Origin of the sequence: Affinundibacterium macrobrachii (assembly GCF_014652415.1) — a bacterium.
Classification (GTDB): domain Bacteria; phylum Pseudomonadota; class Gammaproteobacteria; order Burkholderiales; family Burkholderiaceae_D; genus Undibacterium; species Undibacterium macrobrachii.
Window position 1 is genome coordinate 115,344 of sequence record NZ_BMYT01000007.1, and the last position, 57,671, is coordinate 173,014.

General features: G+C 45.0%; 45 protein-coding genes and 1 tRNA gene (2 of these 46 cut by a window edge). 21 read left to right on the forward strand and 25 right to left on the reverse strand.

Annotation, left to right across the window (positions count from 1 at the left end; all coding sequences use genetic code 11):
• The 6 genes from IE103_RS16760 to IE103_RS16785 form a co-directional block, all read right to left on the reverse strand.
• Positions 1–585, reverse strand: partial view of a YjgN family protein gene (locus tag IE103_RS16760; protein ID WP_189347363.1) — the 5' portion only. The gene continues 684 nt to the left of window position 1, outside the view; 585 of the gene's 1,269 nt are visible here — the first part of the coding sequence; the start codon lies at positions 583–585; the stop codon falls past the left edge of the window.
• Positions 586–812: 227 nt separating this feature from the next.
• On the reverse strand, positions 813–1,781 hold the full coding sequence (locus tag IE103_RS16765) for a metallophosphoesterase family protein (RefSeq protein WP_189347366.1): 969 nt from the start codon (positions 1,779–1,781) through the stop codon (positions 813–815).
• 90 nt (positions 1,782–1,871) lie between these two features.
• On the reverse strand, positions 1,872–2,111 hold the full coding sequence (locus IE103_RS16770) for a hypothetical protein (protein WP_189347367.1): 240 nt from the start codon (positions 2,109–2,111) through the stop codon (positions 1,872–1,874).
• Between the two features lie 288 nt (positions 2,112–2,399).
• On the reverse strand, positions 2,400–5,219 hold the full coding sequence (locus IE103_RS16775; protein WP_189347369.1) for a M16 family metallopeptidase: 2,820 nt from the start codon (positions 5,217–5,219) through the stop codon (positions 2,400–2,402).
• Positions 5,220–5,460: 241 nt separating this feature from the next.
• On the reverse strand, positions 5,461–6,171 hold the full coding sequence (locus IE103_RS16780) for an SOS response-associated peptidase (protein ID WP_189347371.1): 711 nt from the start codon (positions 6,169–6,171) through the stop codon (positions 5,461–5,463).
• Positions 6,172–6,245: 74 nt separating this feature from the next.
• Positions 6,246–6,827 carry a 5-formyltetrahydrofolate cyclo-ligase gene (locus IE103_RS16785; protein ID WP_189347373.1) on the reverse strand — a complete coding sequence of 194 codons (582 nt, stop codon included), beginning with the start codon at positions 6,825–6,827 and terminating at the stop codon, positions 6,246–6,248.
• Between the two features lie 33 nt (positions 6,828–6,860).
• Here IE103_RS16785 and IE103_RS16790 point away from each other — a divergent pair, with 33 nt between their 5' ends.
• From IE103_RS16790 to IE103_RS16810, 5 genes are all read left to right on the forward strand, one after another.
• A complete protein-coding gene (locus IE103_RS16790; protein WP_189347374.1) occupies positions 6,861–8,900 on the forward strand; it encodes a lytic transglycosylase domain-containing protein in 2,040 nt (679 codons plus the stop codon).
• A gap of 17 nt (positions 8,901–8,917) precedes the next feature.
• Positions 8,918–9,637 carry a glutathione S-transferase family protein gene (locus IE103_RS16795; protein ID WP_189347376.1) on the forward strand — a complete coding sequence of 240 codons (720 nt, stop codon included), beginning with the start codon at positions 8,918–8,920 and terminating at the stop codon, positions 9,635–9,637.
• An 89-nt stretch (positions 9,638–9,726) separates the two neighbouring features.
• Positions 9,727–10,962, forward strand: a complete 1,236-nt coding sequence (locus IE103_RS16800) for a multifunctional CCA addition/repair protein (protein WP_189347510.1) — start codon at positions 9,727–9,729, stop codon at positions 10,960–10,962.
• A gap of 155 nt (positions 10,963–11,117) precedes the next feature.
• A complete protein-coding gene (locus IE103_RS16805; RefSeq protein ID WP_189347378.1) occupies positions 11,118–11,945 on the forward strand; it encodes a hypothetical protein in 828 nt (275 codons plus the stop codon).
• A gap of 125 nt (positions 11,946–12,070) precedes the next feature.
• Positions 12,071–13,087 carry a PstS family phosphate ABC transporter substrate-binding protein gene (locus IE103_RS16810; RefSeq protein ID WP_189347380.1) on the forward strand — a complete coding sequence of 339 codons (1,017 nt, stop codon included), beginning with the start codon at positions 12,071–12,073 and terminating at the stop codon, positions 13,085–13,087.
• 99 nt (positions 13,088–13,186) lie between these two features.
• On the opposite strand, the gene IE103_RS16815 is transcribed toward IE103_RS16810, so the two are convergent.
• Entirely contained in the window at positions 13,187–13,687 is a 501-nt protein-coding gene (locus IE103_RS16815; protein WP_189347382.1) for an Lrp/AsnC family transcriptional regulator, read from the reverse strand.
• A gap of 200 nt (positions 13,688–13,887) precedes the next feature.
• Here IE103_RS16815 and hppD point away from each other — a divergent pair, with 200 nt between their 5' ends.
• From hppD to IE103_RS16830, 3 genes are all read left to right on the forward strand, one after another.
• Complete coding sequence (gene hppD, locus IE103_RS16820) at positions 13,888–15,006, forward strand: 4-hydroxyphenylpyruvate dioxygenase (protein WP_189347384.1); 1,119 nt, start codon at positions 13,888–13,890, stop codon at positions 15,004–15,006.
• A 75-nt stretch (positions 15,007–15,081) separates the two neighbouring features.
• Positions 15,082–15,966 carry a phenylalanine 4-monooxygenase gene (phhA, locus tag IE103_RS16825; RefSeq protein WP_189347386.1) on the forward strand — a complete coding sequence of 295 codons (885 nt, stop codon included), beginning with the start codon at positions 15,082–15,084 and terminating at the stop codon, positions 15,964–15,966.
• A gap of 225 nt (positions 15,967–16,191) precedes the next feature.
• Positions 16,192–16,986, forward strand: coding sequence for a type IV pili methyl-accepting chemotaxis transducer N-terminal domain-containing protein (locus IE103_RS16830; RefSeq protein ID WP_189347388.1), 795 nt, complete (start codon positions 16,192–16,194; stop codon positions 16,984–16,986).
• A 167-nt stretch (positions 16,987–17,153) separates the two neighbouring features.
• Here IE103_RS16830 and IE103_RS16835 read toward each other — a convergent pair whose 3' ends face one another.
• Together IE103_RS16835 and IE103_RS16840 are read right to left on the reverse strand one after the other, a co-directional pair.
• Entirely contained in the window at positions 17,154–18,050 is an 897-nt protein-coding gene (locus IE103_RS16835; RefSeq protein WP_189347390.1) for an LpxL/LpxP family acyltransferase, read from the reverse strand.
• Positions 18,047–18,907 (reverse strand): lysophospholipid acyltransferase family protein, encoded by an 861-nt coding sequence (locus IE103_RS16840; protein WP_189347392.1) that lies wholly within the window; start codon positions 18,905–18,907, stop codon positions 18,047–18,049. Before IE103_RS16840 ends, IE103_RS16835 begins: the two co-directional genes overlap by 4 nt.
• Positions 18,908–19,192: 285 nt before the next feature.
• Between IE103_RS16840 and metK the strand changes: the two genes are divergently transcribed.
• The 5 genes from metK (at position 19,193) to IE103_RS16865 (ending at position 27,314) form a co-directional block, all read left to right on the forward strand.
• Entirely contained in the window at positions 19,193–20,371 is a 1,179-nt protein-coding gene (gene metK, locus IE103_RS16845; RefSeq protein WP_189347393.1) for a methionine adenosyltransferase, read from the forward strand.
• 27 nt (positions 20,372–20,398) lie between these two features.
• Positions 20,399–21,328 carry a M14 family zinc carboxypeptidase gene (locus tag IE103_RS16850; protein ID WP_229827331.1) on the forward strand — a complete coding sequence of 310 codons (930 nt, stop codon included), beginning with the start codon at positions 20,399–20,401 and terminating at the stop codon, positions 21,326–21,328.
• A gap of 255 nt (positions 21,329–21,583) precedes the next feature.
• Positions 21,584–23,668 (forward strand): prolyl oligopeptidase family serine peptidase, encoded by a 2,085-nt coding sequence (locus tag IE103_RS16855; RefSeq protein WP_189347395.1) that lies wholly within the window; start codon positions 21,584–21,586, stop codon positions 23,666–23,668.
• A 105-nt stretch (positions 23,669–23,773) separates the two neighbouring features.
• A complete protein-coding gene (locus tag IE103_RS16860; protein ID WP_189347397.1) occupies positions 23,774–25,525 on the forward strand; it encodes an ABC transporter ATP-binding protein in 1,752 nt (583 codons plus the stop codon).
• A complete protein-coding gene (locus IE103_RS16865) occupies positions 25,515–27,314 on the forward strand; it encodes an ABC transporter ATP-binding protein (protein WP_189347399.1) in 1,800 nt (599 codons plus the stop codon). The genes IE103_RS16860 and IE103_RS16865 overlap by 11 nt, the downstream gene beginning before the upstream one ends.
• A 47-nt stretch (positions 27,315–27,361) precedes the next feature.
• On the opposite strand, the gene IE103_RS16870 is transcribed toward IE103_RS16865, so the two are convergent.
• Positions 27,362–28,021 carry a hypothetical protein gene (locus IE103_RS16870; RefSeq protein WP_189347400.1) on the reverse strand — a complete coding sequence of 220 codons (660 nt, stop codon included), beginning with the start codon at positions 28,019–28,021 and terminating at the stop codon, positions 27,362–27,364.
• Between the two features lie 199 nt (positions 28,022–28,220).
• On the opposite strand from IE103_RS16870, the gene IE103_RS16875 reads away from it, so the two are divergent.
• Positions 28,221–30,464 (forward strand): penicillin-binding protein 1A, encoded by a 2,244-nt coding sequence (locus IE103_RS16875; protein ID WP_189347402.1) that lies wholly within the window; start codon positions 28,221–28,223, stop codon positions 30,462–30,464.
• 255 nt (positions 30,465–30,719) lie between these two features.
• On the opposite strand, the gene IE103_RS16880 is transcribed toward IE103_RS16875, so the two are convergent.
• Both IE103_RS16880 and IE103_RS16885 read right to left on the reverse strand, forming a co-directional pair.
• Positions 30,720–31,322, reverse strand: coding sequence for a DUF2242 domain-containing protein (locus IE103_RS16880; protein ID WP_189347404.1), 603 nt, complete (start codon positions 31,320–31,322; stop codon positions 30,720–30,722).
• A 196-nt stretch (positions 31,323–31,518) separates the two neighbouring features.
• Positions 31,519–32,583 carry a 3-deoxy-7-phosphoheptulonate synthase gene (locus IE103_RS16885; RefSeq protein ID WP_189347405.1) on the reverse strand — a complete coding sequence of 355 codons (1,065 nt, stop codon included), beginning with the start codon at positions 32,581–32,583 and terminating at the stop codon, positions 31,519–31,521.
• A 262-nt stretch (positions 32,584–32,845) separates the two neighbouring features.
• Between IE103_RS16885 and IE103_RS16890 the strand changes: the two genes are divergently transcribed.
• The gene (locus IE103_RS16890; RefSeq protein WP_189347407.1) at positions 32,846–33,361 is read left to right on the forward strand and encodes a hypothetical protein; all 516 of its coding nucleotides are present in this window, start codon (positions 32,846–32,848) and stop codon (positions 33,359–33,361) included.
• A 170-nt stretch (positions 33,362–33,531) separates the two neighbouring features.
• Here IE103_RS16890 and IE103_RS16895 read toward each other — a convergent pair whose 3' ends face one another.
• From IE103_RS16895 to IE103_RS16915, 5 genes are all read right to left on the reverse strand, one after another.
• A complete protein-coding gene (locus tag IE103_RS16895) occupies positions 33,532–35,271 on the reverse strand; it encodes a CocE/NonD family hydrolase (protein WP_189347409.1) in 1,740 nt (579 codons plus the stop codon).
• Positions 35,272–35,388: 117 nt separating this feature from the next.
• Positions 35,389–36,504 (reverse strand): S41 family peptidase, encoded by a 1,116-nt coding sequence (locus IE103_RS16900; RefSeq protein ID WP_189347411.1) that lies wholly within the window; start codon positions 36,502–36,504, stop codon positions 35,389–35,391.
• Between the two features lie 127 nt (positions 36,505–36,631).
• Positions 36,632–37,072, reverse strand: coding sequence for a hypothetical protein (locus tag IE103_RS16905; protein ID WP_189347413.1), 441 nt, complete (start codon positions 37,070–37,072; stop codon positions 36,632–36,634).
• 182 nt (positions 37,073–37,254) lie between these two features.
• Complete coding sequence (locus tag IE103_RS16910; RefSeq protein ID WP_189347415.1) at positions 37,255–37,956, reverse strand: response regulator; 702 nt, start codon at positions 37,954–37,956, stop codon at positions 37,255–37,257.
• A 71-nt stretch (positions 37,957–38,027) separates the two neighbouring features.
• Positions 38,028–39,740, reverse strand: coding sequence for an ATP-binding protein (locus IE103_RS16915; RefSeq protein ID WP_189347417.1), 1,713 nt, complete (start codon positions 39,738–39,740; stop codon positions 38,028–38,030).
• Positions 39,741–40,041: 301 nt separating this feature from the next.
• On the opposite strand from IE103_RS16915, the gene IE103_RS16920 reads away from it, so the two are divergent.
• Positions 40,042–41,784: a cation:proton antiporter domain-containing protein gene (locus tag IE103_RS16920; RefSeq protein WP_189347419.1), complete on the forward strand. Its 1,743-nt coding sequence runs from the start codon at positions 40,042–40,044 to the stop codon at positions 41,782–41,784.
• Between the two features lie 32 nt (positions 41,785–41,816).
• Here IE103_RS16920 and IE103_RS16925 read toward each other — a convergent pair whose 3' ends face one another.
• The 8 genes from IE103_RS16925 to IE103_RS16960 form a co-directional block, all read right to left on the reverse strand.
• On the reverse strand, positions 41,817–42,608 hold the full coding sequence (locus IE103_RS16925) for an oxygen-binding di-iron domain-containing protein (protein WP_189347421.1): 792 nt from the start codon (positions 42,606–42,608) through the stop codon (positions 41,817–41,819).
• 244 nt (positions 42,609–42,852) lie between these two features.
• A complete protein-coding gene (ggt, locus tag IE103_RS16930; protein ID WP_229827334.1) occupies positions 42,853–44,553 on the reverse strand; it encodes a gamma-glutamyltransferase in 1,701 nt (566 codons plus the stop codon).
• 353 nt (positions 44,554–44,906) lie between these two features.
• Positions 44,907–45,494: a 50S ribosomal protein L25/general stress protein Ctc gene (locus IE103_RS16935; RefSeq protein WP_189347423.1), complete on the reverse strand. Its 588-nt coding sequence runs from the start codon at positions 45,492–45,494 to the stop codon at positions 44,907–44,909.
• 117 nt (positions 45,495–45,611) lie between these two features.
• The gene (locus tag IE103_RS16940; protein ID WP_189347425.1) at positions 45,612–46,568 is read right to left on the reverse strand and encodes a ribose-phosphate pyrophosphokinase; all 957 of its coding nucleotides are present in this window, start codon (positions 46,566–46,568) and stop codon (positions 45,612–45,614) included.
• A gap of 148 nt (positions 46,569–46,716) precedes the next feature.
• Positions 46,717–46,793, reverse strand: a tRNA-Gln gene (locus IE103_RS16945).
• Between the two features lie 101 nt (positions 46,794–46,894).
• Entirely contained in the window at positions 46,895–47,767 is an 873-nt protein-coding gene (ispE, locus tag IE103_RS16950) for a 4-(cytidine 5'-diphospho)-2-C-methyl-D-erythritol kinase (protein WP_189347426.1), read from the reverse strand.
• Between the two features lie 4 nt (positions 47,768–47,771).
• On the reverse strand, positions 47,772–48,425 hold the full coding sequence (gene lolB, locus IE103_RS16955; RefSeq protein ID WP_189347429.1) for a lipoprotein insertase outer membrane protein LolB: 654 nt from the start codon (positions 48,423–48,425) through the stop codon (positions 47,772–47,774).
• A 173-nt stretch (positions 48,426–48,598) separates the two neighbouring features.
• Entirely contained in the window at positions 48,599–50,428 is a 1,830-nt protein-coding gene (locus IE103_RS16960; protein WP_189347431.1) for a tetratricopeptide repeat protein, read from the reverse strand.
• Positions 50,429–50,579: 151 nt separating this feature from the next.
• On the opposite strand from IE103_RS16960, the gene mutM reads away from it, so the two are divergent.
• The 5 genes from mutM to IE103_RS16985 form a co-directional block, all read left to right on the forward strand.
• The gene (gene mutM, locus IE103_RS16965; protein WP_189347433.1) at positions 50,580–51,401 is read left to right on the forward strand and encodes a bifunctional DNA-formamidopyrimidine glycosylase/DNA-(apurinic or apyrimidinic site) lyase; all 822 of its coding nucleotides are present in this window, start codon (positions 50,580–50,582) and stop codon (positions 51,399–51,401) included.
• Positions 51,402–51,484: 83 nt separating this feature from the next.
• Positions 51,485–53,410, forward strand: a complete 1,926-nt coding sequence (locus tag IE103_RS16970; RefSeq protein WP_189347435.1) for a dynamin family protein — start codon at positions 51,485–51,487, stop codon at positions 53,408–53,410.
• Between the two features lie 125 nt (positions 53,411–53,535).
• On the forward strand, positions 53,536–54,636 hold the full coding sequence (locus IE103_RS16975; protein ID WP_189347437.1) for a beta propeller repeat protein: 1,101 nt from the start codon (positions 53,536–53,538) through the stop codon (positions 54,634–54,636).
• A 211-nt stretch (positions 54,637–54,847) separates the two neighbouring features.
• Positions 54,848–55,999: an A/G-specific adenine glycosylase gene (gene mutY / locus IE103_RS16980; RefSeq protein ID WP_189347516.1), complete on the forward strand. Its 1,152-nt coding sequence runs from the start codon at positions 54,848–54,850 to the stop codon at positions 55,997–55,999.
• A gap of 212 nt (positions 56,000–56,211) precedes the next feature.
• On the forward strand, positions 56,212–57,671 hold the 5' portion of the coding sequence (locus IE103_RS16985) for an alpha/beta hydrolase (RefSeq protein WP_189347439.1). The gene runs 7 nt beyond the window's last position; 1,460 of the gene's 1,467 nt are visible here — the first part of the coding sequence; its start codon is at positions 56,212–56,214; its stop codon lies off the right edge, out of view.

The window sequence follows — 57,671 nt, forward strand, 5'->3', positions numbered from 1 at the left end:
ATAGATGGCATAGGCTGTGCTGAGTCTGCCATGAAAATCAAATCGTAGGCCACGATAGCTGGTATTACGTAAGCGAAAGCATAATGCGCTGCGCATCATCCATGGTAGGCCAAAAAATAATAGCGATGCGAAAACCAACGCAAATCCTTTGGATAAGCCAAAGACATAGTGGTATAGAAATAGCAGAATGGCGGCGATGATACGACCGCGCAAAATCGTTGTTGGGTCGCCGTGAAAATTAAAGCAGGCGCCTGCCAATTGGGTGTTGCGATCAAAGTATTGTAGTCGCCTAACTTTTGCCCAAGCTGAATAAATACCCAAGCTGAGTAAGCTCAAACAAAGATTCACTATCCATATTTTGAAATACTCTTTGCCACTGCCAGTAAAAACAGCTTGATAGTTGAGTGGCGGTGGTGGGTATAAATCTGCGTAGTTGGGTAATTGTTCCACTGGATTTTGATCCACTATCGCTGCTTGCGCGGTTTCCGCAGACTGACTGAAATCGCCTATGCTAGAACCAACTTGGTTGGATGGCATGGTTTGATTGTCGTTTGTGCTGGCCGTATCAAGCGCATGTTCTGGCATTGCGACTCCTAGAAAAAAAGCAATAATGAGTCGAGGATCATAACATGCAAAATTGTCAATTAGATAAATTTCTCGCGATAATGTTACAGATACGGAGCAAGTTGCTAATTGGCTTAGTTGCCTGAATTAATTAGCTGAATTAATTAGCTGAAATGGTTACCTAAACTTGGAATGGAAGATTGATTCGTCTAATGAATAATTTAGTCACCAATTCATCAACAATCTCACTAGCGAATTGTGTGGCATGTGGCCTCACCTTTATCCAAAATCTGCTTACTCTCTGCTGCGATAAATTCCCAAGAAAATGCGTTGTTTGCCAGAGTAAGTTTTAGCACACCGTGATGATCGTTTTGCCTCACTTCACTGCCATCTTTCACTAAGAAGATCGGTGACAACTTTGCACCACCAGTACCAACGACAAAGCTTCGAATGCCATTCTTTGCATCAGGCACACCATTCTTATCTAATGGTGCGAATCGCTCATAATGATGATCATGACTCGTTAGTACCAGATCGGCTTTTGCATCTGCTAACAGCTTCCACGCATCTTGCATGACTTTATTATTGCCGTGACCGCCAGATGAATAGACTGGGTGATGCCAAAATGCGAGTATGCATGAGGCTTGGTTTTCACGCAGCGTCGATTGCAGCCAAGTCAATTGGGTTTGCATGGCTTGGTGCTTGATATTGCTGTTTAGCGAAATGATCAACCAGTTTTCCAAAGTCTTTTTGTAGTAACCGCGTCGATTACTGCCAGCTAGCTCATCAAAATAGTTGTAATAGCCGGAGGCGAGGGGGATTCCATAATCATGATTTCCCGGTGATGGCAAAGTACGTTGTTTAAACTGACCCCAAGTTTGATCGTAGCAGTCGCTAAATTCTTCCGCTTTTCCAACTGGATAGGTGTTGTCGCCTAGTGTGATGACATGGGCATTTTTGTCTTGTTGTATGCCTGTTGCGATTAATGCGGCGGTTTGTGCAGCGCCTGTTTGCGAGGCGGCTTGCTTGCGACAATCAGCGATATCGCCAGCTGCATAGATGGTGATGGGATTCGGTTTTTTCGGAATATTCTTTTTTGTTTGCGCATCGACAGTTGGGTGAAAAATCAATGCGGATAAAATGAATAGCGCGTTCCGACGGAGACTGCTTGCACGAATTGATAAATTTGAAAATTGGAATTGAACAAAGTTAAGCATCGGCATTCAGGACTAGGGATAAAACAATATTTTACCCGCATATCCTGAAAGCTAGCGTAAATGCAATGCGTGAATAGGTGTAATGGTAAATCACGCGCGTGGCGCATTCGGATCGCAACAGCCACAGCAAGGGCTGCCTGTTTTTTCGCTAGGTACAGCGTTTTGTACAGAAGTCGTTTGCACAGTTGCTTTGTCGTTGCTTAATTCAGCAGTTGATTTGGCAGCAGAAGATGATTGCACTGCAGATTCAACTGTCGCTTGATTATTGATTTCGCTGGCATTGGTTAAACTAGCGACGCTGCTATTCGTTGTGGATTGTGACGTGTTCATACACTACTTCCTAAAAGACGATGAGAGCAAGTAGTGTAATTCTGCCTTGTCGGATTGCTGTGCAGGCTCGTATGCAAGTTCGCGATTTCTTGATTCTCGACAAGTGGAGTTGAATCGCGCGTAGATTGGGCGTCGATTTATGTGGGATAGGCGGAAAAGGAAGATTAAATAAAGATGAAGCGAAGATAAGAGTAAAAAAGGCAAAAAAGACAAAAAGGGCAAAATTCAATAAAGAATTTCGCCCTTTTATTGGTCGGCAACGCGAGTTTGCCTTACATAGCTATCTTACTATTTACTGATTTTTGCTTGATCACCCGCATTGATTACCGAGATGTTTTCCGGTTTGATTAATTGACGTAACGCTTGATTGACTTGCGCCACAGTCAAGGCAGCGACTTTTGCTTCAAAGTCTTGGTCAAACTTCATGGTGCGATTAATCGCCAGATAGTTTGACAACTGCGCTGCTAAGCTTGCATCCTGCGTGCGACCTACTTCTTCCGCTTGCTTCCAGCCTTTTTTCGCTTCGATCAATTCAGCTTCGGTGAAACCTTCAGTGACTGCTTTTTGCACTTCTTCACGTAAAGCTGCTTCGACCTTCGCGGTATTTTGTGGTGCGCTCAAGGCATACGCAGCCCACATGCCACTTGGATCTTGACTTGGTACGTTTAAGAAGGAACCAACACCATACGACAAACCTTCTTTTTGACGAATACGATCAGCCAAACGACTACGCAAAGCACCGCCACCCAGCATATGGTTTGCCATCAACAATGCTGGATGAACTTCTGCATCATCTTTAATTGCTACAGGATGAATCGCGAGTAAGAAACTGCTGGCCTTATCTGGTGTATTGAGTACCAGTTTTTCGCCAGCGACTGCTTTGATTTGACGTGCAATTCTTGTATAAGTTTGTTTGGCTTTCCAATCACCAAATAAGCTTGCCAATTGGGTTTTTAAGCTAGTCGGATCAAAATCTCCAACCGCTGAAAAACTAGCACTATCCGCACCAAAATATTGCTGGTGGAAGGCTTTCACATCTTCTAATTTGACAGCTTTTGCAGCAAGCACTTGCTCAGGTAAAGTATTCACGTGCAATACATGACCAGCGGGCGTCGCATCGGTGAGGCGTGCCACTGCATTACTTGCTTGGGCTTGTGGTTCTGGAATGGATTGCTCGATACGTCCAACAATGGCTAATTTGAGTTCTTCAAATTCGCTAGTAGGGAAGGATGGCTTTTTCAAAACCTCTGCCAACAAATCAATCGCCGCCGCTAACTTATCGCGTGTGGCTGTGATGTTGGCAGTGATGCCTTCTGCATTGCCACCTATCGTCACCTGTGCATTTAATTTATCGAAGCTATCTTTGATTTCTTGACGAGATAAACGATCTGTTCCTTTATTCAATAGGCTCGCTGTGAATTGTCCGATTTCAGCCTTGCCTTTTAAGCTTGCTTCGCTACCCATACGCAAACGTAGACTCACACTGACAGTCGCACCTTTGGTTTTCTTCGGTAGTAAAGCGAGTTTCATTCCATTGGATAGATTGGAACGCTGTGTACGCTTTTCGATATTTGCAGGGCTAGGATCAAACGCTTCACCTTGTTCAACCACCGCTTGACCTTTGTAATCCTTAACGAGCTTGAGGATGTCTGGTGTCGATGGTACTTCGGTACGATCTGCGGTATCGGTTGGGATAAATCGACCGAGTGTACGATTGGTCGCTTTCAAATATTTTTCTGCAGCGGCTTGTACATCTTTCACCGTCATTTTTTCAATCTGATCACGCTCAATAAAGAACAAACGCCAATCGCCTGCAGCCATTGATTCGGTTAGTGCAATCGTCAATTGCGCTGTGTCATTTAAGGCGAGTTGAATTTGCTTACGCGCAGCTTGTTTCGCGCGATCTAATTCTTCTTGTGTAATCGGTGCGGTTTTTAAATTTTCGAGAACCTTTAACAAGGTTTCTTGCGCTGCATCCAAATTATTTTCTTTTGGTACGATGGCACCAAATATGCCATAGCTAGGTTCTAGATTGCTGACCGTGTTGTAGTTCACCGCAGTGGCAAGCTTGGTTTCAACCAAGGCTTTATGCAAACGTCCACTTGGTGCACTTGTCAAAATATTTGCCAGCAAGCCAAGTGCAGCGGAATCGATATGCGCAGATGGCGCCATGTGGTAACCAGCACCAACAAATTGCGTGCCACCGGTGCGACGTACTGTTACAGAACGTTCACCGTCTTGCGTTGGTTCTGTGGTGTAGGTTGGGTCGATGACGCGATTCGGTTTTGGAATCCGACCAAATAGCTCGTTCACTTGCTTGAGAATTTTTGTATCGTCGAATTTACCAGCGATCATCAAAATCGCATTGTCTGGCTGGTAGTATTTTTTGTAGAACGCACGTAAGCGCGGGATATTCACTTGTTCAATATCAGAGCGCGCACCAATGGTTGATTTACCGTAGTTGTGCCAATCGTAAGCGACTGCTTGGATACGCTCGGTGGTGACGCCAATTGGATCGCTTTCGCCAATTTCAAATTCATTGCGAACGACCGTCATTTCACCTTTTTGGGTTTTGGGATTCCACAAATCGTTTTGATCAATGGCCGCATTGATCATGCGATCTGCTTCCATCGCCAACATTTGTTTTAAATTGTCTTCGTTGGCAGGGAAGGTCGCATAGTAGTTGGTGCGATCGTACCAAGTGGTGCCGTTGAATTCTGCGCCAGTCGCGTTCAATACTTCTACTGGGGATTTGGTGCCTTTTTTAAGGCCGAAATTGGCACTTGGTTTGAACAACAAATGTTCCAACAAATGCGCCATGCCGGTCTCGCCGTAATTTTCATGACGCGAACCGACCATGTAGACTAAATTGGTCGTCAGCGTAGGCTTACTCGCGTCTGGAAACAAGACCACGCGCATTCCATTTGCCAATTTATATTCTGTGATGCCTTCAACGGTAGTGACTTTGACTGGCGCTGCTAATTGTTTTGTTGATTGCTTAGAATTACTTGCGCTGATAGCTGTTGTTGCTTCGATTGGTGTTGTTGCTAGTGCCAAGCCTGGCGTCAAAATGCCAGCACTGAGCATGAGTAAAGTAATTAATTTCACCTGAAAATCCTTAAAAATACAACGAGGTGAGCAACATAGTTGATTTGCTAATTATTTGCAATTAGCTACAAGCAATTATGCTAATTTTTTGTGAATTACTTAAGCGAAATAAGGAATTAATTATTTAATTGATTAAGTAAATAATTAAGAATGCTGTTTGAATTATCGGAGAGCGAGAGATTTGCTAGGTTTTTTAAATTGTGAGTTATCACCGAAAGAATGGCGGTATGCAATGACTTACTTACTCATCGTCAAACAGTGAAGCTTGAAATGCAGATGGGTTTGTCGTTGGACGTTTTGTTTTCGCGCTGGTTCTATCCAAGTTCGCCGCCTTTGCCCACATCTGTTCAGCGGGGAAAAGTTGTAGAAATTGGCGCGCTAAATCTGGATGAGGACATGCAAGCCACGCATCGTAATCTTGCTCATGCAAAATCACCAAGGAGCGTTTTTCATCTTCGGGCTTTTGAAATTGTCGCATCACAGGATGCAGATCTGCATTGATGGTGATTTGCGTGAAGGAAAAACTCTGTTGACCATCTTCTTCATTCCATCCTTGGTAAAGACCAGCGACTGCAAAATCGCTATGATCTTTGACGCCAATTTGCCAACGTTCTGCCTTACCGGTCTCATAGTTAGGTTCGAAGAAATTTTGTAATGGGATAAGACAACGTTGTCCCATACGCCAAGCTTGCGCAAAACTGCGTAACTGACCGATGGTTTCGGCACGTGCATTCATGGTGCTAAAGCGCTTAACTCCAGCGGGAATTTTATTCTTCGGGATCATGCCGTAACTACCCAACTGCGCACGTCGGCGCTTTAAGTGATCATGCGTGATGAATGGGGCCGCGTAGTCCTGCCAAATCTCGGGTCGCCAGTCGTCTCCGGTTTGATCAATCGCAGCAAATTTCTCGACTAGCTGATCGCGCCGAGTTGGTGTGTAGTTGACGCACATGACAGTATTTTTGTGAAATGACTTTTTCGATTCGGTGCTTACTTAGCTTGAATATGATCGCAGTCTTCGCTGATTCAAATTGAAAGCTGAAGTTCAGTAATTATATGCGTGAGTGGAATATCATAAAGTTCGGGCGTGAATTCGGTGTGCGCCAGTTGGTAAGCGATACCCACCGACTTTGCTTGCGGTAGTTGCGCCAAACTGCGGTCATAAAATCCGCCACCGTAACCTAGCCTAAAATTTTGCGAACTAAAGCCGACACAAGGGATCAGTAGCATATCGGGGGCAATACCATGCTCACGATTGCGAGGAATTGGGATGCCAAAACTATCGGTATCCATGGCATCGCCTGGACACCATTCAACAAATTTAAGTGCTTGCGCTTTGCCGACAACGATGGGCAGCGCTAATTTGACACCGAGCTGCTGTAATTCTTGGTAACACTGTAGTAAGTCCGGTTCAGCTTGGATAGGCCAATATACCGCTAGGTGTTGCGGCATGTTTTGTTGAATCAAAGTGATGACTTGTTCGGCGATGCTGCGATCCCATTGCTGGCGCAGGGCGAGTGGGGTTTCTTTACGAATTTGCAGTAAATCGCGGCGTAATTGCGCTCGGTTTGGCATTTGTTCTTTTACGCTATGGTGTGGCTGTGTCATACTGTTAACAGGTTTAAGAAGGATATGCTTGAAATGTTAGAACAACAACTACATGGTCGCTTTACAGGTTGCTTCACACGTCGCTTTATGCGTCGTTTAGTATGCGGCATCTTTGGCAGCAGCTTTGCTATGTTAGCAGCTTTGCCTGTCTTTGCAGAAAATGCTCCTCATCCAGTCTCGCTTGAGGCCGCGATGAGCGCACCAGTCACAGGCGTCATCAACGATGACGATCGCTTTATGGCCTTACGTGACGCAGCGATACACGATGATGCTAAGGCCGCGCAAATGCATGCTTCACAATTGACGCAGTATCCGATTCCTTCGTATGTGGATTATTACGTATTACGCACCCGCATTCGTTCGGCATCGGCGGCAGAGATGCAAAGCTTTTTTAAGAAATATGAAGGTAGTGCAATCGCTGATCGCTTGCGTAATGATTGGTTATTGGTGCTTGGTTATCGCGGTGATTGGACGAATTTTGATCAGCAGTTACCCCTGTATGTGGTGAATGATGATCATCAAGTCAAGTGCTACGCTTTGTTATCCAAAGCGCTCAAGCAGCAACGTGTGGCAATTGAAGCGCGCAGTTTGATCACCTCGCCCAAACAATATGGCGACGGCTGCTATCAATTGATTGGTACGCTGTATGAACAAGGTCAATTTACTGATGCTGACTTGTGGGCGCAAATGCGTATCGCTGCAGAGTCTTCGGCAATGCCACTAGCAAAACGTTTAGGAAAGATGTTGAATATTCCTGAAAAGCGTTTAGTCGAGGCGATGGATAAACCGAACAATTTGCTAAAAAAAGCGCCAGCCAATGATCGATTGAGTCGTGAATTATTTTTGATGGCTTTAGGACGCGCTGCAAAACAAGATCCAGACAAGTCGGTCGCTGCACTTCAAAAGTTTGGGGATAAGTTGAATGCGAATGACAAAGCGCAGGCTTGGGCAAATATCGCATTACCAGCATCACAAAAATTGCAAGCCGAGGCACTTACGTATTGGAAGCGTGCTGATGCTGCTCATTTAAGTATAGAGGCGTATCAGTGGCGAGCACGCATGGCCTTGCGCGAGGGCGATTGGAAAATGGTGAAGACTGCGATTGCGTCAATGCCGATTGCGTTGAAGAACCAGCCAGCTTGGATTTATTGGCATGGTCGTGCGCTTCAACAAGAAGGCAAAAAAGAAGAAGCGCAAAATGTCTTTGCGAGCATCTCAGACCAAATGCATTTTTATGGGCAGTTGGCACTTGAGGAGCGCGGACAGAAGATTGGAGTTCCTGCATTGGTTAAGCCTGTTAGTCCGGAAGAATTAGCGCCAATTGCACAAAACCCTAATCTACAACGTGCCTTGAAATTTTATGCGATGAATTTACGCTTTGAAGGTACGCGTGAATGGAATTGGGCTTTGCGTAGCATGAGCGAGCGCGAACTGATTGTAGCAGCTGAGTTTGCCCGTCAAAATGCTTTGTTGGATCGCATGGTCAATACTTCAGACAAAACGAAATCGGATATTGATATTCATCAGCGCTTTCCAACGCCATTTAATGACAGTATGTATAAAGCCACGCAAGCGGTCGGCGTTGATATGGCTTGGGTGTATGGCTTGATCCGACAAGAATCTCGCTTTGCTACTGCAGCGAAATCGCATGTTGGTGCCTCTGGCTTGATGCAAGTGATGCCGAAAACAGCGAAGTGGGTCGCTAAAAAAATCGGATTGTCCGATTACGTGCCGCATCAAGTAAATGATGTCGAAACGAATCTCGCTTTGGGCACCAATTATTTGAATATGGTACTGACCGATTTAGGCGGTTCGCAAGCCTTGGCTTCTGCTGCTTACAATGCTGGACCAGGTAGGCCGCGTGCGTGGCGCTCCACTCTGACGCGTCCAGTAGAAGGCGCGATTTTTGCAGAGACGATTCCATTTTCCGAGACACGTGATTACGTCAAAAATGTTTTGTCGAACGCCACTTATTACGCGGCGATTTTTGAGAAAAAACCGCAATCATTAAAAGCGCGTTTAGGCACCGTCATACCTAAAGGGATGAGTGCCGATGAGCCTGAATATCAATAGCTGAGTAGGAGTCTGTCATGCAAACGAATGAAGAAAACTTAGACCTGCAAACGACCCTCGCACCATTGCAGCACGCCATGCGTAAGAGTAATTATCGTCTAGTGATAGGCAATAAAAATTATTCTTCGTGGTCGATGCGCCCTTGGTTAGTGATGAAAACTTTTGGCATCCCATTTGAAGAGATCAAGGTGTTATTAGATAGGCCGGATACCACACAAAAAATCTCGGAATATTCTTTGTCTGGTCGCGTGCCTGTTTTGTTAGGTGACGACTTGGTGATCTGGGATTCTTTAGCGATTTGCGAATACTTGGCAGAGCGTTTTCCGACCTATCACTTATGGCCAGAAAATGTCGCTGCGCGTGCAACTGCACGTAGCGTTTGTGCTGAAATGCATTCTGGATTTAGTCAATTACGAAATGCGATGCCGATGAATATTCGAGCCAATTTTCCGGGTAAAGGTCGCACCGCTGGTTCGCAAGCTGATATAGGTCGTATTAGTGAAATTTGGGAAGATTGCCTCTCCACTTATGGAGCGCATCGTTTCCTGTTTGGTGATTTCTCTATCGCCGATGCATTTTTCGCGCCGGTTGTGATGCGTTTTAAAACTTACGGAGTTTCCTTGGCACCGGCCTTGCAAGCGTATTGCGAACGAGTCGAAGCGCATCCTGCTGTGACGCAATGGGTGCTTGGCGCATTAGATGAACATGACGATATGCCTAAGTATGATTTTCCTTAACCTGAATTTGCCTGCATATTGAAATCTGCGTATTTAAATCTGTGTATTGAAGTCTGCTTATTGAAATCCGCTCAGTGATATCTCCTATGTTGAAATCCTATGTTGTCGGTGGTGCGGTACGTGATGCCTTGCTGGGTTTGCCCGTGCAAGATCGTGATCATGTGGTGATTGGCGCGACTCCGGAACAAATGTTAGCGCAAGGCTTTGTGCCGGTTGGAAAAGATTTTCCGGTGTTTTTGCATCCCAAGACACACGAGGAATATGCGCTCGCCCGTACTGAGCGCAAGACTGGCGCTGGCTACAAAGGTTTTGTATTTCATACCGATCCTAGTGTCACTTTAGAACAAGATCTCATCCGTCGTGATTTGACCATCAATGCGATCGCACGAGATGAGCATGGCGGCTTGATTGATCCTTTTAATGGACAACGCGATTTGCAAGATGGTGTGTTTCGCCATGTTTCCGCCGCATTTGAAGAAGATCCTGTTCGCATTCTTCGCGTCGCGCGTTTTGCTGCACGTTTCTCAGTAGCTCCACATGCTTTTGTGGTGGCGCCAGAGACAATGGCGTTGATGAAATCGATGGTGGCAGCGGGGGAAGTTGATGCCTTGGTGCCAGAACGGGTGTGGCAAGAGATATCACGCGGCTTGATGGAGCAAAAGCCTTCTCGTATGTTCGACGTATTGCGAGAATGTGGTGCTCTAGCGAGATTGCTTCCTGAATTAGATGCACTATGGGGCGTGCCGCAACCAGCAAAATTCCATCCCGAAATTGATACAGGTGTGCATATCATGTTGGTGATTGATTATGCGGCACAACAGGGCATGTCTTTGCCGATACGCTTTGCCGCTTTATTGCATGATCTCGGTAAAGGAACTACCGATCCTGCGATATGGCCACGTCATCATGGGCACGAAGAGCGTGGCATTGCTTTAGTGAAAAAGGTCTGTGAGCGCTTGAAAGTACCCAGTGATTGTCGAGATTTGGCGATCATGACGGCGCGAGATCATGGCAATGTTGGACGCAGTCAAGAAATGCGCCCTGCGACTTTACAAGACATGCTGGAGCGGAATGACGCCTTTCGTAAGCCACAACGCTTTTTGGATATGTTGAAGGCTGCGGAGTGCGATTGTTTTGGTCGCGCTGGTTTAGAGAATATTCAATTTCCGCAAGTGGCATTCTTAAGTGCGGTCTTAAATGCGGCTTTGGCAGTGAATGCCGGTGAAGTTGCACAACAATTTTTAGGTCAACCGCAGAAGATCGCAGAAGCAATACGTATCGCACGTATTGATGCCATTCGATCATTGATCTCTGCATCGGCATAGGCATCTGCATCTGCGTTTAATTGATGCTGATATAACTAGCCATGTAATCATCTCGTCATAACTCGTCATTAAAATTCGAACACAAAATAAGAGTGCTGTTCTGTATTGGATTACAGCACCGATTCTTGCTAGTTCAATTCCAGATGATAGAGAAAATGATGTTACACAAGTCCCTCAAGTTCGTTTTTGCCTCGATGTTTTTTTGTGGTGCTGCTGCAAGTGCTGATTATCGTCCAGCACCCGCTGCTAGCGTCACGCCACCGCCCTTACTTACCGCTGGCATGTTTCGACTAGAGTCAGAACGTAGTTATAAACTGAGCTTGCAAATGGCTTTGGGGATTTTGAGTGGACACACTGAAGTACAACGCTCACGTTCGTTAGAAAATATTGCCCGCTTGCGCAAAGATTTGTCACGCCAAGTACGTTCAGAAAAAAGTGGTAAAGCCTTTAATCGCGTCAATCTTGCATTGAATGATCAAGTCGAATCATTACCTCGCTTGAATGCCAAGACAGCTGCCGCGATGTATGACGTGAACGAAGATATTTTGATTAAAATGAATTTCTTGTCCTTCGCACTTGAGACAGAAACCAATGATGCTAGTTCTCGTGTGACCGGCTTGGCTTTGCGTCAAGCTTCTTTGGCACAACGGATGGCAAAAATCGTTTTACTCCGTTCCATGGATAAAAATATGCAGGCAAAGCAAGGCTTGCAAGTGGATTTGGCGCAATCACGCATCGAATTTGTCAATGGTATGCATCTACTCGCGGAAGAGGCGCAATCCGACAAGGCACTGCGAGATCGACTCAGTTTAGCGCAGCAACAATGGCTGTTTTATGAGAAGGCATTGAGTTCTCCTCAGTTCAAAGCGGAAGACTTACGCAATATTTCTTCTACCAGCGATCGTATTGCGCAAATGATGGTGGAAATTGTACGACTCGGCTATGGTTTGCCGCCAGATCCTAGCATCATCGCGCAGCAGTAATTGATAGACGACATTAGCTCAACTTAGCCTAGCTTAGCTCAGCTTTGCAATACGCAATAATACCCAGCCCAATTTAGCTTTAGCGAAAAAAGCTTGATACCAACTAAGATACCTCAGGATAAATCATGAAATTAACTCCTCAGAAAAAATTACATGCATCGATTGCCTTATTTATTTTCGGTGCCTTATTGTCGACGCAAGCGACTAAAGCACAGGCGCAATCGATGATTAAGATCGATGGTTCTAGCACGGTATTTCCGATTACCGAAGCCGTGTCAGAAAAATTTCGTGAAAAAAATAGTGCGGTGAAATTCACGATTGGTATCGCCGGCACTGGTGGTGGTTTTAAAAAATTCTGCAAGGGTGAGACCGATATTTCGAATGCATCGCGTCCGATTCTGAAAAAAGAAATGGCCGAGTGCAGCAAGAATGGTGTGTATTACATGGAATTGCCTGTTGCATTTGATGCGGTGACTGTGGTGATTCATCCTAAGAATAAGTTTCTTAGCAAAATCACCGTGGAAGAGCTTAAAAAGATTTGGGAGCCGGCAGCACAAGGTGTGATCACGACTTGGAATCAAGTTAATCCAGCATGGCCTAAAACACCGATTAAATTGTATGGCCCTGGTGCCGATTCTGGTACGTTTGATTACTTTACCGAGGCGATCAATGGCAAGGCAAAATTAAGTCGGACTGACTTTACTACCTCAGAAGATGATAACGTGATTGTGCAGGCAGTATCGCGCGATGTGAATGCGATGGGCTATCTTGGCTTTGCCTATTATTCTGAAAACAGTAAGCAATTGAAGGCAGCAGCAATTGTTGCGAAAGACGCTAAGTCTGCGGTCTTGCCATCAGTGAAGACGGTGATGGATGCTAACTATCAACCATTAGCACGTCCCTTATTTATTTATGTGAATGCGAAAGCGGATCAACGTCCGGAGGTGAATGCCTTTGTTGATTATTATCTCAATAATGCAGATGCGATCGCCAAACAAGTGAAGTACGTTCCTTTGTCGATGAAAGACTATCGTCACACCATGGTGAATTACAAAGTGAAGAAGACAGGAACCGCATTTGGCGGCGAGGCAGAAGTTGGCGTTACGATTGAAGAGTTGTTAAAACGCGAACCGAAAAATTAGTCACTGAGTTTTGAACTAAGATTTGCACAAGCTCAGACACAATTCAGTACAAGAAAGCCAGTAGTATTACTGGCTTTCTTATTTTATGAATTGAGCGATTTAGCTCATGCCGACTGGCAGTGCGGTGGTATCTTTAATCTGCTGCAAAGCAAAACTCGATTTCACATCCAGCACTGCAGGATGTTTTAACAAAGTCTCCATCATAAAGCGCGAGAAATGATTCATATCTTCGACGCGCACCCGCAATAAATAATCCATTTCTCCGGTCATTGCATAGCAAGCGACGACTTCTGGCCATTGCTCGACTGAAGCAGCGAAATCAATTCGTGGTGAGCGAGAGTTGCCTTTGGCGGGTGTGTCGGTATGTTTCTCCAACCTGACATTAATATAAGCCAATAAGCCGAGTCCAATTTTTTCCGCTTCTATTAGCGCAACGTACTTGCGTATTACCCCTGCATCTTCTAGTCTTTTGATACGGCGTAGGCAAGGCGATGGAGATAGATTGACGCGTTCTGCGACTTCCTGATTCGTCAATCTACCATCGGCTTGTAAAATCGCTAAAATTTTACGATCAATTTTATCTAGTTCAATTTGGGGCATGTTCTGCTCTATGTTTGATTTTTGTAGCAATATTATTGCTCAAATAATCGTTAATGTGCAGTATTTTGGAATTTTATGGCGTATTAGAGGCTTTATACTTGCGGATTGATTTGGCGCAAGGAATCTTTGTTTTGATAGCGATAAATAAATAATCTGACATTGCTTGCATCATAAAAATTGTTTTTTAACCGGAGATAACAATGACCTTCCAAACTTGGGAAAACCCGATGGGGACAGATGGTTTCGAATTTATCGAATACGCTGCGCCAGAACCAAAAGAACTTGAAAAATTATTTATTGAAATGGGTTTTACTGCGATTGCTAAGCATCGCACCAAGAACGTTACTTTGTATCGCCAAGGTGACGTTAATTTCATTATTAATGCGGAACCAAATTCGTTTGCACAACGCTTTGCACGCAAGCATGGACCGTCCGTGTGTGCATTCGCGATTCGTGTGAAAGATGCCAATTTTGCTTACAAACGTGCGTTGGAATTAGGCGCATGGGGCTTTGATAATCAAACGGGACCAATGGAATTGAATATCCCAGCAATCAAGGGTATTGGCGATTCATTGATTTATTTCGTTGATCGTTGGCAAGGTAAAGACGGTGCCGAAAAAGGTGCGATCGGTAACATCAGTATTTATGATGCTGACTTCGTAGCGATCCCAGGTGTTGATCCAAATCCAGTTGGTCATGGCTTGACTTACATTGATCACCTAACACACAACGTACACCGTGGACGTATGGCTGAATGGTCTGATTTCTACGAAACTTTGTTTAACTTCCGTGAAATCCGTTACTTTGACATCGCTGGTAAATTGACTGGCTTGAAATCAAAAGCGATGACTTCTCCATGCGGCAAGATTCGCATTCCAATCAACGAATCTTCGGACGATAAATCTCAAATCTCTGAATACTTGGATCTGTATCACGGTGAAGGTGTGCAGCATATCGCGATGGGTACCGACAATGTGTACCAAACTGTCGCCGATATGAAAGCTGCTGGCGTGTCTTTCCAAGATACGATTGATACTTACTATGATTTGGTCGATCGTCGTTTGCCTGGTCATGGCGAAGATGTGGAAGCCTTGCGCAAATTGCGTGTATTGATTGATGGTAAGAGCACAGAAACGACGCGTGAATTGTTGTTGCAGATTTTTACAACGACAGTCATCGGTCCTATTTTCTTCGAAATCATTCAACGCAAAGGCGATCAAGGTTTTGGTGAAGGTAATTTCCGTGCCTTGTTTGAATCGATTGAATTGGATCAGATTCGTCGTGGTGTCTTGAAAGACGATACAACCACTACAGCGTAATTCGTCATAAGCAAATTACGACACTAATAATAAAAAAAGCTAACAATACGTTAGCTTTTTTTTGGAGACAAATAGATGGATACCTCAGTTTCAAATGAAGATTTCTTGGCGACGGTAGCCGAAAAATCGAATGGTGCTGCCTTACGTGGTGATTACGCGCATATGGACGCACACTATGTGGTGCAACAAGATTGGGCTGCCTATACCGAAGCCGAACATGATCTCTGGCGCAAATTGTATCAACGTCAAATGGCACTCCTGCCGGGACGTGCATGCGATGAATTTATCGAAGCATTGGCAAAGATGGATATCAGTGCCGGGATTCCGGTATTCGAAAAAACCTCTAAAGAATTATTCGCTGCAACGGGTTGGACAATTGTTGCGGTACCGGGCTTGATTCCTGAACTGACATTTTTTGATCATCTGGCGAATCGTCGGTTTCCGGTGACTGTTTGGTTACGTAAACCTGAAGAATTTAATTACATAGTTGAACCCGATGTGTTCCATGATTTCTTCGGTCATGTGCCACTTTTGTTTAATCCCGTATTTGCCGACTATATGCAGCGTTACGGTCAGGGTGGTTTAAAAGCGATGCGGCTCGGTGGCTTGGACGAACTCGCGCGCTTATATTGGTACACGGTGGAGTTTGGTTTGATCAATACACCGGCCGGCATACGTATTTATGGTGCAGGTATTTTGTCGTCTGGTGGCGAAGTCGAATATTGCCTGACGCCTGGTACAAAGTCGCGCCACATTCGTTTAGATATTGAGCGCTGCTTACGTACTTTGTACAAAATTGACTCGTATCAAGAGACGTATTTTGTAATCGACAGTTACCAACAGTTGTTTGATGGCACCGCGCCCGACTTCACTCCGATTTATCAAAAGTTAAAGTCGATGGATGTGCTGCCAGCAAATACCTTGTTGGCCGACGAAATCGAATTACTTCCCGCGCTTTAAATCACTGCGGTGCGTGACGGTTAAGGTGGTCACGCACTTTCTCTAGTTAGTTTGACACTGCGTTGGTACTAACAAGTACTGACTTCCGCTAACTACGTCTCAGGCTTTTCAATTAGTAGTTATTCCCTAAGCTAGTCCTTAATTTTGCCTTCGGTAGTTCGAATGGCGAATGGTTTACATTGCGCTGGCGATTTACTATTTCTGATCATTTTCGGGAGTGTAAATATGCAACGTAGAGATTTTATAAAAATCGGGTGCGTGCTGAGTGCCAGTTGGGGGTTCAGTTCAGTTGGTTTTGCGCAAGTACAAAATCTGAATGATGCGATCAACAAGGCGGGACGACAGCGCATGTTATCGCAACGTTTGGCGAAAGCATATTTGCAGATTGGTATGGGTGTTGATCTCGACCAATCTCGAAAAATCTTGGACGCTTCCGCTGCGCTGTTTGATCGTCAATTGATCGAATTAAAAAATTTTAAGGCGACAGCCGAGATCAAAGATGGGATTTTGAAATCGGAGAAGACTTGGCTGGTGTACAAAGATTTACTACTAGGCAAAGCCGCCAATCCTAGCGACGCAAAGCAAGTGCTGCAGATCAGTGATTCACTACTCACGATGGCTGATCAAGTGACGCAACAATTAGAAAAGCAGGCGAATTCCGCTGCTGGCAAATTAGTGAATATCGCTGGGCGTCAGCGCATGCTATCGCAACGCATGGCAAAGATGTATCAAGCCATACAGTGGGAGGTTGCCGAAGCGTCGAGTATGCAATCTTTGGAAACAATGCGAAAAGAATTTAATAGCAATATGCAGCTATTAGAATCCAATGCAGACACCACCAAATCTATCCAGAATGAATTGAAGTTGGCGCGTCAGCAATGGGCGTATTTTGATCACGCCATTCGGCAGCCTGCTGATCCACGTATGCGCCAGCAATATGCAACGACAGTGGCGACAACCAGCGAGCGCATTTTGCAGCAAATGGATATTGTTACAGGCATGTACCAAGCGCTCAGTTAGGATCACCCAGGATCACTTAGGCTCAACTAAGCTCACTTAAGCTCAATTGAGTGCGCGTTGCTGGATGTGGCAATGAACGACAGTGTTTAACGCTAATTGCATGCGTTATCCATGCCATGCGCAATGTCAGCGCCAATCGATTGATTGGCGTTTTTTTTTGATGAGGTTTATTGATGCGTATCTTGAAATTGCTGGGTGTTTTTGTAGACGCTCACTTCACCTTGTGGTCGTGTTTTGAAGCGGCGGTGAGTCCAGAAATATTCGGCTGGCATCTTCAAGATTTCTGATTCGATATAGGCATTCATAAAACGGGTCGAGCTAACGATATCAGTATGCGGGTAGTCTTCCCAAGCTTGATCAAACTTCACATCCCAACCATCGTAGCCCGGACGTATGCTGGCGATCACCGGAATCACTTTGGCATGGGTTGCCGCAGCAATTCGTGGTAATGCGGTGAGTGTCGCAGCGGGCACACCAAAGAAGGGCACAAATTCGGCATCTTTGGCACCAAAATCCATGTCGGGTAACATGAAGAAGGGTAGATTTTCTTTCATCGCGCGAATGATAGGTTTGACACCTTCTGCACGTGAAAATAATTTTACTGGGCGAAAACGTGAGCGACCTTTGCGTAGCGCCTTATCGAAAGTTTTGTTTCTTTGCGTGGTGTAGATCGAACAGAGTGAGGATTCCAACATCACTGCAACACCCGCAACATCGAGACTCACAAAATGTGGGCACATGAAAATTGTTGGTGAGCTCGTCATTTCCGCCATCGGCATGGCATAGTCGACATGAATTAATTTACGTAGCCGGCGCTCGGAAGACCACCAGAGAATACCTCGTTCCAATACGCTACGCACATAGACTTGAAAATGGCGTCGCGTGATTTTCTTTCTTTCTGACTCTGGCATTTGCGGAAAACATAAGCGCAGATTCGTTAAACAGATATGGCGACGGCGACTCAAAATAAGATATAAAAGACTACCTAAGCCTTCGCCAATACGCGCCAAGATCGGCAGCGGCAGCCAGTGCAGCAGCCACATTATTAGTACGGCAAATCTCATGCGTTTTCCTGTGATTGGGTTTCTTCTGGACCGCTGACACCATCTGGTTTTTTATAGCGGTGATAACTCCAGAAATACTGACTCGGTACCTTAGCGATGAGTTTTTCCATTGCTTGATTAATGGCGCGGGCTTGTTGTGCGGCGTCGCCGTCGAGTGACTCAGTAAAGGGAACAAAGCGTTGCACGAAGCCACGACCGAAAGGCAGGCGCTCGGCATAGGTCAAGATAATTGGCGCACCTGTCATCGCCGCTAATTTGGCAGATAAAGTCATGGTGTAAGCTGGTTTCCCAAAAAAATCAGCCCACACGCCTTCACCTTCTTGCGGTACTTGGTCGGGTAATAAGCCGATTGCTTCGCCTTTTTTTAAGGCTTTAGCCAAAGCACGAACACCGGATAAATTAGCTGGTGCTAATAACATGCCACTGGATGCGCGTGCGTCTTCAAGTAGCGGCTTCAAAGCGTCTTTTTTTGGCTGTCTGTATAGCACCGTCATTTTGGTGCGCAAGGCGATGGATTTTCCGGACAATTCAAAGCAACCTAAATGCGGTGTCAAAAAAATCACGCCTTTTTTGGCATCAATCGCAGCTTGTGCGATTTCCCAATTTTCTAAGCGAACCTTGGCGGCCAATCGTTCTGGTTTGCCTAACCAAATTAGCGGCAATTCCATAATATTTTTGCCCGCTTCGCGCAATGCGACACCGACTTGCTCTTCGCAAGAGGCGAGTGCCATATTGCTACGCATGCGTTTGCGATAAGTTGGCGATAAGGCGTACACCACATAGCCAAGAATGACACCGACAAAGTGCAAGACAGGAAGTGGGAAAACCGATAAAAAACGGAACAGACGAATTAACATGAGTCTGGAAATGATGGTGAATTACTAAGAGTGATGGATTTTTTCATATTGATACACCTCAAAAATCTAAGGCAATTCGACATGAATCCTGTAAGAGGCGTAAAATAGCACATATTGGCACCTGAATGAAATGATGCAGAGCGATCTGTCAGCATATCTTGAAGTAAATCAGGCGCCCCCGCCGAGTTAAATAGACAACTTGCGAAGCGGGTAATAAATTTCGCTAAAGCGTCGCAGGAACTCTTTCTTACTGCGACTTTACGTCACATTTTATAGGAGCCTGCGATGGCAAATGATTTCCTCTTCACCTCAGAATCAGTTTCTGAAGGTCACCCAGACAAAGTTGCAGATCAAATTTCTGATGCAATTTTAGATGCAATCTTCGAGCAAGACCCACGTTCTCGCGTAGCTGCTGAAACCCTCGTGAATACTGGCTTAGTGGTATTAGCTGGTGAGATCACGACGAATGCGCATGTCGATTATATTCAAGTTGCACGCGATACCATCAAGCGTATTGGTTACGACAATACCGAATATGGTATTGATTACAAAGGCTGTGCCGTTTTGGTGGCTTACGATAAGCAATCGAATGACATCGCGCAAGGTGTTGATCATGCGTCCGATGACCATTTAAATACAGGCGCTGGCGATCAAGGTTTGATGTTTGGTTATGCTTGTGACGAAACACCAGAACTCATGCCAGCACCGATCTATTACGCGCATCGCTTGGTGGAGCGTCAAGCGCAATTGCGTAAAGATGGTCGCTTGCCGTTCTTGCGTCCTGATGCAAAAGGTCAAGTGACGATGCGTTATGTTGATGGCAAACCGCACAGTATCGATACAGTCGTTTTATCGACACAACATAGTCCAGATCAAAGCGATGGCAACAAAATGAAGGCATCTTTTGTTGAGGCAGTTGTCGAAGAAATTATTCGTCCAGTATTGCCAGCAGAGTGGTTGAAAGATACGAAGTTCTTGATCAATCCTACCGGTCGCTTCGTGATCGGTGGTCCACAAGGTGATTGTGGTTTAACTGGTCGTAAAATCATCGTTGATACTTACGGCGGTGCTTGCCCTCACGGTGGAGGCGCTTTCTCTGGTAAAGATCCTACAAAAGTCGATCGTTCTGCTGCCTATGCGGCACGCTATGTGGCGAAAAATATCGTCGCAGCTGGTTTGGCAAAGCAATGCCAGATTCAAGTGGCGTATGCGATTGGCGTCGCACGTCCGATGAATGTGACGGTGTACACTGAAGGTACGGGCGTGATTCCAGATGAGCAAATCGCTGCTTTAGTGAACGAGTATTTTGATTTGCGTCCACGTGGCATTATTCAAATGCTCGATTTATTGCGTCCAATTTATCAAAAGACTGCAGCATACGGTCACTTCGGACGTGAAGAACCTGAATTCACTTGGGAACGTACTGACAAAGCGCAAATCTTACGCGCTGCAGCTGGTCTGTAATTTATTGATTCATTGGATTTATTCTTCATGCTCAAGTGCCAAGTTGTTTTGTCGGACGTGAAGAAATATCAGAATAGAGCGATGCGACTACTGAGCGCATCGCTCTTTTTATTTGGCGTTAGCATGCATCTCGATGCGCGCGCTAATGTGCGAGCAGAACCTGTCTCTGCACCTGTCAAATTGCAACAATGGTGTAAGCAAGTGACACCGCGTTTGCCCAAGGTGTCCTTGAATGAATGTTTGCAGAGCAAGCTTGCTCCTAGCGATGGTCGTTCATTCAAAGCGATACCATTAATGACTAGAGATTTCTCCGCAGACCTGCATACAAAAAAAGTGCGTAGAGTCTTATTAATTGGCGGCATCCATGGTGACGAAAAGACTGCGACCGCGGTAGTGTTTAAGTGGTTAGCAGCGATGAGCAAATCGAGTACGCAAGAATTTCAATGGAAGGTGGCACCGCTGGTGAATCCTGATGGTTTGCTTGCGCCAAAGTCCACGCGTGTAAATGCGCGAGGTGTGGATTTAAATCGTAATTTCCCGACTCCCAATTGGGAAAAAGAAGCCTTGCAGTATTGGGCAAAAAAGACGAAAAGTGATCCACGTCGTTTCCCCGGAAAGAAACCTATTTCTGAGCCTGAAAGTAAGTGGATTTTTGATACGATCAAATCCTTTCAGCCAGATGTCATTATTTCTGTGCATGCTCCCTTTGGTGTGCTTGATTTAGACGGGCCAGCACAACCACCAACGCGCTTTGGACGCCTACACTTTAATCGTGTTGGCGTGTATCCAGGCTCATTGGGGAATTACAGTGGAATGCATCAAGAAATTCCAGTCCTCACAATCGAATTGCCTCATGCTTTAACAATGCCGAGCCCAAGTGAAATTAATCGTATTTGGCAAGATATGCAGACTTGGATACGTCAACATATTGCGGTACGTAAAAGTGAATCACCTTAGCGACGCATCCTGAGATCTTTTTTGTAGCCGAAATAAGCGGATATCCCCTCATCGCGCATCGTATTTTTCTGCACTTTTTTGATACTTCGCTGTCTAATCCGATTACGTTTATACTTCACTATTCTTTTTTCTTAAGATTGATGCTTTTTAACACGAGCCGCGACGGTTTACATGCTGTTTGCGAATAAGTCTATCTTTTGTGAACAAGAATATTTTTCAATCGACAAGTGATCAACAATTTCAACGATAAAAATCATGAAAACAAAAGTCAAATTACTCGTGTTGGCTGCGACCGTGTTTAGTATTCACAATGCGATGGCGCAGGTCGACGACAAACATCAATGGTTAGAGGACGTCGGCGGTGAAAAGGCGCTAGATTGGGTCAAAGCTCGCAATCAAGAGACTCGAAATAAGCTCGACAATGATGCGGGTTTTTTAAAGTTACGTAGTGATCTGCAAGTGATCCTTGATTCTAAAGATCGTATTCCAGGTATACAAAAAATCGGCAATGCGGTTTATAACTTTTGGACAGATGCGGAGCATCCGCGCGGTGTTTGGCGTAAAACAAGTTTAGCCGAATATCGTAAGCCATCGCCAAAGTGGGACGTGGTAATGGATTTGGACGCGATTGCCAAAGCGGAAAATGAGAATTGGGTCTTTAAAGGTAGTCAATGTCGTGAGCCGGAGTACGATCGTTGCATTATTAATTTATCGCGCGGTGGTGCAGATGCGGTGACCATTCGTGAGTTTGATTTAAAGACGAAGCAGTTCGTAAAAGATGGTTTTAGTTTGCCAGAATCCAAGATGAATGTTGCATGGCGCGATAAAAATACCTTGTTTGTTGGTACTGATTTTGGTGCTGGATCAATGACCGATTCGGGTTATCCGCGTATCGTCAAAGAGTGGACGCGCGGCACACCTATCAGTGCCGCTAAAACAATTTTTGAAGGCAAGAAAGAAGATATTAGCGTGTCGGCTAGCAGGGTTAGCCATCGCGGGATTACGCACGAAATTGTGAATCGCGCGATTACTTTTTATACTTCTGAAGTGTTCTTAATGCGCGGTAGTAAGTTGTTGAAGTTGGATATTCCTGCGCAGACAGGCTATGAGTTCTTTGGTACCCAATTCATCGTTACGCCAAATGAAACTTGGACTACTGGCGGCAAAATCTATCCGCAAGGCAGTGTTTTGGCGATAGATTTCGAAGCCTTTTTGAAAGGGGATCGTAATTTCACTGTTCTGTTTCAACCGACAGACAATGCATCCTTTACGGGTGTTGCCGCAACCAAGAATTATTTGTTAATGCAATTGCTTCAAGACGTTAAAAGTAGTTTGGTTGAACTGCAATTTAAACAGGGAAAGTGGATTGCTCGTAACGTGACTTTGCCGACGATGGGTGCAGTCGGTGTCAGTCCTTTGGATTCGGAAAAATCTGACGAGTATTTACTAAGTTACTCTGATTATTTGACACCGAGTGTGTTGCATCTAGCTAAGGCGGGTACAGATCAACGCCAGTTATTGAAGTCCGCACCTAGTTTTTTTGATGCTGGTCCGTATCAAGCAGTGCAAAAGTTTGCTACATCAAAAGATGGCACAAGAGTGCCTTACTTCATGGTGCACAAGAAAGACATCAAACTTGATGGTACTAGCCCGACTTTGTTATATGCGTACGGTGGTTTCCAAGTTTCTTTAACACCTTCTTACTCCGGCGGTATTGGCAAAGCTTGGTTAGAAAAAGGCGGTGTGTATGTGGTGGCAAATATTCGTGGCGGCGGTGAGTATGGTCCACGTTGGCATCAAGCTGCGTTAAAACAAAACCGTCAACGCGCGTATGAGGATTTTGCTGCGGTAGCAGAGGATTTGATTCGTAGCAAAATCACTAGTGCAAAACATTTAGGTGCAATGGGCGGAAGTAATGGTGGCTTATTGGCAGGGGTGGCGCTGACGCAGCGTCCTGAGTTGTTTAACGCGGTGGTTAGCCAAGTTCCTTTATTGGATATGCAGCGCTATAACAAGTTATTGGCAGGTGCTTCATGGATGGGGGAATATGGTAATCCTGATGTGCCAGCGGAATGGGAATACATTCAACAATACTCGCCATATCATAATGTGAAGGCGGAGGTGAAATATCCAAACGTTTTGTTCATTACATCAACCCGTGATGATCGAGTTCATCCAGGACATGCACGTAAGATGGCCGCCAAAATGTTAGATCAAGGTCATTCCAATGTTTGGTATTACGAAAATATTGAAGGCGGACATGGCGGTGCTGCGAATAATGCGCAACGTGCAGACATGAGTGCGATCACGTATTCGTTTTTGTGGAATATGTTGAAATAAAAAGCATTAGACGCAGTGGCGCAGAGGACGCAGAGATTCTTCTAGAATTTTTCTCTGCGTTTTCTGCGTCTATGAGAAAAGAGGTCTCAATTTGAAAGTCCTAGCATGACCCTGTACCAACTCCTCGCCCAATTTATTCGTCAACATTGGCGTTCGTATTTTGCCGCTGCGGTCATGCTGTTTTTGGTGGCGGCATTGACTGTATTAATTCCCCGTAAGATTGGTCAGATTATTGACTCTATGGTGGCGCACAATTTGGCTGGTGAAGCTTTACTGTGGGAATTGGCAACTGTTTTGCTGATGGGTGTCGCGATTTACTTTTTGCGCGTTGGGTGGCGCTTGCAGTTGTTTGCTGCATCGTATCGTTTAGGCGCGCAATTGCGCTTACGTTTGTATCAGCGTTTAAGCATGCAAGGCCCGGCTTTTTTTCAACAACAACGTACCGGCGATTTGATGGCCTTGGGTACCAATGATGCGGATGCGATTGAGTTAGCTGCGGGTGAGGCGGCATTGGCAGGATTTGATGGTGCCATGACTTTTGTGCTGGTGATCGGCATGATGACCTTGGGTGTCGATTGGCGTTTAGCATTAGCAGCATTATTGCCTTTTCCATTTATGGCTTGGGCGTTTAAAAAAATTACCCACCATGTACATGATGCATCAAAAGATTCATTAGAGCGTTTTAGTAAGCTCAACGATCACGTGCAGGAAACTATTTCTGGTGTACGTACTTTGCGGGTATTAGGATTAGAGCAGCGTAACGCCGAGCAATTTGCGGAGATGGCAGAGCATGCCGCCGCCGCCAGCTTGAGTGCGCAAAAGTGGGAGGCCGCTTACGAACCAGCAGTTGGTGTTGCTCTAACCGCAGCGGGCGCTTTGACTCTCGGTGTCGGTGCTTATTTGGTTTGGCAAAACAAAATGAGCATCGGTAATCTGACGGCATTTAGTATGTATTTGGGGCAATTGATTTGGCCGATGTTTGCTGCGGGTTGGGTCTTGTCTTTATTAGAGCGTGGTAAAGCGGCATGGGGACGTTTGCGTCCAGTCTTGGAAGCGGATTTGGTGATTCAAGATTTAGGCACAATACAAAGCCAAGTGGGTGGCAGCATTCATTTTGATAAGGTTAGCTTCTCTTATCCTGGTCAAGCCAATCTAGCGCTAAATCAATTGAGCTTTGATCTGCATGCCGGACAAACTTTAGGCATTGTGGGCGCAACTGGTGCGGGCAAATCCAGTGTGCTTCGACTATTGCTAAGGCAATTTGAGACCAAACAAGGTCAAGTACGGTGGGGCGAACATCGTATTTCGGCTTATCCATTGGAACGCCTACGCAATGCGATCAATTGGGTGGCGCAAGAGCCTTTTTTATTTTCTGCATCAATCGCTAGCAATATCGCTTTATCGAATCCGCAAGCAAGTCGTGAGCAGATTATGCATGCAGCGGAATTAGCAGCGATTCATGAAGACATCTTACGTTTTCCTGAAGCTTACGATACCCCAGTTGGTGAGCGCGGTGTGACTTTATCTGGTGGACAAAAACAGCGGGTGGCGATTGCGCGTGCTTTACTAACGGATAGTCCATTATTGTTATTAGATGATGCATTATCAGCGGTCGATACCGATACCGAAACACGCATACTTAGACATCTAGCCGAATTGCGTTTAGCTCGACCGGAGCGCAGTGCGATTATCGTTAGTCATCGTTTAAGTGCGGTAGCAGAAGCCGATCATATTTTAGTATTACGCGAAGGCGTATTGATAGAACAAGGTACCCATTCGCAGTTATTGGCGCTCGATGGCTGGTATGCGAGTCAGTGGAAATATCAACAATTAGAGGCAGATTTAAATGCAGCCTGAAGTTCACGCAAATGCAGAGAGTCAGTCGAAAGAACAGCATAGTCAAATCGATAAGCCATCTGAGAAAAAACTGGCGGTACAACTTTTAGTACAAGCAGCCAAGCCTGAGAAAACCCACGTCATCTTCGGCGTACTATTTTTGTTTCTTGCCTCAGCGCTCGAAGCTCTGGGGCCGATTTTAGGTAAGGCATTTATCGACCATTATTTACTACCTCGGAACAATGATATCTGGATGATGACAGTTATCTTGCTGGCGTTTGTTATTACCGGTTGGTGGGCAACTTGGCTGCGTTATTTGCAATTGACACGTCTAGCTGGCGTCGCGATGCGCTCAGTGCGTCGCTTGCGTGAGCAGGTGTACGCACATGTCTTACGATTGCCGATGGCGTTTTTTGATAAAGCGATCACTGGGCAACTGGTGAGTCGTGTCACCAATGATACCGAGGCAGTCAAGAACTTGTACGTACAGGTATTGTTTGTGATGCTTGATAGTTCTATCGTCGTGCTCGGTGCTTTGATTGCGATGGCATGGTTGGATTGGCGTTTGATGTTGATCGTTTTAATGTTGGTGCCGGCCGTAGTCGTGATCGTATGGTTTTATCAGCGTTGGAGTGCGCCAGCGGTAACCCGTGCGCGGCAAATGCGCAGTGAGATCAATGCGCAAGTAGCTGAAAGTATTAATGGCATGAGTGCGCTGCAAGCTTGTAATGCCGAGCGCGGATTTGGTGAACGCTTTGAAGCCACCAATCAAAAACATTATGCAGCACGTGTTGATGAATTACGCGCCAATGCGTGGTTACTGCGTCCAGCATTAGATTTATTGAATTCTCTATTGCTGGTAATTGTGATTTTTGTGTTTGGTCAACGCAGCTTTTCTGGATTAGAAATCGGCATCTTATATGCGTTTGTGAGTTACATCGCGCGCGTCGTCGATCCCTTGATACAAATTACTTTACAGTTTGGACAAATTCAACAAGCGGTAGTGTCCGCCGCACGCGTCAATACCTTGTTACAAGAACCGACTGCCGCCAGCAAACAAAATGATGCCGAGATTAGTCACGGTGCCTTGCATTTATCGAAGGTGCGATTTGGTTACGATCCCGCGCAGGTGATCTTGCATGAGATTGACTTAGATATTCCTGCCGGATGTTTCTATGGCATCGTTGGCCATACTGGTAGTGGTAAATCGACGCTGCTTAGTTTGCTATTGCGCTTTTATACCGCGCAGAGTGGAAAGATCCTTATTGATCATCTCGATTTACAAGAATTGAGTGACGAGCGTTTTCGTGCCAGTGTCGGCTTGGTGCCGCAAGAGCCGTTTTTATTAGCGGCGAATGCGCGTGAAAATATTGCGATGGGACGTGATATTAGCGAAGCCGATATTATCGCAGCCGCGAAAGCCGCACGCGCACATGATTTTATTTTGCAGTTGGAACATGGTTACTTGACGCCTTTAGGCGAGGGTGGTGCAAAGCTATCAACAGGGCAAAAACAGTTGATCGCGATTGCGCGGGCATTGGCCGGTCAACCCAAGATTTTGTTTTTAGATGAAGCAACTTCGCACATTGATAGTGAGACCGAACAGATTGTGCAATTGGCTTTGAATGAACTGCGAGGAAAAGTGACCATCGTGGCAATCGCACATCGTCTATCAACCATACGCGATGCCGACAATATCATCGTTTTAAATCACGGTCGTATCGCCGAGCAAGGACAACATACCGAATTAATGGCGATTGAAAATGGTTTGTATCAGAAACTATATTTGCTGCAAACTTTAGAAGATTAGGTGATGGAACTGGGGCAACGAGAAGTAGTTGTGGTTCGTGAGTAAAATCAACGCGGACAAATAACAGGTCTCGCCTCGGCTTGGTTTAAGTAAGTTCTACCGGGATCTGGCGCTTTGAAACAGGTATTTCCTAGCTTAGTAATTTGCGTGCCATCTGCAGCCTGAAAAGTTTCTAATTGCAAGCCGCGCGGTTTGCCTGCTTTTTCTATCTTGTGTGCGAGCTCTTCCCATTTATCTTTGTACGGGTAGTTTTGCTTTTGCCAGTATTCGCGTGCAATTTGATTTGCTGGCTTAGCTGCCTCTATCTTTTGTTGTTCAAATCGAAGATCTCGTTCTAAAGATTGACTGATGGCCTTGACGTCGCGATTGAGTGTGGGTTGTGGTGGGCTTTCGACTTTGTGCTCGTCAGTTGCTTTACCTGTTTGATTGGCTTGTGACAGGATGGCAGTTAAGGATGGTTTGATCGTTACATGGCGCTTGGTGTTGCCAGTATTTTCTTTTTTGGTCTTGAGTTCTAATCGAGTGCTTGGACTTTTGATAAAAACAATCGACATCTGTTGTTCGGGCTGATTCAAATTGCTAGATTGCTTACTTGATAATCTTGACCAATCTGATGCGTTGATGATGCTATATAGGCATGCCAGATGTATCATCAAGACGATCAAAATACGAATTAATGTCGATCTGAATTGCGTGTCAAAAACCATAGCAAGACGCCAATTTGAAAATGGGAATCGGCTAGTTTAGTAGAGATCGATGCATCGCAAAATCGTCGATTTGGATGATCTAAGCCTTGCTCTAGATGGTACCGAATCGCAGTACCAAATAAAGAAAACGCTTGCAGCATAAGATAGTCGGTTTACACTGTGCGTTTTCATTTTACGCCAAGCTTCTTGGCCGCTTTCTATGAAATGGTTACTCGCCTTTGCCGCTGCCAGCGTGGTATTTATACTTGGTTTGCTGGCCTATATATTTCTGATCTTAGCGCCCGGCTTACCGGAATTAACCGCAGTAACCGATTACAAGCCAAAGATTCCACTACGCATTTATACAGCCGACAATAATTTGATTGGCGAATTTGGTGAAGAACACCGAGACTTTGTCGCAATCAAAGACATCCCAGAGAAAATGAAAAAAGCTGTGCTATCGATCGAAGATGCACGCTTTTATGAACATAGTGGGGTCGATTATATTGGTGTAGCACGAGCAGTAGTCGCGAATGCTACTGGTGGTGTAAGGCAAGGCGCATCAACCATTACTATGCAGGTCGCACGCAATTTCTTTTTGACTCCTGAACAATCTCTCTCTCGTAAATTACGTGAAGCAATGTTGGCGCGACGTATTGAGCAAGCTTTGTCGAAAGATCAGATCTTAGAGCTGTACATGAACCAGATTTATCTTGGTCAACGCACCCACGGTTTTTCTAGTGCGGCCCGTACTTACTTTAATAAGTCGCTCAAAGAATTGACGATTGCAGAAACCGCGATGTTAGCGGGTATTCCACAAAATCCAGCACGGCATAATCCAGCGGTTAATTTTGAACGTGCTAAAAAGCGTCAGCTGCTAGTTTTAAAAAGTATGTTGAAGCACGCGGCTATTACGCAAGCCCAATATGACCAAGCAAGCAAAGAAACTTTGCGCGTGACCAAAGCTGCGCGATTTGAATCTCATGCGGCGCATGTGGCAGAAATGGTCAGACAACAAATTTATGCGCAATTTAAAGATGAGACTTACACGCTTGGAATTAAAGTCATTACGACGATAGATAGTGATGAGCAAGATGCGGCTTATGAATCTTTACGTCGTAATGTGTTAACTTATGATCAGCGTCATGGCTATCGTGGACCTGAGGCCTTCATTGAATTACCGACCGAGGAAAATTTGCGGGACGAAGCAATTGATGAATTTCTGCAAAAATTCCCATCGAGTGAAGGTTTGATTTCTGCAGTCGTCACAGCGGTTACGCCTAAGTTGATTAAAGCTGATCTTGCTACAGGTGAATCGGTGGAGATCAGTGGTGAGGGCTTACGTTTAGCGGCTAGCGCATTGCAAGCAAAAGCAAATCGCGACTTAAAGATTCGAGTTGGTGCTTTGATTCGCGTCATGCAAGACCGCAAAGGAAAATGGTCCGTCACGCAAACGCCAGAAGTTGAGGCTGCGTACGTGTCATTAAACGCGAATAACGGTGCTTATCGCGCATTGGTCGGTGGCTTTGACTTTAAACGTAAACAATTCAATCGGGTTACGAGTGGCTGGCGTCAGCCAGGTTCGGTGATTAAGCCCTTTGTGTATTCAGCCGCATTAGAAAAAGGCTTTTCACCAGAAACACTGATTAATGACGTACCTTTGTCAGAAACCAGCGATGAATTATTAACTTGGGATCCACGTAATGATGATGGTCAGTACGATGGCCCGATAGAAATGCAACAAGGTTTAGCGCGCTCAAAGAATGTCGTGTCAGTCAGAATTCTACGCGCGATCGGTGCGGCATATGCTAAAGAATTTCTCGGTAAATTCGGCTTCGATCCGAATAAACACCCATTAAATTTAACCATGGCTTTGGGAACCGGCAGCGTGACACCTTTGCAAATGGCTGGTGCTTACGCAGTGTTTGCCAACGGCGGCTATCAGGTAAAACCTTGGTTGATTCAAAAAGTCGTCGATGCAAAAGGTACGGTCTTGTTTGAGGCGAAAGTCGATAATTTCCCAAGTGAAGATGCCCGTGTATTGGATAGTCGAAACGCTTTTGTGGTTGATAGCATGTTGCGTGAGGTTGTGCGGTCAGGCACAGGTGCAGCCGCTTCGCAGAGGTTAGGACGGCGTGATTTAGCTGGCAAGACTGGAACGACCAGCGATGCGATTGATGGTTGGTTCGCAGGTTACTCAGGCGATATTGTTGCGGTCTCTTGGATGGGGTTTGATGAGCCTAAGTCCTTGGGCGGCAAAGAGTTTGGTTCTACCGTTGCTTTACCAATTTGGATAGATGCGATGCGACATGCCCTGAAAGGTCGCCCGGAATTTATTCGCCAAGCACCTGAGAATCTCATTTTCTCAAATGGAAAATGGATGTACGTCGAGTATGAAAATGGAGCAGGTGTGAAAACGCTAGATGTCGAAGAACCATTAGGGACAATCTCATCAGAACAATGAGAAAGTGTGAAGAAGCACAAACGATAGTGCTAATAAATTTCAACAAACTGTCGAAATACAAATCAGGCAAAAAAAAGAGCCCGCAAATCATTGCGGGCTAAATCCACACCCTTGGAGGAGTAGTCAGATGAGCCTTCATCATATACAGACAATATGACGAGCTGATGACGTGGATTACTTTTTTCATTCAATCAATTAATTAAACAATCAACAGGATTGCAAATTTGCACCATGCGCTAATTTGATTCTTGCCAATCATGGTTGCTCTTGCTCTGTACTGGTAACTGGTGCTGTGGTCGTTGGCTTTTCTACTGCTTCATCATCTGGTTTCACATCATCGAGATAGCGTTCTACTAAATCAAAGAAGCGACCATATAGCTTGGCATCAGATATCGTCTCACTCGCCACTTTGACCATAGAGTCATTGCTGGCACCAAATGGTAGTGAGATCGAACCTATTCCACCTACACCAAGACTAGCACTATTAATGTTCTTCTTTAATGAGTAACGATCTCGCACAGCATTCGCAAAGATAGTGGTGCTGTTGCTGCCCTTGCTATTGGGTGCGCAAACTACATTGAATTCAATTTCTACATGCGTCTCGTCATCCGACTGAAATTTGCGACGACCTTTGACATTGTTGTCGTTTGCTCCGTTGATGATATAGCCTTGACTAAGCAAGGCTCGTCTTGACGCTTCGCAAGCCTGCTTCTCGCTACCTGGCACGGCATTGGTGAACATATCAGCGGTGCCAAATTCATCTTTGTGTAATACCGTTTTCTTCGGTGTACTGCAACCAACAAGGCTTAGCAAGCACAGTACAGAACTAAGGATGACGAGATTTTTTTGATCAAACATAGAATAAGAAACGCGTAATGATTTTTGCTTCAACACTCATGCAGTGGGCTGAAATTGTATTGTGCATAAATCGTAGTGGACTTAAATAATACGCATCAATTTTAGCACTAGGATTCTGCCTTGTTACGCGAATTATTTAAGCCAGTTTGCCGATACAATTAGTCGTTTGTATTGCGACTTATTGTTCACATTTGGATTATGCCGATTGACGACTACGCAAACGAATCGCCGCTTCCCGTATCATATTCTCGGTACTCGCCCAATCGACGCAGGCATCTGTGACCGAGCAACCATAGATCAATTGTGATAAGTCTTCGGGTATTTTTTGATTTCCCGCAACGATGTTAGATTCGATCATCACCCCGACTAAAGCTTGATTGCCATTCACAACTTGATTGATCACATCTGCCATCACCAAGGGTTGTAATTCTGGTTTTTTATAGCTATTGGCATGCGAGCAATCGACAATGATATTCGCTGCTAACTTGGCTTTCTTTAAAGCTTGCTCAGCCATAGCGACAGATACGGTGTCGTAATTAGGGCGACCATCGCCACCACGCAAAACGACATGTCCATATTGATTGCCACGGGTGCGCACCACGGCAACTTTGCCTTGCCCATTTAAACCTAAAAATGCATGTGGATGAGAAGCAGAAAGAATCGCATTGATGGCGATACTAATGTCGCCATCGGTACCATTTTTAAAACCAACTGGAGTCGAGAGACCAGACGACATTTCTCTATGGGTTTGCGACTCGGTCGTGCGTGCGCCAATTGCAGTCCAACTAATTAAATCGCCCAAATATTGTGGAGAAATTGGATCGAGTGCTTCAGTGGCGGTTGGTAAGCCAAGTTCGCAAATATCTAATAAAAATTGACGCGCTTTTTCCATACCGAGATCAACTTTGAATGAATCATCCATCAAAGGATCGTTGATATAACCTTTCCAACCCGTGGTTGTTCTTGGTTTCTCAAAATATACGCGCATCACTAGCAGCATCGTGTCTTTTACTTCTTCTTGTAAGACTTTTAAGCGACGCGCATAGTCGAGGCCAGCAACAGGATCATGAATCGAACAAGGTCCCACAACTACGATGAATCGTGGATCTTTGCGATCCAAAATATTTTTTAAGGCTTCACGACCAGCATCGACAATCGCCGCTGCGTGTTCAGATAAAGGTAATTTGGCATGTAATTCTTCTGGCGTCGGCATCGGTGCGAACGAGGTGACATTAATATTTTCTAAATCTTGGCTATTCATAATTGCGCTATCAAAGTAAGGTGTAAAAATTGGTATCTATTATAGGGTAGCGATGGATTTTGGTTTGTGCTGAAAACGGCGATTTAGGAGCAGAAATCGCCTTAAATGTCTGAAGATGTTGGATAAAGTTGATCGAATCACATGAATTATCAGCATAGATTGGAATTAAGCCGTTTTCTCGCGCTTATTCTGTGGATGATGTGCTCTTGATATTTCATACACTAAGCACTCTTAGTTTGTTAGATCAATCTTGAGGTGATTTATGATGTCGTCCAGCGCACAGCAACATGGCAGATACAGCGAACCAAAACGTTTGCATGGTGTGCCAGGCAATGTGTATATTCTGCGCAATTCTGGTTTGAAAGAAGGCTTGTTACAAATTGGCTTGAGTCGCCGTTCTGGTTGGGCAAAGGCATTGGAATTAAATCGCGACAAAGCCAATATTATTCCGGGTAGCTTTGAATGTGTATTTGAAGTTCGTGCGCAAGACGGCGGTGGCGCGCTTGAAGCAATTATGTTGGCCTTGCAAAGTAAGCGATGCGGTCGACGTGAACAAGATTTCTTCGAGATCGATTTACATCGAGCTGAAGCGATTATTACGCAATGCGTAAGAGAAGCTGATCTCAAGTTTCAGAACCGCTATCGCCACGAGTCTGCACTGCGCGAGTATTTAGAAAAAGAACAAGCGCAAAATGCACCAGAGGAAACCACTGAAACCATCGTCCAGGAGGGCATATTTAAGAAAGCATTTTCTTGGATGTCTAAGGCGATTAACTAATCTACTAAACTTAGGTATTGAGCTTAGTTATTGAGCTTTGTTGCTCTACCTAGGTATTCGGCAAAGTGACGTGATTTAGCGCATCAAGCAAGAATTTCTTCTGCACTTTAGATCGGCTAAGTTATGAAGTATCTCCACGGCACTTTGCTTCAATAGCTACTGATCCTCAACTACTGAGCCTCGGTAGCTGCGCGTAGCACTGGAATTCGAATTACGCTCTGCGCATACCACTTTACTTTCAGATTCTCATTTGCATCGAGTATGTTCTCGTCACTAACATCCTTTCCGCTGCCGTAATTGAGCTGCGAAAATGGATTTTTATTGATGTTCAAATACGCCACGATTCGACTACCTTTCTTAACTTGTTTACTAAGTAAGCGCGTTGGCGGTAGTGTTAGACGGGTGATCTTATGCGGTTCTAGTAATTGTCTTTGACTACGGTCTTGACTAAAACTGGCGCGATCAATTACATACGAGAGGTGAAAATATTCACCTTTATTGCTGAGCTCATACAAAGTGATGCCGAAATCCATATCACGTCGATTGATACTAGCGACAATCTCGCCAGAAAATGCACCGTTGATAATTAAGTCTTCGGATAGTGGATCACTAACAAAAATAAATCCATTTGTTGTATCGATTTCTTTGCGAATAATCGGTGCAGGATAGTAATCGTTATTGCTGGTTTGACGATCTTTGAAATCCACCGTCTGTGTTAAATATTGCGTGATGGGGGGAAGCTTATCTTGTAAGCGATACCTGCCATTCTTGATTGATGTACTGAGATAAAATTGTAGTTGTCCATTTGCCATACCCAACAAGGAAGGGGCGTGTCGCCACTGATTTTCTCCCATAACGAAATAATTGATTTTGTCTTTAAGTATTACTGGTTTGTTTGCATTTTTAAGTATGTAATCAAACCAATCATAAGTAATTTTTTTAGTATCAATCAGCGCTGAAGTTGGCACTTCCATGTCGTTTAATATCTTTTCCCCACCACGTTGTGCGCCAAAATGTCCGTAAGGACCGATGATCAAATAGTGTTCAGCGTTTGGCAGGTACTTGGTGTGCTCACGTAAATAGTAAAGACCAGAGATTTGGCTATCGTTGTAGTAACCGTCGATGGACAAAACAGGAATCTTGATTTGTGCAAAGTCAGTTCGATACGGCACCATGCTTTGCCAATAGTGGTCGTAAGCGGGATGTTGCAGCCATTTTTGTAGCAGAGGATTTGGCGTGCCGTCGATTTGATCAATTTCGCGATATGCGCGCCCAGACTGCCACCAGTCAAATTGCATCTTACGAAAACGTTGACGATCGTTATTCACCGCGTCATCAAGATATTTGTTATTGCTCACATAGAAGGTCCACTGATAATTTGGGTTGATGAAAATATTATTCTCCATCGGTAATCCCATGCCAGGGCCACCAGCGACATAGGGCACAATGGTTTTGAGAGCAGGATGTAAATTCTTAGTTGCCGCCCATTGCGTGAAACCATTGTAGCTGCCACCGTACATTCCGACCGCACCATTGCTCCAACGCTGTTTGCTAATCCAATCAATGACCGTATTAGCATCTCTGCCATCATATTCGTAAGGAGTGATAGGGTCTGGACTCAGATATTTACCGCGACTGTAGGCTATGACGCCGACGTAACCATGATCGGCGGCCTCTTTCAGACTGAGCAGATCGCGATCGCGTACATAGATGGTAAATTGTAATATCGTCGGTAAGGCTTGTTTTTGATCTTTCTTGCGCACCATCATCGCTGAAATAACTGCGCCATCAGGACTTTTGATTAATAGTTGCTCATTGACTTCATAGTCGGGGCCCAATTCTGGTTTTTGCGCTTGGGCGCAAACGCTAAATAGCGCAAGTGCACAAAGTAGGAATAATCTTGCTAGCATCGGTGCCTTTGATCGAGAAGTAAAAAAATAATTGCAGAGAGAGTGTGAGGCGCAGAGCGAACAAACTGCCTATCCAACCAGCGAATACCAGCGATGCCGAGCTGCGCATTAGGCGCTTTATTTCGTACCGTTTTGTATTTCCTTCGTCAGCTTGTCTAAGGTGCGTTGGATATCAGCTTTCTTGCCTGGATGTTTTTCTTTAGCCAGTAGATGCTCCAAAGCTTTGCGATGTGCGATTCCTAGAGCGTCATTGGCGCTGCTGAGAATATCAGGTTTTACACCCACTTCTTCCCAGTTGGTTTTCGTAATCGGATTGATCGAGCGACCAAATGGAATGCTCGCCACAAAATGTGGATGTAGTCGCTGTCCATCTACTGGATGCGCACCGCCTCCAGTGACTTCTCCAACCGTGATGCTGCGCTTTAGACTTTGTAAGGTATAGCTTAAATCTTCAGCTGCTGAAAAAGTGCGTTGACTAGTCAAGATGTAAACCTGTTTGTTTTTGTCATAGCGTGGTCCTGCGGTGTATGGCGTGCTCCAAATTTGCGTTGTTTTATTTTCCGCACGGTTATAGATGTCGTTTAGATGTACCTCTGGCTCTGTAAAATAACTAGCAATGAGTGCGACTGTTTGTGGCGAACCACCGCCGTTTTTTCGTAAATCAATAATCAATGCATCACTTGCATTTAATAAGGTCATCGCTGCACTAATTGCGTGTCCGACGATTTCGGTTGGACCAAAACCACGTAAATCGAAATAGCCAATGTTGCCGCCTAGTCGTTCAACTCGCTCAACACCGTAATTCACCGCTTGCATAAACTGACGCTCCTCGGCGTCCATGCGGTTTTTTTCTTCCGGGCTAGGTTCCCCATTCGCCTCAGTAGTTGGGATTTCCTTGGCCTCGAAAAAGACATTTAAATGTTTATCCTTGGTTTGTTGCTGTAAATGTGTCGTCAGCGTTTTAGCGAATTCGCGCGCACTAGTAAATTTATCGTACTCACCATTTCTATATCTCTGGTCAAGCATCGTATTGACTTGATCCGCAACTTCAGGAAATACGTACTTTTTAGACATACTTTGCTTTAATTCTTGGAGCACGATTTGTTTATCTTTTGCCGAGATATTGAGATCTTTTTTGTCTTGTGGCGCTTGCGCCATTGCCCCGCTAACGAGTAAGCAGAAGCTGCCAACGATGGTCAGCAGATATCGATTAGAGAATTGAAAAGTGAACATGGGCTTCCTTGAAAAGCGAATTGTTTTTATGTCTTTGCGAACTCTAGGTGCGAATCTGCAAAGACCTGTAGGTAGTGGCGAGTGAATGTTGAATCGTAGCTAAATGAGCGTTGAGGTACACTGCAATTTATTGACGAGCATGGACACGATGGACGTCGAGAAGCATCTTGCCGTCGCGTTTAACACATGTGCCGCTGAACGTGATGGCATCACTTTGCTTGGCTTCAATCGTCGCGCCTTCAGCTTTATCTTTGCAGATAGCATGCAGCTCTTCTGGAATTTCTAATGCTGGTGGCGGTGGTGCAGATGGCAGTGCTGGTGGCGTAGGTGGTGCTGGCGGCTCTAGGGTTGCGGGCACCGCGGGTGGCGCAGGAGGTGCTGGTGGCGGTGGAGGAGAGAGTAGTTTCAAGCATCGATTCTTACCAGTAGTGGACTCGCATTGAATACTGATTACGGTGTTGGCAAGGTTTGTTTTCTTGGCTTCTGTTTGCTTAGTTTTTGATTCTGCAATACTTAAGCCTGTTGCGCCTAATGCGGCGAATATAATGACAGCGGCTAATATTCTCATGATTTCTCCTAGGTTTGAATCCAACTTTTTCATTTTGAAAGATGGTCGTGTTCTACTTGACCAACGCTGTCATCATGAATCGCAATTGTGGAGAAATAATGGTGAATCGTGGAGTTGTTGAATAAAATCCCGATCAAGGTCGCGGGTTAATTTATTTTGCGGTGATTGAATCCGTCAAAGCGTTAGCCTAATCCATAGATTGCGTGAATTGGATTATCGTCTACGCGTATCTGTGCGATTTTTTTGCGAATATTTTTGATATGGCTATCAATCGCGCGATCGGTTACATCCAAGCTATCTTGCGCGAAAAAATTCAGTAATTGTGTACGCGAGAAGACCTGCCCCGGATGTTTGATGAAGTGTTCGAGTAACAGAAATTCGCTGCGCGTTAGTTCTAATAATTGTTGATCTAAATAAATCTGATAAGCGGCATGATCTATATGAATTAGCCCTGATTGCTCATTTTCTCTATTGATCGCTTGGTCGCTGAAGCGATTGTTTGGTACGGTGTTTGATACGCGCCGTAAAATAACCTTAATTCGCGCCATCAATTCTCTAGGACTAAATGGTTTGCAAAGATAATCATCTGCACCAATTTCTAATCCAAGCAATCTATCGATTTCTTCTACCTTTGCGGTGACCATGATGATAGGAACTTGTGAGAAAGCTCTGACAGCACGACACAAACTAATACCATCCAGACCCGGCAACATGAGATCAAGTACGATCAGATCAGGTCGTTTTTGCCGTACTTGCGCTAGGGCGGCTTGTCCATCGCCAATGATCGTGCTTTGATAGCCTGATGCATGCGCATAATCGGCAATTAAGGATGCTAAATCAGCTTCGTCTTCTACAATAAGAATTTCTGTTGGCGTATTGAGCATAGCGAATTGACTGGCCGTGTATGTGATAAGTAGATGCAGAATTATTAGGTAGTAAGGTATTCGGTGCTAATTTAAACACTTGCTGGGTAAAGAGAGAATTGGATTTGCACATGCAAGCCACCAAGTTCGGAATGAGAAAATTCGATGTTTGCATGGTGGGCTTCCAAAATACGGCGGCATAAAGCGAGACCTAAACCAGACCCACCGTGTTCGCGATTGCGCGAACTATCTGGTCGATAAAAACGTTCACCTAATCGTGCCATGGCAAGTGATGGAACTTCTGGTGCGCTGTCTTCAATGTGGAGATATAAAAACTGTTGATCACTATTCGCGCGGATTCGGATGCATCCGCCCGCGTTGGTATAGCGTATCGAATTTTCCAGCAAATTATGCATAACTTGGCGTAAGCGTTCTCTATCCCCGTGAATACAAGATGCTTGTGGTTTGGCTTCGATCGTTAATTGTAAATGAGCGTGATGAATTCGATCTTGAAAGTTGCTACTTTCTTCCTCAATCAGGGCCCATAGATCCATTTTTTGCATTTGATATTGCAGCGTGCCGATATCGGCGCTCGCCAGTGTATAAAGTTCATCAATTAACTTGTTTAAGGATAAAACCTGACGCAACATCAATGCGATATTTTCAGCGTTGGCAGGACGAATGCCGTCTTGTAGTGCTTCTAATTGCGCACGTAACACGGCAATTGGGGTTCTTAACTCATGTGAGGTGTCTGCTACCCATTGCCGTCGGCTTTGTTCTGCTTGCGCTAACTTTTCTGCCAATTGATTAAAACTATTTGCCAGTTCACCTAATTCATCGCTACGGCGCACTGCGACACGGGTGTCGAACTTACCTTGTTCCAGCGCGCGTGCGCTGGCAGCAAGTTGATGTATGGGACGCCGAAAGTGTAACGCCAACAGCAATGCCGCTAAACCACTCAAACTGATGCTAATGACGACGATCGTAATGATCATGTCGGCCTGTTGTTGCAGGAAGTCTCGTGCCATATCATCGCTTGGCACCCGCGACTTTTGCACTGATAAATACGCAATCACTTCGCCTTGATGATAGAGCGGTCGCATCCCCCTTGGACTTTGATCCAATTTTTTGTCTAAAGGTCGACCGGCCAAGTAATTTTCTGCTTCATCGAGCAAGCTAATGCGGCTGTTTAAACTTTGAAGTTGTTCCTCTGATGCTGAGACGTCGACGATATCGGTTTTGGTGGATGCTTGATTTGCTGGCGCTTTAATCGGCGCGTCAGGTGGGGGAGGTGGTAAGGGTGGCGGCGGTGGCAATGGGGGCAGGACTGGTGCTTGCGCTGCTAATGGAGCTGCTGGAGCAACTGGTGAGACTGGCGCAGCGGGCTTGGCTGGAGCCGCAATATTGTTGCGTGTGTTCGATTTATGGTCGTTTCTAACTTTGCTAGTGCGTTCGTTCAGTGCTGATGTGGTGGAGGCGACCATCGATTTTTGCTGTACGCCATCTACAGTTTCTATCCGTGATGGTGCCGAATTTTTAATTTGATACAAGCGCATTAGTTCTTGATTGATCCATGCCTTCTTTTGTTGAGGATCGTTCGGTAGAAATGACCAGCTTTCGTTGGCGGCATATTGATTTTGAATTGAATCACCAAGTTCTTGCAGACGATCGAGTTCAATTTTGAGAGCGTAGTCAGCAAAGCCACTACTGACTTTTTCGCGCATCATTAATAAAGCGACGATCACGACTGTGGTGAGCGATAGAAGAACCGCAAAAAATAAGCGCCAACCAATAGAGAGTTTCACGTTCGGATTCTGAATAGAAAAGAAGGCAGTGTAGAACTTAGCAGTGTTTGCGCCAAGCGCTTTCTATGTGCGATTTTGTATTTTTGCTGAACGGAGAAGATTTTTCTGTGATTCGTTTTTTCTCCATCATTTATCCATGATCTTGTAACGAGGCTAGAAATAGATTCGGAAAAATTGCGTTTAAGCAATATCTAAGTTACTCATACCTTTATAATTAGATCCTTTCGGATTGCTGATATGCGTTAAACCGTGCGCAAGTCGCCTTGCTAAAAAAGCGACATATAAATTTTCGGAGATATACATGGATCATCACGCTGGCCTACCGTTTTTGAGGGAAGCACTGCTCTTTCTAATCTTAGCTGGCATTCTCATCCCCTTATTACAACGCTTCAAAATCAATCAGGTTTTGGGCTTCCTGACGATAGGTGTGGTGCTTGGTCCTTTTGGTGTTGCGCAGTTTGCACAACAAATGCCTTGGTTGAGCGTCATCGCTTTTTCTGGTGACGCTGAAGTGCAATCCTTGGCTGAGTTAGGTGTGATGTTTTTGATGTTTTTGATCGGACTTGAATTGTCCGCTGAGCGCTTGTGGAGTTTGCGTCGCTGGGTATTTTTGGGTGGTAGTGCGCAGCTTTTATTGACGGCGGTGATGATTGGTAGTCTTGCGTATTGGTTTGGTAATCGTCTTGAAATTGCTTTGCTGTTGGGTTTGGTATTTTCACTTTCTTCGACGGCGATTGTGATGCAATTACTCACGCAACAGCGAGCGATGGCTAGCCCAATGGGGCAAGCGAGTTTTTCTATGTTGATGCTGCAGGATTTTGCAGTCGTGCCTTTACTGATTTTGGTGGATTTATTGGGTAAACAGACCACCGACAATTTGAGTATCGTCGTTGGTATGACTTTATTGAAGTCATTGGCGGCAGTGTTGTTTATTTTCTTGGTTGGGCGACGCGTTGTCGCACCGGTGTTTCGTTACTTCGCGCAGCAGCGACAACCGGAAGTATTCATGGCACTCACTTTATTGGTGACTTTAGGTATTGCAGGCGCGACCGCCGCAGTGGGATTGTCCTTAGCTTTGGGCGCGTTCTTGGCAGGTCTATTACTCGCAGAAACAGAATACCGACATGAGGTCGAAGTCACCATAGAACCTTTTAAAGGCTTGCTGATGGGCTTGTTCTTTATGTCGGTTGGTATGGGAATTAATCTTGCTGCATTTGCGCAAAATTATGTGTGGATTTTGGCCTCCGTACTTGGTTTGGTTCTGATCAAGGCGAGCGTCGTTGCTGTGATTATGCGTAAGGGCGGATTAAGCTGGGGTAAGTCGATTGAAGGTGGATTTTTGTTAAGTCAGGGCGGTGAATTTGCTTTTGTGATTATTGGCGTGGCAGCGACGACGAGCATTTTGTCGCGAGACATTGCGCAGTTTATGTTGTTGGTAGTTAGTATTAGCTTGTTGATGACGCCCTTCTTTGCGCGGGCGGGTCATGTTCTTGGGCAGTTTGTGGAACAAAAATTTTGCTCGCAGCAATCGCAGGAACAAGCAAGTTTGCCTGAAGAGTTGAGTGGACATGTGGTGATTGCTGGATTTGGGCGGGTTGGACAATTGCTCGCGGATATTTTGCAGAAGCAAGGTGTGGCTTATGTCGCAGTAGAACATGATGCCCATGTGGTTGCTAACTTGCGCAAGCAGGGGCGCAAGGTATTTTACGGTAATGCGGCACGGCCAGAATTATTACGCAAAATGCATATGCAGCACGCGGCTGCTTTATTGGTGACGATGGATCAACCGGCTGCGGCGATGCATGCAGTATTAGCGGCGCGTAGTGAGTATCCCAAGTTGCCGATTTATGTGCGTTCTCGTGATGAGATTCATGCATTGGAACTACGCACGGCGGGCGCTACTGCCGTGGTACCAGAAACCTTAGAGGCAGGTTTACAATTATCCTTTTTCGCCCTGAATGCCTTATCTATTCCAGAAGGCGAGATTAATCATATTCTGGATCAAGAACGTGAATTGCGAGTTTCTAATCAAGCTAAGCTCTAGACTAGTCGTATGAATAGATCGCCAGTCCCGATTTATCGACCCGCGATAGGACGAAAGCGATAATGTTCTTGTGAAAACAAATCGATACCACATTGAAGATTTTCTATCCAATCCAAAAATGCGGGAATCGCTTCGCCAGTGAGATAGCGACCATGTTGCGGAACTAGCATCGCGACATCCATTTGTCTGACCATATTGACCCAAAAGCGGCATACTTTATTCGACACCATATAGCGCTTATGAAAGCCGCTCATGGTGTGCAACAGTTCATAAAATTCCGCCTTCGTTGTGATTGGCGTTGCGATAGTTTTTGCCTCGACTAGCGAAGCGCCCATGTCACCAGAAAATAAGATTTTTGACGTGCTGTCATAAAACTGGAAATTACCCTCAGCGTGCAAGAAGTGCGCTGGAACGGCATACAGTGTCGAGCCTAACATGGGGATAGGCATGCCTTCATCAGGAATGCCGATAATCCGACCATCCGCGCGATTTAAGTTACAAAAGTGGGGAACAAAACGTGCCCACAGTTGCGATACATAGAGATGGCATTCTGTACTGTAGAGCCATTTATCTAAGGCACCGATAATGTCGGGATCTTGGTGTGAGGCGAATAAAAATTCGAGATTCTTCTTCGGCAAATACTTTTGCATTGCCAAAGTAAGCGCGTTGTAGGTGATATTGCCAGACGGGTCGATTAAGGCACCTTGCCCATGCGAGACGATCAGAAATTGGTTTGCCTGTACCGCATCTTCGGCCGAGCCTGTGACCAGATCATTGAACATGATGCAACTATGTTTGCCATTATTAAATAGTTCAATTGCCACGAGGACTCCTATTATCGATTTCTAAAAACTTATTTTAGATCAAGCAATAAAGGAAAATTTGATATGGATTAAGTTTGTGCTGCGAATGCACAGAAAAACTGATTAAAAACAGACAGTTAGTGACCTAATGACAAAGATTAATTGGGTAGGAAGTGGGAAGGAAGTGGGATAAGACTGTAGTGCAAGTACGCGCTAGCGTACTTGCAATGGTCGATGATTATCTTAAGGCATCGAGCTTAATATTTTAATAGGCTAAGGCACGCCCATCAGGATTGCGTGGGTCGGCAAAAGCTTCCAAACCATCCGCAGTGATTTTAATCGTCTGAGTGCGTCCCATCGAACGTCCTAACGAAAACTTGTGGCCTTTCTGTTTCAAAATTTCCAAGGTGTCCGCATTAAAGCCTCGCTCCATCCGAATTACGTCAGGTTCCCATTGGTGGTGCAGGCGTGGCGCAATGCTGGCCTCGGCTGGATTTAATTGATGATCGATGACATTCAGAATAATCTGCAAAGTGGTGGTGATGATGCGACTACCACCAGGGCTGCCCGTCACCAAGAATGGTTTGCCATCTTTCAATACCATGGTCGGTGTCATCGAGCTTAATGGACGTTTTTTGGAGGCGACTGAATTTGCCTCACCACCAACTAAACCAAAGGCGTTCGGTACGCCTGCTTTGACTGAGAAATCATCCATTTCGTTGTTGAGTGTGATCCCTGTGCCAGTGGCGACGATACCGCTACCAAACAATAAATTGAGTGTGTAGGTGGTGGCGACAACATTGCCGTATTTGTCAGCAACCGAGTAATGTGTAGTTTGATCACTTTCATAAGGCAGCGGTTTGCCGGGTTTGATTTGCGTAGATGACGTGGCGCGATCTGGGTTGATATGTTGAACTAATTCATCCGCATATTTTTTTGAAGTCAGACCGGTCACAGGTACTTTGACAAAATCTGGATCGCCTAAGTACTCAGCGCGATCTGCATAGGCTAATTTCATTACTTCCGTTAAGGTATGGATATTTTGCGCGCTATTCAAACCTTGTTTGCCAATCGGGAAGTGCTCCAGCATATTCAACATTTGTATCACGTGTACACCACCAGAACTTGGGGGCGGCATTGAAACTACCTGATAACCACGGTAATTCCCCGTAACAGGCAGGCGTTCTACTGCCTGATAATTTTTCATATCATCGGCACTAATCATGCCACCGTGCTTCTTCATTTCAGCGACGATCTTTTGCGCAATGCTGCCTTCATAAAATGCTTTTGGCCCTTGCTGTGCGATCAAACGCAGTGAATTTGCTAAATCTTTTTGTACTAATTTTTCGCCGGCACGAAGAGGGCGATCTCCTTTAAAAAAGATCGCGCGGCTAGATTCCCATTTGCCTAATTGATTGCGACTAGCTTCCAATAATTGTGCCAGATGCGGAGTCACTTCAAAGCCTTGCTCCGCAAGTTTGATTGACGGTGCGATCAAGTCTTTTAAGGACATTGTGCCGTATTTGCGCAATGCAAGATCAAGCCCAGCAACAGTTCCGGGAATGCCGACTGCGAGGTGGGAAGAAGTCGAGCTACCCGGAATAATTTTGCCACTCGCATCGAGGAACATATCGCGATGGGCTAAGGCGGGTGCTAATTCACGAAAATCTAAGGCGATATTTTTTCCACTTTTGGCATCGTGTATCAGCATAAAACCACCGCCACCGATGTTTCCTGCATGTGGCAACACTACCGCCAGCGCAAAGCCTACTGCAACGGCAGCATCCACCGCATTGCCACCACGTTTTAAGACATTTAAACCGACTTGGCTCGCTAAACCTTGCTCACTAGAGACGATGCCATTTTTTGCCCGCACTGGGCTGAGAATGTCGTAGCTAGTGTCATATTGAATTTGCGCACCAGTGCTTTGTACACTGGTACTTTGCGCATAGCTTGTTTGGATGATGCCGACTTGTGAGACGGTGAATACGCTGGCTATGACAGCGATTGAAGCGAGACGAAACTTTTTGATTGAAGACACAAGGAAATTCCTTTAGCGTGGGCAGCGGTCACAATCTAGTTTCAATTGTGAGCGATGATTTGGTGAAGTCTTGATTGTCGCTAAGTCGGGCAGATATGTCGAGAATTGCTTACTGAAATTGTCGCGCGTCGATTGAAAAGACGGTGCTAAAAGTGATTTTTAGAGATTAATTATTTAAAAATAATTTGAAAAATTAAACTCGGGTCGTAAAAAATTTGTGGCATAAAAAAAGCCACCTGCGAGGGTGGCTTTTCAATTTAAAAGAAAAAACTTTTAAATTATTTTGCTTCAGCGTCTGCAGAAGTTGCGCCAGCTGGTTTAACAGCGATAGCAACAGTTGCATCGTCACCGTGCACTACAGCAGAAACGCCTTTTGGCAATTTCAATGCGGATACGTGTACAGATTGACCTGCTTCCAATTTGGACAAGTCAACTTCGATGAATTCTGGCAAGTCTGCTGGCAAGCATTCTACGTCCAATTCAACCGCAACGTGACTGATCACAGCAGAAGACAATTTAACAGCAGGAGAAACTTCTGCGTTAATGAAGTGCAGAGGTACTTTTACATGGATCTTTTTGTTTGGATCAACACGTTGGAAGTCCGCGTGCAATACCAATTGTTTAAACGCGTGCATTTGGAAATCGCGCAACAATACTTTTTCTACTTTGCCATCTACATCCATGTCGAGAATGGAAGAGTGGAATACTTCTTTTTTCAATGCATGGAACAAAGCATTGTGATCCAAAGAGATATTCACTGCTGGCTCTGTACCACCGTAGATGATGCCAGGTGTTTGACCAGCATTACGCAGGCGGCGGCTCGCTCCGGTGCCCTGTTCTTTACGTGCAAATGCGACTACTTTCATTTTAATACTCCAAAATAAGCAATGTCTTTTCAATTAACACTGCGTTGACTTTCCCGCGACCAGGAAAGTGAAAAAGCTGCTAAGTATCGAAATACTTAACAGCCGAAAAATCGATCTTTATTCAGAGAACAAAGAAATAACAGACTCGCCTTTCGTGATGCGGCGGAAAGTCTCCGCTAACAAGCTATCACAAGATAACTGACGAATTTTTGTACAAGCTTGTGCGGCTGCTGACAATGGGATAGTGTCAGTGACCACCAATTCATCCAATGGTGAATTGTTGATGCGATCAATTGCAGGGCCAGACAAAACTGGATGCGTACAATACGCCAATACTTTTTTCGCGCCGCGCTCTTTCAATACTTCGGCTGCTTTGGTCAAAGTACCTGCTGTATCAACCATGTCATCCATAATGACGCAGTTACGACCTTCAACTTCACCGATGATATTCATCACTTCAGACACATTCGCCTTTGGACGACGTTTATCGATAATCGCCAAATCGCAACCTAAACGTTTTGCCAATGCACGCGCACGAACAACGCCACCAACGTCAGGAGAAACGACTAATAAATCATCGTAATTCTTTGCAACCAAATCACCTAACAAGATCGGTGATGCATAAATATTATCTACTGGAATATCAAAGAAACCTTGGATTTGATCTGCGTGTAAATCCATAATCAACACACGACCAACACCTGCTTCTTCCAACATATTCGCTACTACTTTGGCAGAAATCGCCACCCGTGCAGAGCGAGGACGGCGATCTTGACGTGCATAACCAAAGTAAGGAATTGCTGCAGTAATACGACCAGCTGAGGCGCGCTTCAAAGCGTCTACCATCAACATGATTTCCATCAAATTATCATTCGTTGGCGCACATGTTGATTGCAACACAAAAACATCTTTACCGCGGACGTTTTCGTTGATTTCGACCATCACTTCGCCATCAGAAAACTTGGAAACGTCTGCTTTACCAAGGCGAATACCGAGTTGCTTTGCAACACCTGCCGCTAAAGCAGGATTGGCATTACCAGTAAAGACCATCATGTTGTCGAGAGCGTGTGCCATGAGATCACCTAAGGGAATTAAAAAGCCATGCAAGACAGAAAATGCATCATCACGCTTAGAATTCTTGTTGTAATGATTACTGAAAAAACTGCCGTTAAAAACCGAAAAGCCGCCGCATCATTTTGTATGCGGCGGCTTGGGAATTAAATGGCAGGGGAAAAAGGATTCGAACCTTTGCATGCCGGAATCAAAATCCGGTGCCTTAACCAGCTTGGCGATTCCCCTACACAACCGTTTATCAATTGCTTAGTTCATTTTGATATTCAGCGAAGCCGCTATTTTATCTTGAAATCTGCAATCAACCAAATTTTTTATTATGCGCGCTATCAATTTATTTTTGAATTGATAGGATGATGTTGTAATGCTTTAGCAATCCATGATGTCCATCGATTCGGTACTTGTTGCACTACTTTTTTTGCTGCGTCTTCACTTGGAAAAGCGCAAAAAGCACAAGAACCAGAACCTGTCATCTTGGCATCACCCTGATTTATTTCAAATTGTTTTAGCCAATTTATGACTGCGGCAATTTCTGGGTGTAAAGCACAAGCAACAGCTTGCATATCGTTTTTCCACTCAACATTCGCTGCACTGGAAAAGTCCGCTATTCTGACGGGCTTCGTGTTTCTTGTCAACTCTTTGGATGAAAAAATTGTCGGTGTTGGTACGTGCACACCCGGCTCTATCACCACGAACCACTGGTCAGGCGTTGATACTGCTTGGATTTGTTCACCGATACCTTCAACAAAGGCATTTTCACCAAAAATGAAGAACGGAACGTCGGCGCCCAGTTGCAAGCCCAGTTGCATCAATGTTTCTTTGCTCAGATTGCATTGCCATAGCTTATTCAGTGCAAGTAAAGTGGTGGCAGCATCGGACGAACCACCACCTACACCACCACCCATAGGCAAGCATTTATGTAAATAGATATCTGCACCTTGTTGAATATTGCAGTGTTGTTGTAATAGTTTGGCAGCGCGAACCACCAGATCATTTTCTTCCGGTACACCGTGAACCTGATTTAATCGATGAATTTGACTATCTGCTCGGACGTAAAAATCAAGACTGTCACAGCGATCAATTAACTGAAAGACGCTTTGTAAAAGATGATAGCCATCGGCACGACGACCGATGATGTGTAAGAACAGGTTTAATTTAGCTGGTGCTGGGCACGCTAGCAGTTGAGGCAAATTGGTCGTCATGATCTTATTGTGCCGACGGTTCTATGATGATCTTAATTTTCACTTCACCCAGTTCTTCCGTGTATCGTTGTAAATCGATGCGCTTGGGACGGATAGTGCCAGCATCTTCTTGCCAACTGATAAATTGTAACTGCCATCCTTGGCTCTGTATTTGAAAATAATCTTGCACCGGCACAGCAACAAACTTCCCATTTGCTTGAATATCAAAGCCTTGTAGCCAGCCTTTTAATCCTGTTACGGGAATCGTCCAACCCAAATTTTCAGTTAACAACTGCTCAATATCTGGTGCGCTGCGTGGTTCTTGTTTGGCTTGTGTTAGCACGGCACCTTGTGCATTTTGTTGTACGGTAGCGATGGTTTGACCCAAAGGTGAACTTAGGGTAATAGTGAGTTCCTGCGGCGCTTGCTGCCACTCAAAGCTGGTACTAATTGTTTCGGTTTGTTCGCGTTGCTGGTATTGAATCGAAATACGTCCAGTAAATTGTACTTGTTCTTGCATAGTTCTCGGCTGGCTATGCTGTGCGTTCGAAAACTTTGGTGATGTACTGCAAGCGCTTAGTAAGCTGGCAAATAAGCTAGCGCAGCATGCGAGTATAAAAAATCTCGTGTAGGTTGAATATGTGGCGAGGCCAAATAAGTGTGACTCGTTTTTTAACATGGAAAATAATCGTAATCTAAAAAATGCGCAATAAAACTGGGAAATAAACTGCGAGATAAAACTGAGAAGCAAAGTTGCAAGGGAAACGCGAGTTTATGCTGCATTAACAATTTCAGCATCAAGGCATTTTCGTAGCAATGAAAAGTATGAAGTAAAGTTCAGTAACATTCGCCTTAAGGTAAATTTAATTCGAGTCTCTCCAGCGTGCTTTTAAGTAGCGCATTGTTGGGATCTTTTTTACGTGCTGCTGCAAATAGTTGTAGCGCTTCTTCTTTCTTACTTTGTACCCATAAAATCTCTGCTAGGTGCACCGACACATCGGCATCTTGCCGCATGCCCAATGATAAACGGATGTACTTTTCCGCATCAGTAAATTGTTTTAAACGATATTTGACCCAGCCCAAGCTATCCAAAATGTAAGGGTCATTCGGGCTTAATTGATTGGCGGCTTCGATTAAAGCTAAGGCTTCGTCTAATTGTACATTTCTATCGGCATAGGAATAGCCAAGTGCGTTATAGGCGAGGGCATTATTTGGTGCAATTTGTATTAACTGCTTCAGCGCCATCTCCATTTCTGGGTAATGCTTCATTGATTCTGCCAACATCGCAAAGTCGTACAGCAATTCGGCGCTGCGCGGGAATTCGCTGAGTGCCATTTGTAATAAGACAAATGCCTCTGTACTTTGTCCTGCATCACGCATGATTTGCGCTTCTGTTTGAAGCAATAAAACTTGCTCCTTGTCTTGTCTTGCAGTGATCGTTTGTAAAAATTGACGTGCTTGCAGAAACTTCTGCTCACTCGCCATCAGTAAAGCGCGACGCATTTGAATGGTGAACCATGCTGGGTTTTTGCCATCGTCGGATTCGATCTTACTTAACCAAGTATCGGCGCTTTGTTTGTCATTGCGTTGTAATGCGATTTGCGCAAGGCCAATGTACGCAGTGCTATTGTCTTCGTCCTTTCCAAACGCGCTTAGGAGTTGTTTGAAATAAGACTCAGCGGTATCAAGTTGTCCCATCTCCATTTCGATGGTGGCCAAGGTGTGTAGCGTTTGTGCCTTACTTAATGTCGTTTTATTGGGATCTTTTAAAAAGCTCAAGAACTCAGCCTTCGCTAAGGCGAACTGTTTGCTATCCATCAGCATGGTGGCGTAGGCTAGGCGTACTTCTTTGGCGTTGGGATAACGTTTGAGAAAGTCGGCAACTAACTCAAATGCATCTGCTTTATCAGAGGCGTTTGCTAGGGTTAGTATCGCCAGTTCTGAGCTAGGCTCTAGGGCTAAGGCCGCTTTAGCTTCTTGTTGTGCGCGCTCGATATCGTCAGCGCGATACGCTGCGCGTGAGATTGCAATATGTCGGTCAATGCTATTCGGTTCCGATGCGAGTATTTTTTCTAAGCTAACTAAGGCAGCTTGTTTGTTGTTGGTTCGATTTAAACTGCGTTGCGCTTGATGGATAAGATTGGGTTTTTCTTCCGCGCTACTTTTCTTCAGTAGCTCGCCAAAAAAACTTTCCATCGCCAAATAATCATTTTTGATTTCTAACAAGCTTAGATAGTATTGATCCGCTTCTTGTGAGTTTGGTGCCAGCTCACGCCAAAGGCGTACTGCCGCCATTGATTCATTGATTTGACGTGCAGACATCGCGATTTCGGCAGCGCGTTTTGCTAATCGCGGATCGCTGGTTTGTTGGGCTAATCCCATGATGGTGACGAACGGACCTTGCCATTCGCCGCGTTGCAATGCGATATCAGATGCTGTTAATTTGAACAAAACATCTTTTGATAATCCGGAATCCGATGGTTTCTGTTCGGCTTGCTTTGACTTTTTCGGAGATTTAACTGGTGTGCTATTTTTATTTTTCTTGCTGATGGGCTTTGAATAAGGAATCTTTTCTTTACTACTATGGGCTTCGTTGGATTGTGCATTGGCAAGTTGATTTACAGTCAGGATCACACAAAATGAAGAAAGTAGGTGATGAATGCAAGATTTGGTTATTTTCATTCGAGTCTGGATAAATGAGAGAATTGCTGAAGCTAGGTACAATAGCCCGTTGAGTGAAGCTTGATGCAAATGATTTTACGCTGAAATGTAACGCGATTTGTGTCAACTTGTATATGCCCTGTAACGCTAAGTTTGCCGATGAGAGAGTTTTATGCCGGAATTACCAGAGGTTGAAGTCACGCGATTAGGCGTGAATCCCCATGTCGAAGGAAAGACGGTAACAGAATTAATATTGCGACGCGATGGTTTGCGTTGGCCTTTTCCTGCCAATTTGCGAGAATTGATTTTGCATCAAACCATCTTATCCACAGGCAGGCGCGGTAAGTATCTCCTTTTACATTTTCATCACGGTAGTCTGCTCATCCATCTTGGGATGTCAGGCAATCTGCGCATTATGCCCTCCACAACGCCGCCGCAAAAACACGATCATGTTGATATTTTGTTGGGCGAACAAATGATGCGGCTAACCGATCCGCGTCGTTTTGGTGCCGTTCTTTGGCATGATCATGCAGATGGCGCGTTAGAAGAACATCTTTTGTTGCGTCATCTAGGAGTTGAACCATTAAGCGATCAATTTAGTCCCGAATTGCTGTTTAAGCAGACACGGCAGCGCAATGCAGCCATTAAACAAGTATTGCTGGCGGGTGATGTGGTGGTTGGTGTTGGTAATATTTATGCATCAGAAAGCTTGTTTCGAGCGGGCATTAATCCTAAAACCGCAGCGAATCGTATTAGCTTAAAGCGTTATCAAGCTTTGGCGATTGCGATTCGGGAAATTCTGGCACAAGCGATTAGTCGTGGTGGTAGCAGCCTAAAAGATTTTGTTGGTGCAGACGGAAAAACCGGGTATTTTCAACAGTCTTATTTTGTTTATGATCGTGCGGGTGAGCCTTGTCGTGTTTGTCAAGGGACAATTAGACACATTACACAAGGTCAACGTAGCAGCTTTTATTGTGTAAATTGTCAAAAATGAGCCAGAATGTCGTATTGTTGGGTTTCTTAAAGAAAACAAAGTCGCAACTCGACCTGCGGTAAAAGAATAAATTTGAGGATGCTATGAGTAATTTGGTTCAGAATTTTGAAGAATACAGTGGCTGGCGCACAGGCGTTGCCCAAGCGATTGAGCAATATCGTGCTTGGATCGCTGATTCTGATTTTGCTGACAATATTCTTGACCAGCGGATTTTGCGTTTAAAAGAACGTCTAGTCGATGATAAATTAACCATCGCTTTCGTCGCCGAATTTTCTCGTGGTAAATCAGAGCTAATTAATGCGATTTTCTTTGCCGAATATGGCCAACGCATTTTGCCGTCTTCAGCCGGTCGTACCACCATGTGTCCGACAGAATTGCTATATGACGAGAGTATGCCGCCTTGTATTCGTCTATTGCCGATCGAAACTCGTAGCGAAACTTTAAGTACGACAGAATACAAAGGTCATCAACACGTGTGGACTGTGTTGCCGCTCGATACCAAATCGGGTGATGGCATGTTAGAAGCATTTAAACAAGTTAGTCTAACTAAAAAAGTCAGTAAAGAAGTCGCTAAATCATATGGTTTGTATGACGAAAATGATCCCGATGCTGCTTTAGAAGTGGACGAAAATGGTTTAGTCGAAATTTCGCAATGGCGTCATGCGATTGTGAATTTCCCACATCCTTTGTTGAAGCAAGGTTTGATCATTGTCGATACCCCAGGCTTAAACGCCATTGGTACAGAGCCTGAATTGACCTTGAACTTGATTCCGAATGCACATGCAGTTCTGTTTATTTTGGCGGCAGATACTGGTGTGACCAAGAGCGATATTGAAGTGTGGCGCGATCATATCGGTAGTGGCGCAGGTCGGATGGTGGTCTTGAATAAAATCGATAGCATGTGGGACGAATTACGCACCCCAGAAGAAATCGAAGCGCAGATTCAACATCAGATTGCATCCGTCTCCCATACTTTGAGTTTGGAAGAGAAACAAGTGTTTCCTATCTCTGCACAAAAAGGTTTGGTCGCAAAAATCAATAAAGATGCGCCATTATTAGCAAAGAGTCGATTGCCAAAACTGGAATATGCGCTATCAAAAGAGTTGATTCCGTCTAAGAAAAACATCATTCGTGCGCAATTAGCGAGCGATATACAAGAAATTACGGATGGCCAATACGCGGTAATTAATGCACGTGGTCGTGGTGTTAGTGAACAATTGCACGAACTCAAAAGTTTGCGTGGCAAGAATCAAAATGTGATTGAACACATGATGAAACGCGTGACTTTAGAAAAGCAAGAATTCGACGCTAGTTTGATGAAGATGCAAGGAACGCGCGCCGTCTTTACACGACTATCGACCGAAGTGTACACAAGCTTGGGTATGGAGATTCTGAAAGAAGAAATTAAAACCGCAAGAGAAGATATGGAATCGAGTAAGTTTTCTCTGGGTTTAAAAGAGGCGATTAAAAATTTCTTCACGCAGATTAAGTTAAATCTGGAAGCATCGAATCGCAAGACCGATGAAATTTCAGAAATGATGGCGATTATGTATCGTAAGTTTTCAACAGAACATGGTTTGGCGCTCACTGCACCTATGCCATTTTCATTGGACAAATATGTGCAAGAAATTAATGCGATTGAGTCCGTGTTTCAACGGCAATTTAGCACCATTACCTTAATGACGACTTCGCAAAAAGTATTGATGCAAAAGTTTTTCGATTCTATCTCTGCACGCGTGAAACAAAGTTTTTCACAAGCAAATCGTGATGTTGAAGCTTGGCAAAAAGTGGTAATGGCACCAATCGAAGCGCAAATCCGTGAGCATAAAAATCAATTGAAAAACCGTATGCAATCGATACAACGTATTCATGTCGCGACCGATAGTTTGGAAGAAAAAATTACCAGTTTTGAAGCGATGATGAGCGAAGTCGAAACACAGAAAAAAACGCTGGAGACTTTACGCAGCAATATTCAAAAAGCCTTGTCGTCGGAATTAAGTGCGGTGTAATCGAAAGTATTTGAGATATCAATCGCTAGAAGTAAAATCGTCGCACTCGCATGCCTTATGAAATGATAGCAATCTAAAACGCTGATAATGTTTTTATCAGCGTTTTTCTATTGAGGAGAACAAAAATGAAAAGTCATCAAACTGTTGAACATCACCGCGTTATGATTCGGCAAAGTATCTGCTTGCTGCTTAGCAGCTTGTTTTTCTCAAGCGCAGTTTTCGCGCAAGATGCATGGAAAAAAGTGGATTCTGGCGTCACGGTAGAGCTACGGGGTTTGTCCGTGGTGAATCGCCATGTCGCTTGGGCCAGTGGTGCGAAAGGCACCGTGATTCGTACCGTTGATGGCGAAAATTGGCAAAACGTCTCGATCAGTTTGTCACTGCCCGAGACAAGTCAGTTAGATTTTCGTGATATTCAAGGCATCGATAAATTCACCGCAATCGCGATGAGTGCTGGTCCGGGCAAGGCCTCAACGATTTACAAAACGACTGACGGTGGTGCCCATTGGGAACAGATGATAGTGAACGGCGAAGCCACAGGTTTTTGGGACGCAATAGATTTTTGGGATGCCAATCACGGTGTCATTTTTGGTGATCCGATTGCAGGTCAGTTCCAAGTATTAATTACAAATGATGGTGGCAAGACTTGGAAAAATGCGGCGAAAGATTTGACGCAATTAGCCGCTTTATCAAATGAAGGCGCGTTTGCTGCGAGTGGTACTTGTGTTTCAATTGCCGGTAAAAATGATGTTTGGTTCGCGACTGGTGGTGCGGAAAAAACGCGTGTATTCCACTCTGCCGATCGTGGTCAGACTTGGACCTTCGCGGAGACCGCGGTAGCTGCAGGTGCACCACCGAAAGGCTTATTTTCGGTGGCATTTAATCAGCATGGATTGGGGTTTGCGGTTGGTGGCGATTACCAAAAAGCGAAAGGTGAAGGTTTGAACGCGGTGATTAGTCGCGATAAAGCGAAAACTTGGAACGCCGCTCCTGCTTTGCCATCGGGCTTCTTGTCGGTTGTTGTTGCCGTACCAGCACAAGCGAAAACTTTCGTGGTTGGTGGCCTCGCTGGATCGGGCGTCACGCGTAATGCCGGGCAGTCATGGGAAGTCTTGAGTGATACGCCATTGAATGCGCTTGGCTTTGCCGATCCCTTGCATGGTTGGGCAGTCGGCCCCAATGGTTTGGTGATGAAATACGCGGGGAAACGCTTAGTTGACGAGTAATTTTGCTGGCTAAGTTTAGACGCTCTAGCGCATTGGCGCTTGATGCTGAATTCGATTCGTATCATTTGTACGATTTGTCATGCGAGTTGGCGTTTGCGCTGACGATTTGATCGTCCACGTTCGGATCGGCTATTTTCCATGTTTTATCTTTATCTCCATGAATAAACCAGTCAGCGCAGGGCAATCAAATAAGCATCCGCAAACGAAACAAATGCGACGTAAGCCGAATGAAGATTCACATTATGCTGATCCTGAATTTTCTGCGGAACTAATTGCTTGGCAAAAGCAGCATGGTCGTCATCGCTTGCCTTGGCAAAATACCGGCGATGCTTATCGGGTATGGTTATCTGAAATTATGCTGCAACAAACGCAAGTGACGGCGGTGATTCCTTACTATTTACGGTTTTTAGAAAAATTTCCAAGCGTACAGGATTTAGCTGCCGCGCCTGTGGAAGAAGTGATGGCCTTGTGGGCTGGATTGGGTTACTACACACGTGCTCGGAATTTGCATCAATGTGCCAAGCAAGTTGTCGCCCAATACCAAGGTGTCTTTCCAAGTGATCCGTCTCTATTGAATGCCTTGCCAGGAATTGGACGATCGACTGCTGCTGCGGTCGCTGCATTTTCTTATGGCACCGTCGCGGCAATTCTGGATGGCAATGTGAAGCGCGTATTTGCGCGTGTATTTGGGATTGATGCTTATCCAGGCATTAAGTCAGTGGAAGAAGATTTATGGTTGCGTGCGGAAGCTTTGCTACCGCAAACAGAGATTGCTGCATATACCCAAGGTTTGATGGATTTGGGTGCGACACTATGCACGCGAAGTAAGCCCGATTGTGCGCGCTGTCCATTTCAACATCGTTGCGTGGCTTTTGCCGAAGGCCGCACTGCTGAGTTACCAGTGCGCAAGCCCAAGAGCAAGCAGAAAGAAAAGCAGACCATCATGTTGTTGCTAGAACATGATGGTGCGGTTTTGCTAGAGCAGCGTTCGATGACTGGAATTTGGGGCGGCTTACTGTCTTTGCCTGAACTTGATGGGATGACAGAGCTAGAGGTGATGTCTAGTGATAAATCTGATTCAATCACAATTTTCGAACAGATTTCAGCGACCGATCAAACCTGTGCGACAGACATTGTGAATCGTTTCGGTGATATTCAATCAGCCCATAGGCTGGCACCATTTACACATACTTTTACGCATTTCAAATTGCATATTCATGTAATTCATTTCATAATTTCGCGCAGGTTTGAATTTGTTGGTGAGGATAACTTACGTTGGACGGATCTTGAGCAAGTTGAGCAACTTGCGCTGCCTGCTCCAGTAAAAATACTCTTGCAAAATTTGAGTTCGCGATTGATTTAGGTCTTCCGATCATGATGAAATTTCATCCGCGATGATTCGTGTTTCGTCGCGGCGCATCGGTTTTTCATCACATCGCGGTTTACATCTTTTTTGATGCAAGCCACACTCACTTCATCATCAGTTTTCACAGTCAGTTGTTGTTGCCATGATGTCGCCGATCTTGTGTCGGTGGAGATTGTGGGTGTACATAAATCTAATGAAAGGAGTTCATTTTGATTCGTCCTACTCTCGTTCGTCTGCTTGGAATTGCCGCTTTTAGTATGCCGGCAATTGCTCTTGCAGATACCAAACCCTGTCGCATAGCTAGTTTTCCACAAGAGGTGAAGTGTGGTCAGATTCAAAGAGCGCTCGATCCCGCCAAACCAGATGGCAAAAAAATCGATGTGCATTACGTGATTCTTCCATCGAAAGATAGAAATAAATTGCCTGATGCAGTTTTCTTATTGGCTGGAGGCCCTGGACAAAGTGCGGTAGAAGCTGCCGGATTTGGTGATTCGATTTTAGGCAAGCTCAATCGCCGTCGCGATCTAGTTTTTGTCGATCAACGCGGTACAGGAAAAAGTGCCTCATTAAAATGTGATGAACTCGAGGTCAATGACAAGATCCTCGACAATGAAGGTGCTTATAAGGCGACTGCCGATTGTATGCAGAGTTTGCAAAAATTGCCGCATGGCGATTTGAAATTCTATAGCACCAGCATTGCTGTTCAAGATTTAGAGGCAATACGGATCGCGCAAAACTATAGCGCGGTGAATTTGGTCGGAGTTTCATATGGAACGCGGGTTGGCTTGGAATATTTACGTCAATATCCACAATCAGTGCGTCGCTTGGTGATTGATGGCGTTGTTCCGCCCGACCTAAGCTTGCTTGGAACAAATGCACAAGCAGCGTTAGAAGGCGTATTTGCTGATTGTGCAAAAAATACTCGTTGTAGCAACGCTTATCCTGATTTAGCGGGTACTTGGAAACGCCTGTTAGATAGCACGCCACGTCAATTTACCTATACCAATTCACGCCTGTTAACGAGTGTGACTACCAAGATCGCTCGTGAAGACATGATAGGCATGATCTTGAAGGCATTGTATTCGCCAGCAATGACTTCCGTGTTGCCGTATGCGATCACGCAAGCAGACAAAGGTAAATTAGATGCTTTGTTGACGATGACAGGAAGTTTTAATCAACCTGGCCCAGGTGGTTTGACCTTAGGTATGCATTACTCAGTGTGGTGCGGCGAAGCTTATACCAATCCGCGTCCAGCTAATGCGATTACTGATCAGTTCACAGCAAGAAGTGCCGAGATGTACGACAGAATTTGCGCGACTTGGCCGCGTGCTGATATTCCTAAAGAGTTTTATACCGTGCCCACAGCAAAATCTCCGGTCTTATTGCTCAGTGGTGGAATTGATCCTGTAACGCCGATTCGTAATGGTGATCAAGTTGCCAAAGCCTTGGGTGCAAAAGCACGTCATATCACGATCGAAAATGTTGGTCACGGTGTGTTAGGGCAGGGCTGTGTGCGTGATTTAGTCAATAAATTCCTCGCCGCGAAGACTGATGATGAGGCATTGGCCTTAGATGTGAGTTGCGTACGTCAAATTCCACGTCCTTTGGTATGGCTACCACCGACCAAGAACACGGATGTTACTGCGACAGCAAGCTCGAAGAAAGCAGG

Excerpts from the sequence above, each read along its gene's own strand:
- IE103_RS16765 (WP_189347366.1), bottom strand. The coding sequence starts at position 1,781 with ATGCTTAACTTTGTTCAATTCCAATTTTCAAATTTATCAATTCGTGCA.
- IE103_RS16770 (WP_189347367.1), bottom strand. The coding sequence starts at position 2,111 with ATGAACACGTCACAATCCACAACGAATAGCAGCGTCGCTAGTTTAACC.
- IE103_RS16780 (WP_189347371.1), bottom strand. The coding sequence starts at position 6,171 with ATGTGCGTCAACTACACACCAACTCGGCGCGATCAGCTAGTCGAGAAA.
- IE103_RS16785 (WP_189347373.1), bottom strand. The coding sequence starts at position 6,827 with ATGACACAGCCACACCATAGCGTAAAAGAACAAATGCCAAACCGAGCG.
- IE103_RS16790 (WP_189347374.1), top strand. The coding sequence starts at position 6,861 with ATGTTAGAACAACAACTACATGGTCGCTTTACAGGTTGCTTCACACGT.
- IE103_RS16795 (WP_189347376.1), top strand. The coding sequence starts at position 8,918 with ATGCAAACGAATGAAGAAAACTTAGACCTGCAAACGACCCTCGCACCA.
- IE103_RS16805 (WP_189347378.1), top strand. The coding sequence starts at position 11,118 with ATGATGTTACACAAGTCCCTCAAGTTCGTTTTTGCCTCGATGTTTTTT.
- IE103_RS16810 (WP_189347380.1), top strand. The coding sequence starts at position 12,071 with ATGAAATTAACTCCTCAGAAAAAATTACATGCATCGATTGCCTTATTT.
- IE103_RS16815 (WP_189347382.1), bottom strand. The coding sequence starts at position 13,687 with ATGCCCCAAATTGAACTAGATAAAATTGATCGTAAAATTTTAGCGATT.
- hppD (WP_189347384.1), top strand. The coding sequence starts at position 13,888 with ATGACCTTCCAAACTTGGGAAAACCCGATGGGGACAGATGGTTTCGAA.
- phhA (WP_189347386.1), top strand. The coding sequence starts at position 15,082 with ATGGATACCTCAGTTTCAAATGAAGATTTCTTGGCGACGGTAGCCGAA.
- IE103_RS16830 (WP_189347388.1), top strand. The coding sequence starts at position 16,192 with ATGCAACGTAGAGATTTTATAAAAATCGGGTGCGTGCTGAGTGCCAGT.
- IE103_RS16835 (WP_189347390.1), bottom strand. The coding sequence starts at position 18,050 with ATGAGATTTGCCGTACTAATAATGTGGCTGCTGCACTGGCTGCCGCTG.
- IE103_RS16840 (WP_189347392.1), bottom strand. The coding sequence starts at position 18,907 with ATGTTAATTCGTCTGTTCCGTTTTTTATCGGTTTTCCCACTTCCTGTC.
- metK (WP_189347393.1), top strand. The coding sequence starts at position 19,193 with ATGGCAAATGATTTCCTCTTCACCTCAGAATCAGTTTCTGAAGGTCAC.
- IE103_RS16850 (WP_229827331.1), top strand. The coding sequence starts at position 20,399 with ATGCTCAAGTGCCAAGTTGTTTTGTCGGACGTGAAGAAATATCAGAAT.
- IE103_RS16855 (WP_189347395.1), top strand. The coding sequence starts at position 21,584 with ATGAAAACAAAAGTCAAATTACTCGTGTTGGCTGCGACCGTGTTTAGT.
- IE103_RS16860 (WP_189347397.1), top strand. The coding sequence starts at position 23,774 with ATGACCCTGTACCAACTCCTCGCCCAATTTATTCGTCAACATTGGCGT.
- IE103_RS16865 (WP_189347399.1), top strand. The coding sequence starts at position 25,515 with ATGCAGCCTGAAGTTCACGCAAATGCAGAGAGTCAGTCGAAAGAACAG.
- IE103_RS16870 (WP_189347400.1), bottom strand. The coding sequence starts at position 28,021 with ATGGTTTTTGACACGCAATTCAGATCGACATTAATTCGTATTTTGATC.
- IE103_RS16875 (WP_189347402.1), top strand. The coding sequence starts at position 28,221 with ATGAAATGGTTACTCGCCTTTGCCGCTGCCAGCGTGGTATTTATACTT.
- IE103_RS16880 (WP_189347404.1), bottom strand. The coding sequence starts at position 31,322 with ATGTTTGATCAAAAAAATCTCGTCATCCTTAGTTCTGTACTGTGCTTG.
- IE103_RS16885 (WP_189347405.1), bottom strand. The coding sequence starts at position 32,583 with ATGAATAGCCAAGATTTAGAAAATATTAATGTCACCTCGTTCGCACCG.
- IE103_RS16890 (WP_189347407.1), top strand. The coding sequence starts at position 32,846 with ATGATGTCGTCCAGCGCACAGCAACATGGCAGATACAGCGAACCAAAA.
- IE103_RS16895 (WP_189347409.1), bottom strand. The coding sequence starts at position 35,271 with ATGCTAGCAAGATTATTCCTACTTTGTGCACTTGCGCTATTTAGCGTT.
- IE103_RS16900 (WP_189347411.1), bottom strand. The coding sequence starts at position 36,504 with ATGTTCACTTTTCAATTCTCTAATCGATATCTGCTGACCATCGTTGGC.
- IE103_RS16905 (WP_189347413.1), bottom strand. The coding sequence starts at position 37,072 with ATGAGAATATTAGCCGCTGTCATTATATTCGCCGCATTAGGCGCAACA.
- IE103_RS16910 (WP_189347415.1), bottom strand. The coding sequence starts at position 37,956 with ATGCTCAATACGCCAACAGAAATTCTTATTGTAGAAGACGAAGCTGAT.
- IE103_RS16920 (WP_189347419.1), top strand. The coding sequence starts at position 40,042 with ATGGATCATCACGCTGGCCTACCGTTTTTGAGGGAAGCACTGCTCTTT.
- IE103_RS16935 (WP_189347423.1), bottom strand. The coding sequence starts at position 45,494 with ATGAAAGTAGTCGCATTTGCACGTAAAGAACAGGGCACCGGAGCGAGC.
- IE103_RS16940 (WP_189347425.1), bottom strand. The coding sequence starts at position 46,568 with ATGGCACACGCTCTCGACAACATGATGGTCTTTACTGGTAATGCCAAT.
- ispE (WP_189347426.1), bottom strand. The coding sequence starts at position 47,767 with ATGACGACCAATTTGCCTCAACTGCTAGCGTGCCCAGCACCAGCTAAA.
- lolB (WP_189347429.1), bottom strand. The coding sequence starts at position 48,425 with ATGTTAAAAAACGAGTCACACTTATTTGGCCTCGCCACATATTCAACC.
- IE103_RS16960 (WP_189347431.1), bottom strand. The coding sequence starts at position 50,428 with ATGAAAATAACCAAATCTTGCATTCATCACCTACTTTCTTCATTTTGT.
- mutM (WP_189347433.1), top strand. The coding sequence starts at position 50,580 with ATGCCGGAATTACCAGAGGTTGAAGTCACGCGATTAGGCGTGAATCCC.
- IE103_RS16970 (WP_189347435.1), top strand. The coding sequence starts at position 51,485 with ATGAGTAATTTGGTTCAGAATTTTGAAGAATACAGTGGCTGGCGCACA.
- IE103_RS16975 (WP_189347437.1), top strand. The coding sequence starts at position 53,536 with ATGAAAAGTCATCAAACTGTTGAACATCACCGCGTTATGATTCGGCAA.
- mutY (WP_189347516.1), top strand. The coding sequence starts at position 54,848 with ATGCGACGTAAGCCGAATGAAGATTCACATTATGCTGATCCTGAATTT.